We start from the raw sequence: 56,196 nt of genomic DNA on the forward strand, positions 1-56,196 counted from the left end.
CAGGTCGGGGGCAGGGGAGGGGGCCGGGCGCCGGTCGTTCACCAGTGGCTCGGCGTCGGCAGGTGCGGGTCGGGCTGATACCGGAACCACAGCGTCGACAGCGCCGGAAGCGTGACGGTCGCGATCGCGGGGTCGCCGTCGTTCTCGCGGTGCGCGCTGATCATGCCGAGGTTGCCCGCGTCGTCGCCGCCGAAGGCCGCGGCATCCGTGTTCAAGATCTCCTGCCACGATCCCTCGATGGGAAGGGCGAGACGATAGCCCGTGCGCGTCACACCCGCGAAGTTGGAGATGACCACGAGACGGCCCCCGCGGGCATCTCGGCGCTCGAACGCGATCACGCTGGGATCCCAGCTGGGCGCACCCAGACGCGAGAACGACGAGCCGTCGTTGTCGCGCTCCCACAGCGGCGCCTGTGCACGGTAGACGGCGTTCAGAGAGCTGACCAGCTGCTGAAGCTGGGCATGAGACGGCTGATCGAGCAGCCACCAGTCCAGCTCGCGGTCGACCGACCACTCACCGATCTGACCGAACTCCTGGCCCATGAACAGCAGCTTCTTGCCGGGGTGCCCCCACATGAACCCGAGGTACGCGCGCAGGTTCGCGAGCTTGTGCGCGTGGTCGCCCGGCATCCGCGAGACCAGACTGCCCTTGCCGTGCACGACCTCGTCATGGCTGATCGGCAGCATGTAGTTCTCGCCGAACGCGTAGGCGAACGAGAACGTCATCTCACCCTCGTGGTGCGATCGGTGCAGCGGATCGCGCTTCATGTACTCGAGCGAGTCGTTCATCCAGCCCATGTTCCACTTGAACCCGAAGCCGAGTCCGGCATGGTCGGTGGGAGCCGTCACACCGGGGAACGCCGTGGACTCCTCGGCGATCATCACGATGCCCTTGTGCTCGCGGTAGGCCGTGGCGTTGACCTCCTGCAGGAAGCGGATCGCCTCGAGGTTCTCGCGTCCGCCGTGGACGTTCGGCTCCCACTCGCCCGCCTTGCGCGAGTAGTCGAGGTAGAGCATCGAGGCGACCGCGTCGACGCGCAGACCGTCGATGTGGAACTCGCTGAGCCAGAACAGGGCGTTCGCCACGAGGAAGTTGCGCACTTCGCTGCGACCATAGTCGAAGACCAGCGTGCCCCAGTCCTGATGCTCGCCGCGTCGCGGATCGGAGTGCTCGTACAGCGGGGTGCCGTCGAAGCGCGCGAGCGCGAACTCGTCCTTCGGGAAGTGACCGGGAACCCAGTCCATGATCACGCCGATGCCGGACTGGTGCAGCCGGTCGATCAGGTACCTCAGATCATCCGGTGTGCCGAAGCGGCTCGTCGCGGCGTAGTAGCCGCTCACCTGGTACCCCCACGATCCGCCGAACGGATGCTCGGCGAGAGGCATGAACTCGACGTGCGTGAACCCCGTGGCCAGCACGTGCTCGATCAGCGGGTCGGCCGCGTCGCGATACGTCAGACCGCCGCGCCACGAACCGAGGTGCACCTCGTACACCGACATCGGCTGCGAGACCGCGTGGGCCGCGGCGCGACGGCGCAGCCACGCGTCGTCGTTCCAGCGGTGGGCGCTCAGCGTGACGACGGAGGCGGTCGCCGGCGGCAGCTCGGCCTGCTGCGCCATCGGGTCGGCCTTCAGCCGCCAGTGCCCGTCTGCGCCGAGGATCTCGTACTTGTAGCGCGCGCCCGCCGCGACATCGGGGATGAACAGCTCCCACACTCCGCTGCCGCCCATGGAGCGCATGGCGTGGCCTTCACCGTTCCATCCGTTGAAGTCGCCGACCACGCGCAGCGACCTGGCGTTCGGCGCCCACACCGCGAAGTCGACCCCCTGCTCTCCGTCGAGAGCACGCAGGTGCGAGCCGAGTACCTCCCAGAGACGCTCGTGGCGGCCCTCGGCGATGAGGTGGATGTCGAGCTCGCCGACCGCGCTGAGATGACGGTACGGGTCTCCGGCGATCGTCTCCTCGCCGTCCTCGTAGGTGGTCGCGATGCGGTACGGCACCGGCGGTCCGCTGTGATCGCCCTCCCAGATCCCGTGTGCGACGTGCGCGAGGTCCAGCCGCGACCCGTCGTCGAAGACCGCCTGCACCGCTTCGGCGAACGGCCGACGTACGCGGATCGCGGTGGTGGTGCGGCCCACGGAGTCGGTGCGCGGATGCGCGCCGAGCACAGCGTGGGGGTCGTGATGGGTGGACTGCGACACCGCGATCCACTCCGCCGACGCAGAGACGTCCTCGAGATAGCTCATGATCGCTCCTTCACCTTCAGGATGTGCACCGGCTCGGCGAACCCGTCGAGTCGCACATAGTTGTGGTCGGTCCAGGTCCAGACGGCTCCGGTGAGCAGATCCTCGACCTCGAACGCATCACCGGGGTCGATGCCCCAGATCGTAGTGTCGAGGTGCACCGTCGTCTCGCGCATGGAGTGCGGGTCGACATTCGCCACGACGATGATGGTGTCGGCGCGTCCGGTGCCGGTGAATGCGGCATCCAGATGCTTGGAGTACACCAGCACGGCGTCGTCGTCGCTCCAGTGCGCCGAGAAGTTGCGCAGCTGACCGAGCGACGGATGCTCCCGACGGATCTCGTTCAGGCGCCGCAGCAGCGGAGCGAGGGACTCGCCACGCTGCTCGGCGCCGTCCCAGTCCCGGAACTTGTATTCGTACTTCTCGTTGTCGATGTTCTCCTCGGAGCCGGGCCTCGCCACGTTCTCGATCAGCTCGTATCCCGCGTACACGCCCCAGATCGGAGCCGCGGTCGCGGCGATGCAGGCCCGGATGCGGTAAGCCGCCCGTCCGCCGTACTGCAGGTACTCGGTGAGGATGTCATGTGTGTTCACGAACAGGTTCGGGCGCATGTAGTCGCTCGTCTCCTGCGACACAGAGGTGAGGAACTCCTCGAGCTCTGCCTTGGTGTTGCGCCAGGTGAAGTACGAGTAGCTCTGCTGGAAGCCCACGGCCGCCAACGCGCGCATGACGGCCGGTCGGGTGAACGCCTCGGCGAGGAAGATCACGTCGGGATCCTGGGCGTTGACCTCGGCGATCAGCCACTCCCAGAACTGCAGCGGTTTGGTGTGCGGATTGTCGACCCGGAAGATCTTCACGCCGAGCGACACCCAGTGCATGACGACACGCAGCATCTCGGCGTAGCTGCCGGCCGGGTCGTTGTCGAAGTTGATCGGATAGATGTCCTGATATTTCTTCGGCGGGTTCTCGGCGTAGGCGATCGTGCCGTCGGGGAGGGTCGTGAACCATTCCGGATGCTCGGTCACCCAGGGGTGATCGGGAGACGCCTGCAGGGCGAGATCGAGAGCGACCTCGAGGCCCTCCTTCGCCGCGGCGCGGATGAAGGCGCGCAGATCCTTCTCGGTGCCGAGGTCGGGGTGGATCGCATCGTGCCCGCCGTCGGCGGATCCGATCGCGTACGGCGACCCCGGATCGCCCGGCTCGGTGGTCAGGGTGTTGTTGCGGCCCTTGCGGTTCGTCTCCCCGATCGGGTGGATCGGCACGAGATAGATCACATCGAAGCCCATGCCCGCCACGCCGGGGAGCCGCTGCGCGGCAGTGCGGAACGTTCCGCTCTTCACCGTGCCGTCCTTGCGGCGCACTGCGCCCTCGGAGCGGGGGAAGAACTCGTACCAGGCGCCGACGCCCGCCCGGTGTCTTTCGACACGCAGCGGGAGCCACTCGGTGACGGACCCGAGCGAGGCGAGGGGGCGGGCGGCGAAGGCCTCGCCCAGGACGATGTCGACGGCGACGGCGTGAAGCGCGTCGGCATCCGTCGTCTTCTGCGCTTTCCGCAGCGTCGTGGCCGCGGCTTTCAGGATGCGGGTCTCGGCCGCGGGCCGGTCGGTCTCATCGGTTGCCGCGGCGAGCAGCTGCACGCCCAGCGCGCACATCACCGCGATGTCCACCCCCGCGAGCGCCTTGACCTCGGCGGCGTGCGCCCAGGTGCCGAAGTCATCCGAGAACGCCTCGAACCGGTAGCGCCAGTCGCCCGCGAGGTCGATCGCGACGGTCGTGCGCCAGCGGTCGGTGCCGTCGCCGAGCGGGCTGAGCCGGTGCAGCGTCTCGCGCCCGTCAGGGGACGACAGACGCAGATGCACTCCGATGAGATCGTGCCCCTCGCGGAAGGCCACGACGTCGAACGGCACCGCCTCTCCGACGAAGGCCTTCGCGGGATACCCCTGGGGCACGTGCGGCGTCGGCGAGAAGATCGGGATCCGCCCGGCCCTGAGACCGGGGAGGTGGCCCGTCTCGGCGGCAGGGCGCAGAGGGATCTGGGCGGGGCTTCTCAGACCCGCAGAGTCACGTGCTGTCGGTGCTGCCACACTTTGAATGTACCGTGCCCGCTGGTGCGCGTCACTCGACCCGGAAGAGCTGCATCGAGGTGCCCGCGATCGGCAGGACCTCGCCGGGCGCGTATCGACGCTGCTCGCCGCGCGGCGCCTCGTCGGCGCTGGACCACAGCGACGTGAACGAGGTCACGTCATCGAGCCCGTCGGGAAGGCGGACGTCGATCGGAGCCTCGGTGCCGTGCACGATCAGCAGGATGCGGTTGCTCTCGCCGTCGCGAGGGTCGCTCGTCGCGACGTACTGCAGGGTGCGGTGACGGGGGTCGTTCCACTGCTCGGCTGCCATGGTCTCGCCGTTCTGGTCGAACCACTCCATCTCCGACGCCTCGGGCACGTGCTCGCCGAGCACCGCGTAACGCGCGGGGCGCAGCGCGCGGTTCTCGGCACGCAGACGCGTGAGCAGCGAGACGTGCGCCCGCAGCTCCTGCTGCCACGGCTCGTGGGTCCAGTTGAGCCAGGTGAGCGGGGAGTCGTGGCAGTAGGCGTTGTTGTTGCCCTTCTGCGTGCGGCCGAACTCGTCGCCCGCGGTGATCATCGGGATGCCGGCCGAGAGCAGCAGGGTGCCCATCAGATTGCGCATGGCGCGGCGTCGTGCGGCGAGGATCGCAGGATGGTCGGATTCGCCCTCGACCCCGTGGTTGAACGACCGGTTCACGTCGGCGCCGTCGCGGTTCTGCTCGCCGTTGGCCTCGTTGTGCTTGACGTCGTAGCTGACCAGGTCGTGCAGCGTGAAGCCGTCGTGGGCGGTGATGAAGTTGATGCTCGCGAGAGGTCCGCGCTCGGGCGAGTAGGTGTTGGCGGAGCCGGCCAGGCGATTCGCGAATCCGCCGACGCCGACGGGAGCCGAGGCCCGTCGGGCGTAGTCGATGTCGCTGAGCCAGAAGTTGCGGACCCGGTCGCGGTAGCGGTCGTTCCATTCACTCCAGCGAGCGGGGAAATTGCCCGTCTGCCAGCCGCCGAGTCCGACATCCCACGGTTCGGCGATGAGCTTCACATCCTGCAGTGCGGGATCCTCGGCGATGGCCTGGAGCAGCGGGTGCTCGCGGTCGTATTCATGGCCGCCGTCACGGGCCAGGGATGTGGCGAGGTCGAAGCGGAAGCCGTCGATCTGCATCTCGGTGGCCCAGTAGCGCAGCGAGTCGAGCACGAGGCGTGCGGGCGCGTCTGCCGATGTGTTGAGCGTGTTGCCGCAGCCGGTGGTGTCGACGTAGGCGCCGTCGTCGAGCTGACGGTAGTAGAGCGCGTTGTCGATGCCGCGGAAGCTGGATCGCGGCCCGCCGAGGCCCTCCTCGCTGGTGTGGTTGTAGACGACATCGAGGATGACCTCGAGGCCCGCCTGGTGCAGCAGTTTGACCATGCCCTTGAACTCGTCGATCACGGCCTCGGGGCCACCGCGGCGGGCGGCTTGGGTGGCGTAGGCGGTGTGCGGGGTGAAGAAGTTGAGGGTGTTGTAGCCCCAGTAGTTGGTCAGCCCGCGCTCGAGCAGTCGCGGCTCGGGGACGAACGCGTGCACCGGCAGCAGCTGGATGCTCGTGACGCCCAGCTCTGTCAGGTACTCGATCATCGCGGGGTGGGCGAGGCCGGCGTACGTGCCGTGCAGCGCGGCGGGCACGCCGGGGTGGCGTTTGGTGAGGCCCTTGATGTGGCCCTCGTAGATGACGGTCTCGTCCATCGGCACGGCGGGCTTTCGCACATCACCCCAGTCGAAGCCGTCGGCGATGACCACCGAGCGCCACTCCTGGTATCCGCCGCCCCGTGCGAGGCCGCGGGCGTACGGGTCGAGCAGCAGGGTCTCGGAGTTGAACACGTTGCCCGGACCGTGGGGGCCGTCCACGCGCAGCGCGTAGCGCGTGCCCGGCCGCAGCAGGTCGGTGGTCACCTCCCAGATCCCGGCCGTCTGCCGCTCGAGCGGCAGCGTGGCGGTCTCCCAGTCGAGGTCGTGCTCGTCGAAGACCACGACCTCGACGGACGATGCGTTGCCGGACCAGACACGCAGCGTTCCGCCGCCGTCGTGCAGGCGCACGCCGAGATGGTCGAGAGCGTCGCCGCCTAGTGGCGGTGCGGGCTGAGCGGGCATGGAGTCCAGACTAAGCGGGGAGACCCTCCGTTGATGAATCTCCGTCCCGCGTCGGGTGGCCCTCGGTCTCGCGACGAGGGTGCCACCCGCGGGGTCGGTGCCCACCCCGGCCGCCGGGGCAGTGGGAGGATGGGGTGATGCGGCACTACCTCGACCACGCGGCGACGACCCCGCTGCGCGCCGCCGCCCGCGACGCCTGGCTGACGGCATCCGAGATCGTGGGCAACGCGTCGTCGACGCACGGCGCGGGCCAGGCTGCTCGCCGCCTGCTCGAGGACTCCCGCGAGCGGGCTGCGGCCGTCGTCGGCTGCGACCCGATAGAGGTCGTGTTCACGTCGGGCGGCACCGAGTCGATCAACACCGCGCTGCGCGGCATGTGGACGGCCCGCGCCGGCGCAGCGCGGGCGATCGTGCTTCCGGATGCCGAGCATCACGCCACCATCGACACCGTCGCCGCCCTCGAGCGCGAGGGCGCCCTGGTGCGGTCTGTTCAGGTCGACGAACTCGGCCGCATCGCCGTGTCGGCCTTCACCGCTGCCCTCGACGGCGCGGCTCTCGCGACCGCGCTCATCGCGAACAACGAGGTCGGCACGGTCAACGACGCGGCCGCGCTGAGCCGTTCGGCGGCGGCCGCGGGCATCCCGCTGCACTTCGACGCGGTGTCGGCCTTCGGCCACCTGCCCGTGGTGTTCCGCGAGCTGAGGGGCGACGCGCCCGCGGGTGCGGGGCTTGTGGCGCTGAGCCTCGCCGGGCACAAGATCGGCGCCCCGGTGGGAACCGGCATGCTGGTCGCGGCCCGCAGCGCGCGGATCGCACCGCTGCTGCACGGCGGGTCGCAGCAGCGCGGTCTGCGCGCCGGCACGCAGGACGTGCCCGGAGCGGCGGCCCTGGCTGCCGCGCTGGAGGCGACCGAAGCCGAACGTGTGCGGGAGAGCGACCGGCTCGCCGCGCTGCGCGACCGGCTCGTCGCCGGGGTCCTCGACGCCGTCCCCTCTGCGAGGCTGCTCGGAGATCCGGTCGATCGCCTGCCCGGCAATGCGCATCTGCTGTTTCCGGGGACGGTCGGCGAGAGCCTGCTGTTCCTGCTCGACATGGCGGGCATCTCGGCATCCACCGGGTCGGCATGTCAGGCCGGCGTCGCCGAGCCTTCGCACGTCGTGCTGGCGATGGGGCGCAGCGAGCAGGACGCCCGGAGCGTGCTGCGGTTCACGCTCGGGGCGACCTCGACCCCGGCGGACGTCGCGGCGGTGCTCGCCGCGATCCCGGATGCCGTGGCGCGCGCCTCACACTGACGGGACCCGTCCAGGCGAGCGCTCGTAGACTGGAGTCCATGCGAGTTCTGGCGGCGATGAGCGGCGGTGTCGATTCGGCGGTGGCCGCGGCGCGCGCCGTCGACGCCGGGCACGAGGTGGTGGGAGTGCACCTCGCGCTGTCGCGGGCGGGCGGCACCCTGCGCACCGGCAGCCGCGGTTGCTGCACCGTCGAGGACGCACTGGACGCCCGGCGCGTGGCCGATCTGCTCGGCATCCCGTTCTACGTGTGGGACTTCTCGGAGCGTTTCCGCGACGACGTCATCGACGACTTCATCTCGGAGTACAAGGCGGGCCGCACCCCCAACCCGTGCCTGCGCTGCAACGAGAAGATCAAGTTCGCAGCTCTCCTGGAGCGGGCGATCGAACTGGGCTTCGATGCGGTCTGCACCGGTCACTACGCGACCCTCGTCGACGGCGCCGGCGGGCTCGAGCTGCACCGCGCGTCGGACTCCGCCAAGGACCAGTCGTACGTGCTCGGCGTGCTGAACGCCGAGCAGCTGGCGCACACCTACTTCCCGCTCGGCGACACGCCGTCGAAGGCGCTCGTGCGGGCCGAGGCCGCGGCGCGCGGCATCACCGTCGCGCAGAAGCCGGACAGCCACGACATCTGCTTCATCCCCGACGGCGACACGCGCGGCTGGCTCGCGGAGAAGGTCGGCACGGCGACCGGCGACATCCTCGACCGCAGCGGCGAGGTCGTGGGCAGTCACGACGGTGCCCACGCGTTCACCGTCGGACAGCGCCGGGGCCTGCGCCTGGGCACCCCGGCCCCGGACGGCAAGCCGCGCTTCGTGCTCGAGGTGCGACCGGTGTCGAACACCGTGGTCGTCGGACCGAAGGAAGCGCTGGCGATCGCCGAGATCGCGGGGCAGCGCTTCTCGTGGGCCGGCGCCGCGCCTGCAGTGTCGGACTTCGCATGCGAGGTGCAGATCCGCGCGCACGCCGACCCGGTGCCGGCTCGAGCGCAGGTGACCGATGACGGCGTGCGCGTCGTGCCCGAGGTGCCGCTCGACGGAGTCGCGCCCGGCCAGAGCGCGGTCATCTACGTCGGCACGCGGGTGCTCGGGCAGTTCACGATCGACACGACCGTCTCGGCCGTGCCGGTCGACGCCTGAGCTCCCTAAGGCGGAGCGTACTTCGGGCGGCAGCACCCGCGTCTTGTCGGTGCTCGCTCGTAGACTTGCGTGGTGCCTGAGAACATCTCGCTGACCGACGCCCGCGCCGAAGCCGAAGAGCTCACGACTCGCATCCTCGAGGCGAAGGACGCGTATTACGGACGCGACACATCGCTCGTCGACGACGCGACGTACGACGGCTGGATGCGGCGACTCGAAGAGCTCGAGCGCCTGCATCCCGAGCTGCAGGGGCAGGACTCGCCCACCCAGATGGTGGGCGCGGCCGAGGCCACGGGCCTTGCGACGATCGAGCACGCAGAGCGGATGCTCAGCCTCGACAACGTGTTCTCGCTCGACGAGCTGCGTGACTGGCAGGTCAAGACCGTGGCAGCTGCCGGACGCGACGTGGCCTGGCTCACCGAGCTGAAGATCGACGGGCTGGCCATCAACCTGCGTTACGAGAACGGCGTGCTCTCGTCCGCGGCGACGCGCGGCGACGGCCGGGTGGGCGAGATCGTCACCGAGAACGCGCTGCGCCTCGCCGACATCCCCGAGCGCCTCAGTGGCGAGGGGCATCCTGAGATCGTCGAGGTGCGCGGCGAGGTGTTCATCCCGGTCGCCGCGTTCGAGCGGCTCAACGCGGCGCAGGCTGCGTTCCGGGACCGCGCGTACGCCGATGGGCTCGAGCGGTGGGAGGCACGAGGCGGCGCGAAGCGTCCGTTCGACGAAGAGAAGGCCCGCACCGCCGCCGCTCGACGTTTCCCTGCCTTCGCGAATCCACGCAACGCCGCCAGCGGGGGACTGCGGCAGCAGATCGACAAGAAGACCGGCCTCGAGCTCGAAGCGGGTCTGCTGCGCATCGACTCGCTCTCGCTGTACGTGCACGGCATCGGCGCCTGGCAGGATCCTCCGGTCGCCGCGCAGAGCGACGTGTACGACCTGGTGGCGAGCTGGGGCCTGCCGACGAGCCCGCACACGAAGGTGTGCCATTCGATCGACGAGGTCGCCGACTTCATCGCCCACTTCGGCGAGCACCGCCACGACATCGAGCACGAGCTCGACGGCATCGTGGTCAAGGTCGACGAGCTCGCCCTGCACGATGAGCTCGGCATGACCAGTCGCGCGCCGCGCTGGGCGATCGCCTACAAGTACCCGCCCGAAGAGGTGCAGACCACGCTGCTCGACATCGTCGTCTCGGTCGGCCGCACCGGCCGTGCGACGCCGTTCGCGGTCATGGCGCCCGCACATGTGGCGGGTTCCGTGGTGCGTCAGGCGACCCTGCACAACAAGGACGTCGTCAAGGCCAAGGGTGTGCTGATCGGCGACACCGTCGTGCTCCGAAAAGCCGGCGACGTGATCCCCGAGGTGCTCGGCCCTGTCGTCGAGAAGCGCGACGGCAGCGAGCGCGAGTTCGTCATGCCGACCGGATGCCCGGAGTGCGGCACGCCGCTTCGCCCGATGAAGGAGGGCGACATCGATCTGCGGTGCCCGAACGCGCGATCCTGCCCGGCCCAGGTGCGCGGGCGCGTGGAGCACATCGGCTCGCGCGGGGCGCTGGACGTCGAGGCGCTGGGCGAGGTGACGGCGGCGGCGCTGACGCAGCCGAGCCATCCCGCCGTGCCGCCGCTGGACACGGAGGCGGGCCTGTTCTCGCTGGAGCTCGCGCAGATCGTGCCGATCGAGGTGGTGGTGCGCGACTCCGAGACGGGTCTGCCGAAGGAGGACGACGACGGCATCGTCAAGACCCGGTCGCCGTTCCGCCGCAACGCGACGGCGGCCGAGAAGAAGCAGGGCATCGAAGGGCCCCAGCCGTCGTCGGCCGCCGTCAAGCTGCTCGCCGAGCTCGAGAAGGCCAAGACGAAGGAGCTGTGGCGACTGCTGGTCTCATTGAACATCCGGCACGTCGGTCCGGTCGCCGCGCGCGCGCTCGCGCAGTGGTTCGGATCGCTGGATGCCATTCGCGCCGCGTCCCGGGAAGATCTCGCCGCCGTCGAAGGAGTCGGTGGGATCATCGCCGACTCGCTGCTGGAGTGGTTCGAGGTCGACTGGCACATCGAAATCATCGATCAGTGGACGGCGGCGGGCGTGCAGTGGGCGACGCCGGGGCACCCCGGGCCGGGCGCAGCGGTCGCCGAGGGGGGAGTGCTCGACGGGCTCACGGTCGTGGCCACCGGATCGCTCGACGGCTACACGCGCGATGGTGCACAGGAGGCGATCATCAAGGCCGGCGGCAAGGCGGCATCCAGCGTCTCGAAGAAGACCGACTTCGTCGCGGCCGGTCCAGGTGCGGGCTCGAAGCTCGCGAAGGCCGAGGAGCTCGGCATCCGCGTCCTCGATGCCGCCCAGTTCCACGTGCTCGTCACGCAAGGACCGGCGGCGCTTGACGCCTGATGAGCGGGAGCCGTCACGCCATCGGGCGGATCTCGAACCCGTCCTGGCGGTCGAACCCGATGTCGGTGATCTGCAGCGCATCCACTCGGGCTGAGCGCGGACCCTGCCGCAGCGCCGAGATGACGTCGTCAACAACCTCGCCTTCGCCGTGCAGCTCGGCCTCGACGGTGCCGTCGCGTCGATTGCGCACCCAGCCGACGATCCCGCAGGTCATCGCCGTCTCACGGGCGAACCAGCGATAGCCGACGCCCTGGACGCGACCGCTGACGATCACCCGCACCGATCTCATGCGCATAGCCTAGACAGCATGGCCGTTGACACCGCAGAAGCATCGACCGAACAGCTCGCCCTCGTCGACCTGGCATTCGGCGACCCGCGCTGGGCGGTGGCACTGCCGGTTCTGCAGGAGCTGCGCCCGCACCTGACCGTGGAACTGCTGGAGCAGGTGCTGAGTGAGGGTGCACCGCAGGGCCTCACGTTCACCGCGGTGCTCGTGGGGAAGCGGTGCGTGGCCGTCGCTGGGTGGCGGATCATCGCCAACACGAGCGCGATCCGCAAGCTGTACGTCGACGACCTCTCGACCGCGGCGTCAGAGCGCTCCCGCGGGTACGGTCGGATGCTGCTCGACGAGCTGCGCGAACGCGCCGTCGCCGCGGGATGCCGGCGGCTTGACCTCGACTCCGGCGTGCAGCGCTTCGACGCGCACCGGTTCTACCTGCGAGAGCGGATGAACATCGACGCCCACCACTTCTCGCGGCACCTCGGCTGACGCGCGCACTCGGGTCATCGGCATCCGACACGATGTGACGTCGGGAATCTCAGATCATCCGCCCGCCTGACGGCGTGTCGCGGCCGGTCGGCACGCGACACGCCGTGGGCGTCTGATGTTTCCGACGTCGAGTGCGGCCTCAGCCCTTGTGCCGGGGCTTGCGCGCGGGGCGGTCGTCGCGCTGGTACCCGCGGTCGTACCCGCCGCGGTCGTCCCGATCGCGCGGCGTGCGGCGGCTCGGCACGCCGCGGTCGGGGCGGATCTCGATGAGCCGGCCCGAGATCCGGGTGTCGCGCAGCTTGTCGAGCACCGCCGGATCCATGTTCACCGGCAGCTCGACGATCGAGAAGTCCGGCTTGATCGCGATCGCGCCGAAGTCGTCGCGTCCCAGGCCGCCCTCGTTCGCGAGCGCGCCCACGATCTGTCGCGGCTCGACGCGGTGGCGACGGCCGACCTCGATGCGGTACGGCGCGTAGTCGCCGCGCCCGCGGCGCTCGCGCGGTCCGCGGTCGCTGCGGTCGGACGACCGGTCCTGACGCTCGCGCGGCGGACGACTGTCACGCTCCACCGACCGCGACAGCTCGTCGTTCTCGGGGTCGAGCAGCAGCGGCGTCTCACCCTGGGCGACCACGGCCAGCGCCGCGGCGACGTCCGCCTCGGGCACATCGTTGTTGCGCACGTAGTGGGCGATGATGTCGCGGAACGCCTCGATGCGGCGGGTCTCTCCGAGGGCTGCGGTGATCGCGTCATCGAAGCGCGCGAGGCGCGTCGAGTTGACGTCCTCCGTGGTCGGCAGCTGCATCTGCGTCGGCTGCTGGCGGGTCGCCTTCTCGATGTGCTTCAGCAGGTAGCGCTCGCGCGGCGTGATGAAGCTGATCGCATCACCGGTTCGGCCTGCACGGCCCGTGCGCCCGATCCGGTGCACGTACGACTCGGTGTCGGTGGGGATGTCGAAGTTCACCACGTGGCTGATGCGCTCGACGTCCAGGCCGCGGGCGGCGACGTCGGTGGCGACGAGGATGTCGAGCTTGCCGTCCTTGAGCTGATTCACGCTGCGCTCGCGCTGGACCTGCGGCACGTCACCGTTGATCGCGGCCGCGGAGTAGCCGCGGGCGCGGAGCTTCTCGGCGAGGGTCTCGGTCTCGTTCTTGGTGCGGACGAAGACGATCATCCCGTCGAAGTTCTCGATCTCGAGGATGCGGGTGAGGGCATCCACCTTCTGCGCGTACGAGACGACGAGGTAGCGCTGGGTGATGTTCTGGTTGGTGGTCGTCTTGCCCTTGATGGCGACCTCTTCGGGCTCGTTCAGATACTGCTGAGCGAGGCGGCGGATCGTCGCGGGCATCGTCGCCGAGAACAGCGCGACCTGCTTGTCCTCGGGGGTCTGTGCGAGGATCTGCTCGACATCCTCGGCGAAGCCCATCTTCAGCATCTCGTCGGCCTCATCCAGCACGAGGTACTTCAGCTCCGAGAGGTCGAGCGTGCCCTTCGCCTGGTGGTCCATGATGCGGCCCGGCGTGCCGACGACGATGTGCACGCCGCGGCGCAGCGCAGACAGCTGCACGCCGTACGCCTGCCCGCCGTACACGGGAAGCACGCGCACGTCCTTCATGCGGGCCGAGTACGCCTCGAACGCCTCGCACACCTGCAGCGCGAGTTCGCGGGTGGGGGCGAGCACGAGCACCTGCGGCGTCTTCTGACCGAGGTCGAGGTTCTCGAGCACGGGCAGCGCGAAAGCCGCGGTCTTGCCGGTGCCGGTCTGCGCCGTTCCCAGCACGTCGCGCCCCTGCAGCAGCAGGGGGATCGTCGCCGCCTGGATGGGCGAGGGCGTCTCGTAGCCGAGATCCTTGATCGCCCTGAGCAGCGAGCCGGTGATGCCCAGCTCCTCGAATCCGGGGGACGTCGCGGCCTCGTCGGGGGTCTCGGGCGCGTCAGGGGCAGGGGCGATGTCGTCGGCAGTCACCTGTCAACGATAGTGGGTGCGGATGGGAGAGTGCTGGCCGTTCAGCTGCCTGAGGTCAATGCCAGCAGGCGCTCCTTCACCTGTCGGCGCAGCACCTTGCCGATCAGCGACTTCGGCAGCTCGTCGACGACGAAGACGCGACGCGGCACCTTGTACGGCGTCAGGATGCTGCGCGCGAACGCGCGGATGGCCTCGACATCGACGTCCCTGTCCTCTTCCACGACGATCGCGGCGACGACCTCCTCGCCGGAGTGGTCGCTCGGCAGTCCCACGACGGCCGCGTCGACGACATCCGGATGCTGGCGCAGGGCGCCCTCGACCTCGGTGGGCGCCACGTTGAAGCCGCCCGTGATGATGAGCTCCTTGATGCGGTCGACGATGCGCACGAAGCCCGCCTCGTCGATCGTGACGACGTCGCCGGTGCGGAACCAGCCGTCGACGAACACCGCCTCGGTCGCCTCGGGCTTGCCGTAGTAGCCGGAGAACACCTGGGGGCCGCGCACGATCAGCTCGCCGGCCGAGCCGGCCGGCACGTCGACGGTCGGATTCTCAGGGTCGACGACGCGGCACTCGGTACCGGGAAGCGGCAGGCCGACGGTGCCGGCCACCCGACTGTCGGCGACGGGATTGGCCATCAGCACGGGGGAGCACTCGCTCAGCCCGTAGCCTTCGACGAGGTAGCCGCCACTCTCCTCCTCGAACGGCACCACGAGGTCGTGCGACAGCGCCATCGCGCCGGAGATCGCGACCTCGGTGCCGGCAAGCGACACGCCGTTCTCCTTCGCGGCGGCCAGCAGCCGCTCGGCGATCGGCGGCACGAGCGGCAGGAAGGTGGCCGGATGCTTCTTCGTCGCCTGCAGCACGAGGTCGGGTTCGAACTTCGGGAACAGCACGAGCCGCGCGCCCATCGACATCGCGAAGGTCAGGCAGAGCGTGAGCCCGTACGCGTGGAACATCGGCAGCACGGCGTAGACGACGCAGCCGTCGCCGCGCGTGATCGACGGCACCCACGCCTGAGCCTGCGCCGCGTTCGCGAGCAGGTTGCGGTGGGTGAGGGCCGCACCCTTGGGGGTGCCCGTGGTGCCGGAGGTGTACTGGATGATCGCGAGGTCGTCGGTTCCGGGACGCGGGTGCGATGCGGGAAGCGGAGCGGATGCCACGAGCGAATCCCAGCTGATCGCACCGCGCACCTTCGCGGTCAGCGCCGCACGCGACTCACGGGCCTTCGCGATCGGCAGCTTCAGCATGAGCTGCATCCTGCGCGGCATCGCCGTCGTCACGTCGACCGAGACCAGGCTCGTGACCGCCAGGTCGGCGGGGAACTCCTGCAGGGTCTCGACCACCTTGCTCCAGACGATCGCGTGCCTGGCACCGTGGTCTTCGAACTGCTTGCGCAGCTCACGCGGCGTGTAGAGAGGGTTGTGCTCGATCACCACGGCGCCGAGGCGGAGCACGGCGTAGAACGCGATGATGTGCTGCGGACAGTTCGGCAGCACGATCGCCACCGGGTCGCCCGGGCCGACGCCGAGGTCGCGCAGGCCGGCGGCTGCCCGCTCGATGGCATCCTGCATCTCGCGGTAGGTCGTCTCGCGCCCGAAGAACTGCAGCGCCGGGGCGTCCGGGTAGTCGCGCACCGAGGCCTCGACGATGTCGATCAGCGAGCCGGTCACCTCGGGCAGGTCCTGCGGGACACCTTCGGCATAGCTTGCGGTCCATGGGCGAGGGGGATCGAACTCGGTCACGCGTTCCAGCTTACGTGTGCCCACGTCGCGCTCTCGTAGACTGGGGTGGTGTCTGAAATCACCCCTGATCTCGTACGCCATCTCGGCGTGCTCGCGCGTATCCAGCTCTCCGACGACGAGGTGACTCGGCTGACCGGTCAGCTCGATGCCATCGTCGACAACATCGCGAAGGTGTCGGAGGTGGCCACGCCCGACGTCGTCGCGACCAGCCACCCGATCGCGATGAGCAACGTCTTCCGTCCCGACGAGGTCGGCGAGCCGCTCACGCTCGAGCAGACGCTGAAGAACGCCCCGGATGCCGCAGACGGCCGCTTCCGTGTGACCGCGATCCTGGGAGAAGAGCAGTGAGCGACATCATCCGGCTGACCGCCGCCGAGCTCGGCGAGAAGATCTCCGCCGGCGAGATCTCCAGCGTCGAGGCGACGCAGGCCCACCTCGACCGCATCGCCTCGGTCGACGGCGACGTGCACGCCTTCCTGCACGTCAACGAGTATGCCCTCGCGGCGGCTGCCGAGGTCGACGCGCGCCGGGCCGCGGGCGAGCAGCTCGGCCCGGTCGCCGGTGTGCCGCTCGCGGTCAAGGACGTGCTCGTCACCACCGACATGCCCTCCACGAGCGGCTCGAAGATCCTCGAGGGCTACATGTCGCCGTTCGACGCCACCGTCGTGGCGCGCTCGCGCGCCGCCGGCCTTGTGCCGCTGGGCAAGACGAACATGGACGAGTTCGCGATGGGCTCCTCGACGGAGTTCTCCGCCTACGGCCCGACCCGAAACCCGTGGGATCTCGACCGCATCCCCGGCGGTTCGGGTGGCGGCTCCGCCGCGGCGGTGGCGGCATTCGAGGCGCCGCTCGCGCTCGGCTCCGACACCGGCGGATCGATCCGCCAGCCTGCGCACGTCACCGGCACCGTCGGCATCAAGCCGACTTACGGCGGCGTCAGCCGCTACGGTGCGATCGCGCTGGCATCCAGCCTCGACCAGGTCGGCCCGGTTACCCGCACCGTGCTCGACGCCGGGTTGCTGCACGATGTGATCGGCGGTCACGACCCGAAGGACTCCACCTCGCTTCCACAGGAATGGCCGTCGTTCGCCGCCGCCGCCCGCGAGGGCGCGTCGGGTCAGGTGCTCAAGGGCCTGAAGGTCGGCGTCATCACCGAGCTGCCCGACTCCGGCTTCCAGGCCGGCGTCGCCGCATCCTTCCGCGAGTCGCTGGCCCTGATGGAGGCGCAGGGCGCCGAGATCGTCGAGATCTCCGCTCCGCACTTCGAATACGGCGTCGCCGCGTACTACCTGATCCTGCCCGCTGAGGCGTCGAGCAACCTCGCGAAGTTCGACTCGGTGCGCTTCGGCCTACGCGTCACCCCCGCCGGCAACCCGACGGTGGAGGACGTCATGTCGGCGACCCGCGAGGCCGGCTTCGGCCCCGAGGTCAAGCGCCGCATCATCCTCGGCACCTACGCCCTGTCTGCCGGCTACTACGACGCGTACTACGGCAGCGCGCAGAAAGTGCGCACGCTCATCCAGCAGGACTTCGACCGGGCCTTCGCGCACGTCGACGTCATCGCGACGCCCTCGGCGCCGACGACCGCGTTCAAGATCGGCGAGAAGATCGATGACCCGCTGCAGATGTACCTGAACGACCTGACGACGATCCCGGCGAACCTGGCCGGGGTGCCCGGCATCTCGATCCCGTCGGGCGTGGCGGCCGAAGACGGTCTGCCCGTCGGCATCCAGTTCCTCGCGCCAGCGCACGAGGATGCCCGTCTGTACCGCGTCGGCGCGGCTCTCGAAGCCGTGCTCGTCGACTCGTGGGGTGAGCCGCTGCTCGCCCGCGCTCCGCAGCTGCTGGGAGGAACCCGCTGATGGCCACCGCCAAGCTCATGGACTTCGACGAGGCTCTCGAGATGTTCGAGCCGGTGCTCGGCTTCGAGGTGCACGTCGAGCTGAACACCCGCACGAAGATGTTCTCGGACGCCCCGAACCCGGCGCACGACGAGTTCCACGGTGCCGAGCCGAACACGCTCATCGCCCCGGTCGACCTCGGCCTGCCGGGGTCGCTGCCCGTGGTCAACGCGACGGCCGTGCGCTCGTCGATCAGCCTGGGTCTCGCGCTCGGCTGCTCGATCGCCGAGTCCAGCCGCTTCGCCCGGAAGAACTACTTCTACCCCGACCTGGGCAAGAATTACCAGATCTCCCAGTACGACGAGCCGATCGCCTTCGAGGGATCGGTCGAGGTGGAACTCGAGGACGGCACCCTGGTGACCATCCCGGTCGAGCGTGCGCACATGGAGGAGGACGCCGGCAAGCTCACCCACATGGGCGGGGCCACCGGTCGCATCCAGGGTGCCGAGTACTCGCTGGTCGACTACAACCGTGCGGGTGTGCCGCTGGTCGAGATCGTCACCAAGCCGATCTTCGGCGCCGAGCACCGAGCGCCCGAGTACGCCAAGGCGTACATCGCCGCGATCCGTGACATCGTGCGCGGCCTCGGCATCTCGGAGGCGCGTCTCGAGCGCGGCAACCTGCGCTGCGACGCGAACGTGTCGCTGCGTCCCCGAGGCCAGGAGAAGCTGGGCACCCGCACCGAGACGAAGAACGTCAACTCGATGCGCTCGGTCGAGCGCGCCGTGCGGTACGAGATCCAGCGTCAGGCCGCGATCCTCGCCGACGGCGGCACGATCATCCAGGAGACCCGTCACTGGCACGAGGACACCGGCACGACATCGCCGGGCCGCCCGAAGTCCGACGCCGACGACTACCGCTATTTCCCCGAGCCCGATCTGCTGCCCGTGCAGCCCTCGCGCGAGCTCGTGGAGGAACTCCGGTCGGTTCTGCCCGAGCAGCCCGTCGCGCGTCGCCGTCGGCTGAAGGCCGACTGGGGCTTCACCGACCTCGAGTTCCAGGACGTGCGCAACGGCGGGCTGATCGACGAGGTCGAGGCGACGATCGCGGCGGGTGCCGCGCCGGCGGCCGCGCGCAAGTGGTGGACGGGGGAGATCACCCGCATCGCCAACGCGCAGGAGCGCGAGGCCTCCGGCCTCGTCTCACCCGCCGACGTCGCAGCTCTGCAGGGCCTGGTCGATGCCGGGACTCTGACCGACAAGCTCGCCCGTCAGGTGCTCGAGGGCGTCATCGCCGGTGAGGGCACGCCGCAGCAGGTCGTCGACTCCCGGGGCCTGGCCGTGGTCTCGGACGACGGTGCGCTGATCGCCGCGATCGATGACGCGTTCGCCGCGCAGCCCGACGTGCTGGCGAAGATCAAGGACGGCAAGGTGCAGGCCGCGGGCGCCGTCATCGGCGCCGTGATGAAGGTCATGAAGGGTCAGGCCGACGCCGCGCGCGTGCGCGAACTGATCCTCGAGCGCGCCGCGCAGTGACCACGGGGTGCCACCGACGCGATGTCGGTGGCACCGGTCAGGATGGATGCATGGGACGCGGTGACGGATCGGGCCGCATCGTCTCGCCGGAAGGCGCGGACGACACCGGCACGGGCATCCTGCATGTCGACATGGATGCCTTCTACGCGGCGGTCGAGGTGCTCTACGACCCGTCGCTGCGTGGCCTGCCGCTGATCATCGGCGGGCGCGACGGGCGCTCGGTGGTCTCCAGCGCGTCCTACGAGGCGCGCCGCTTCGGGGTGCGCAGCGCGATGCCGGTCGGGCAGGCGCTGCGGCTGTGCCCGAGCGCGCGCGTCGTGCCGCCGGACTTCACCCGCTACCAGGCGGTCTCGGCCCAGGTGATGGAGATCTTCCAGAGCATCACCCCGCTCGTCGAGCAGCTCTCGATCGACGAGGCGTTCCTCGACGTGCGCGGAGTGCGCCGGCTGTGGGGGAGTCCGGGTGAGATCGCGGCGCTGATCAGACGACGGGTGCGCGACGAGGTCGGCATCACCTGCAGTGTCGGAGTCGCTGCCACGAAGCACGTCGCGAAGATGGCGTCGACCGTCTCCAAACCCGACGGGATGCTCGTGGTCCCGGCCGCGCGGACGCAGGAGTTCCTCGACCCGCGACCGGTCGGGGCCATGTGGGGGGTCGGGCCGAAGGCCGCCGAGGCGCTGCAGCGCCGCGGCATCCGTCTGATCCGGGATGTGCGAGAGGCGCCGCCCGAAGCGCTGGAGCGCGCCGTCGGTCCTGCGCTCGGGCAGCGGATGCAGGACCTCGCCCGCGGCCTCGACGCGCGCGCCGTCGAGACGGAGCGGGTGGAGAAGAGCGTCGGTCACGAGGAGACCTTCGACCGCGACATCGACGATCGAGACCTGCTCCGCTCGGAGCTGCTGCGCCTGGCCGACCGTGTCGGGGCGCGCCTGCGCACCTCGGGGTGGCATGCGGGAGCTGTGGCGATCAAGATCCGCTTCGCCGACTTCACCACGCTGAGCCGCACCGTATCGCTGGCCGAGCCCACCGACGTGGGGCAGCGCATCGGAGAGACGGCGATCGCCCTGTTCGCCCAGATCGAGCGCAGGCACCCCGTGCGACTGGTCGGGGTGCGGGCCGAGAAGCTGCGTCCGGCGGGGACGTCGGCGATGGCGCTGTGGGATGACGACGAAGACCAGCGTCGGCTCGAGGGCACGCTCGACGACGCACGGGCCCGATTCGGCATCGGCATGATCACCCGGGCACGTCACGTGGGTACGACGGATCGGCGCGGCGGCAACGGGGCCGAGCCGCGGCCGTTCGGCCGCGAATGACCGAGTTGCCGATTCGATAGCGTGGTGTCATGTCGACAGCCTCCGCCCCCGATCCCTTCGGAGAGCAGCTCAGCGCGGCGACCGCCCGTATCTGCGATGCGGTCACCGCCGTGTCGGCATCGAACCCGGTCGTGATCATCGACGGTCGCAGCGGCGCCGGCAAGAGCAGCCTGGCGGCCCGCGTCGCGCGAGCGTGGCCGCTGAGCACGCCCGTGCAGATGCTCGCGCTGGATTCGGTCTATCCCGGCTGGGACGGGCTCGAGCGCGGTGCGCAGATCGTACGGGAGCAGGTGCTGCGTCCGCACGGGCGCGGTCTGATCGGCATCTGGCAGCGCTGGGACTGGGAGCGGGAGGAAGAGGCCGAGGCGCATGCGGTCGATCCGTCCCTCGGGCTGATCGTCGAAGGCTGCGGTTCGCTCACACCGACAACGGTCCCGCTCGCGGATGTCACCGTCTGGGTCGATGGACCACGCGATTCGCGACGGCGACGCGCTCTCGAGCGCGACGGAGACGGCTTCCGCAGCCACTGGGACATGTGGGCGGCGCAGGAGGACGCGCACATCGCGCGGCACGAGCCGCAGAGACTCGCTCACGTGCAGGTGGCTACGCCGTAGCGGCGTCCGCATCGTCGGCGCGCTGGATCAGGTCGTCCAGCCGGTACCCGAGCCAGTCATACACGTGGAACCGCGCGTCGTGCGGGTCGTGACGGTCGTCGTGGTCGACGCCGAGGCGCGACGCCACGACCAGCCTGATCGCGGCGAGAGTGCGCATCCACGCGTCGACGTGCGCGGCGGGGATGCCGACGTCGTGCGCGGCGAGCACGTCGCGATCGTCGTCGTCGTCGATGTCGAAATCGATGAGACCCTCGCGCATGACGAGGGCGTCCTTGCGACGGCGGTCGAACAGCTCGCCCCGGGTGCTGCGGCGGAATTCCGCTGCCGCGGCGCCGTCATCCGGGTAGGCGACCGGAGCCAGTCGTGCCAGCGCGGGATCGGCGTCCGTACGCGGCCCTGCGACGAGCTCGAGAAACTCGTCGATCAGGTGCAGCAGATTGCGTCCTTCGATCCAGGCGATCGAGATCGACACGCTCACTGCGGAACCCGCCGGATGGTCGCCCACAGCCCGAAGTCGTGCATCGCCTGGGCGTGCACCTCCATCGTCTCCCGCGGCCCGGTGGCCACGACGGCGTGCCCGTCGTTGTGCACCGCCAGCATGAGAGCCGTCGCACGCTCTTCGGGGTACCCGAAGTAGCGACGGAACACGCGCACGACATAGCTCATGAGGTTGACCGGGTCATCCCACACGACCAGCTGCCAGGGCACCAGCGGTGCGACCGTCAGCTGCTCGTCGAGCACGGGAGTGGATGCCGGGATGCTCATGCCCACCCCAGCTCATGCAGCTGCTCGTCGTCGATGCCGTAGAAGTGCGCGATCTCATGGACGAGCGTGGTGTGGATCTCGTCGCGCAGCTCATCTTCGTCGGCACAGGCGGCGAGATGCGCGTGCCGGTACACGATGATCCGATCCGGCAGCTCGCCCATGCCGTACTGGCCGCGATCGGTGAGGGCGAATCCCTCGTAGAGGCCGAAGAGGTCGCTGCCGTCGTCGGGTTCGTCCTCGACGACGAAGACGAGGTTGTCGAGTCCGTCGACCATGTCGTCGGGCAGCTTGTCGAGCTCCTCGATGACGAGCGCCTCGAAGTCCTCTGCGGTCATGTCCATGCCGCCGTCGGGCAGAGCCTGCGCGTCGGAGTCGAGGGAGGAGGACATGCTTCGATGCTAGCCGGGCAAGAGGTCCGTGTCGGGAGCGACCTCCGACGCGCAAAGACGACGATCGAGCTTGATCACGACCATGCCATCGGAGCGGCACGACCGACACGACGAAGCCCCCGGGTTCGTGACGAACCCGGGGGCTTCTCTGGGGTGAGTAACGGGGCTTGAACCCGCGACCCCCGCGACCACAACGCGGTGCTCTACCAGCTGAGCTATACCCACCATGTGCCCGCCTGAGCGGGCGACTCGACAAGTCTATTACATGTTCAGAGTGAACTCTGACACCGTGCGGTCGGCGATGTCGCGCGCCTGCTCGGAGGAGGGGCCGGGGGCGTCGGCGAACACCGCCGAGCGGTAATAGCGCAGCTCGCGGATCGACTCGAGGATGTCGGCCAGCGCCCGGTGGCCGCCGTTCTTCTCCGGAGCCTGGAAGAACACGCGAGGGTACCAGCGACGCGCGAGCTCTTTGATGCTCGAGACGTCGACGTTCCGGTAGTGCAGGTACTGGTCGACGTTCTGCATGTACGTGGCGAGGAACATCCGGTCGGTGCCGATCGTGTTGCCGGCCAGCGGAGCCTTGCGCTCGAGGGGGACGAAGCGCTTGATGTAGGCGAGTGTCTGCTCCTCGGCATCGGCGAGGCTGACGCCGGTCGGGATCTCGTCGATCAGGCCCGAGGTGCGGTGCATCTCGGTGACGAAGTCGTTCATGTTCGCGAGTGCGGCGTCGCTCGGCTTGATGACGACCTGGAAGCCGGGGTCGAGCAGGTTAAGCTCGAAATCGGTGACCACGACGGCGATCTCGACGAGTTCGTCGACCGAGAGGTCGAGGCCCGTCATCTCGCAGTCGATCCACACGAGCCGGTCGTTCTCAGCAGCAGAAACCATGGTTCGATCCTAGCGACGGGGCCCGACACGGTAATCTGGAGCCGGCACGCCTCCTTAGCTCAGAGGAAGAGCATCGGCTTTCTAATCCGTTGGTCGCAGGTTCGAATCCTGCAGGGGGCACTTCGTCAGTTCCGCAGCGCGGCGACCGCATCGTCGGCATCCCAGAATTCGCCGATCAGGCGGAAGGCTCCGGAAGCCAGGTGCAGACGCTCCGCGCGGTAGCGGATGCCCAGGGGGTCGGCGATCACGCGCAGATGTCCGCGGATGCGCCCGCGTGCGTCGACGACGCGCCACAGATGGTCGCCTGCCCTGTCGAGGTGCTCGGCGCGCGTGCGCAGCGCGGGAGTCTCCCACAGCAGAGCGGGGTGTGTCTCAGTCAGCGATGTCATGCTGTCTCCTTCTCTGATTCGAACATATGGACGGCCACCGACATTCCGTCCCGTAGACTCGGCGGCATGCCCGCGACCTCTCCGTATGCCGCTCGCCTCGCCGAGATCCCGGTCGAACGCCGAGAGGTACAGGTGCAGGGGTCGACGACCGCGTACTGGGTGTACGGCGAGGCGGCAGACGATGCCCCGACGATCGTCACCGTGCACGGATTCCGCGGCGAGCATCACGGGCTCGAGCCGGTCGTGGCGTACCTGCCCGGCATCCGGATCATCTCGCCGGACCTGCCGGGCTTCGGCGAGACACCGCCGATACCGGATCGCGATCACGACCTCGGGCTCTACACCGGCTGGCTCTGCGAGTTCGCGCGTACCGTCGCGCCTGGAGCGATCATCCTCGGGCACTCGTTCGGCTCGATCGTCGCGGCGGCCGCCGTCGCGAGCGGACTCGAGACGCCGCGGCTCATCCTGATCAACCCGATCGGCGCCCCGGCCCTCGAGGGGCCGAAAGGGCTGCTCACCCGGATCGCGGTGCTGTACTACGCCCTCGGTGCGCGTCTGCCCGAACGCTGGGGGACGGCCCTGCTGCGGCATCCGCTCACGGTGCGTGTCATGAGCATGGCGATGGCCAAGACCCGCGACCCGGCGCTGCGCAGGTTCATCCACGACCAGCACGACACCTACTTCTCGCGCTTCGCCGATCGCGACGTGCTGCACGACGCCTTCGTGACCAGCGCCTCACATGACGTGCGGGCGTTCGCCGGCGTGATCGACGTGCCGACTCTGCTGATCGCGGCTCAACGTGACGACATCACGCCGATCGAGGCCGAGCGCCGCCTCGCTACGCTGTTCCCTCACGCGGAGCTGGTCGAGATCGCCGACGTCGGGCACCTCATCCACTATGAGACGCCGGCCGAGGCGGCCGGAGCGATCCGGCGCTTCCTCAGACTTCCCGTCGTGCGAGGCCGATGAGCCCGGCCACCCGGAACGGGATCACCTCTCCCATCGCGAGCGAGGTCTCGGTGCGCTCGACGCCGTCGATCGACAGGATCCTGGCGTCGGTGTCGAACAGGTGACGAGCGTCCCGGCACGCGACCCTGGCGAGCAGGTCGATCGACCCGCTCAGCCCGTGCGCCTGCACGATCTCGGGAACCCGTGACAGCTCGGCGATGATCCGCGGCAGCTCGGTCTGCCGCACGCCGATGCTGATGAAAGCCTGCAGCGGGAATCCGAGCACCTCGGTCGAGAACGAGCGCTCGTACGACTCGAAGACGCCCGTCTGCTCGAGGCGGGCCATCCGGGCCTGGATCGTGTTCCGCGACAGGCGAAGCCGGTCGGCCAGCTTCACCACGGTCGTGCGCGGGTCCTCCGCCAAGGCGGTGAGCAGTTCGAGGTCTGTGCGGTCCAGGACGGGCATAACGCCACACGATAGCAGGGCTGCAGTCGGGGCGACTGCGCAACATGCTCAGCAAACGCGCACATGCTTGAGCGACGTGTCAGCCCGACGTAGCATTCGACTAAGCCCGACGCAGCCGTCGGGAAACCGTGCATGCCTCACGAAGGCCGCCACGTCAGGAGGACGCCGATGTCACCGAACACCAGCCCGATCGTCGACGCTCAGAACGATCTCGAACTCACCGAGCGCATCATCGCGCCCGACGGCACGCGCGTGTCGAACCCTGGACTCGATCGCTGGATCGCCGACGTCGACTACCAGGCGATGCGCGAGCTGCACCGCGACATGGTGGTGCTGCGGCGCATCGACTCGGAGGGCGTGGCGCTGCAGCGCCAGGGCCAGCTCGGCCTGTGGGCGCCGTGCAACGGCCAGGAGGCCGCGCAGATCGGCACCGGCCGTGCCCTCGCGCCGAAGGACTTCGTCTTCCCCAGCTACCGCGAGACCGGCGTGATGTACACCCGCGGTGCCGAGCCGGGCGACTACGTGCGCATGTGGCGCGGTGAGGAGGGCGCGGCCTACGACCCCGCCCGGATCGGCATCGCTCCGCTGCAGATCATCATCGGCGCGCAGACCCTGCACGCGGTCGGCTACGGCATGGGCATCCTGCACGACGGCGCCGACGAGGTCGCCGTCACCTACTTCGGCGACGGCGCCACCAGTCAGGGCGACGTCAACGAGGCGATGATCTTCGCCTCGTCGTATCGCGCACCCGTCGTGTTCGTCTGCCAGAACAACCACTGGGCGATCTCCGAGCCGGTCGGACTGCAGTCGCAGTACCCGCTGGCCGGTCGCGCGCCCGGGTTCGGCATCCCGAGCCTGCGCGTCGACGGCAACGACGTGCTCGCCTGCATGGCGGCGATGCGCTGGGCGCTCGATCACGCGCGCACGGGCAAGGGGCCCGCCTACCTCGAAGCAGTGACCTACCGCATGGGGCCGCACACCACGGCCGACGACCCGAAGCGCTACCGTGACGACGCCGAACTCGCCCTGTGGCGCGATCGCGACCCGATCGCGCGCCTCGAGGCGCATCTCCGTGCGGCCGGCGAGCTGACCGACGAGCACCTCGACTCCGTGCAGAAGGCCGCAGACGACATCGCCCGCGAGATGCGCGCCGCGTGCATCGGCATGCAGACCCGCCCGGCCCTCGCCGTGTTCGATCGCGTGTACGCCGAGCCGCACTCCGGCCTCGAACGCCAGCGCGACGAGTACGCGGCCTACCTCGCCTCGTTCGAGGAGGCCTGAGATGACGCAGATGACGATGGGCAAGGCCCTCAACGCGGGGCTGCGCCAGGCGATGCTCGACGACGAGAAGGTCGTGCTGATGGGTGAGGACATCGGCACCCTCGGTGGCGTGTTCCGCATCACCGACGGGCTCAAGGACGAATTCGGGGCGAAGCGGGTGATCGACACGCCGCTCGCCGAATCCGGCATCGTCGGCACCGCGGTCGGGCTCGCGTTCCGGGGTTACCGTCCGGTGGTGGAGATCCAGTTCGACGGATTCATCTACCCCGCGTTCGACCAGATCGTCTCGCAGGTCGCGAAGCTGCACTACCGCACCCAGGGCCGGGTGAAGATGCCGATCACGATCCGCGTGCCCTGGGCGGGCGGCATCGGCGCAGCCGAGCATCACTCCGAATCGCCCGAGGCCTACTTCGTGCACACGGCCGGGCTGCGTGTGATCGCCGTCTCCGACCCGCAGGACGCGTACCGCTGCCTGCGCCAGGCCATCGCCTGCGACGACCCAGTGCTGTTCTTCGAGCCGAAGCGCCTGTACCACCACAAGGGTGAGGTAGACCTCGCGGCGCCGCTCGCCGACGCGCCTCCGATGGGTGTCGCCCGGGTGGTGCGCCAGGGGACCGATGCCACGATCATCACCTACGGCGCGATGGTGAGCACTGCACTCGACGCGGCCGCCGCGGCGGAGGACGAGGGCGTCTCGCTCGAGGTCATCGACCTGCGCTCACTCTCGCCCGTCGACTACGAGACCGTCTCCGCCTCGGTGCGGCGCACCGGTCGGGTGGTCGTCGCGCACGAGGCGTCCCGCGAGGCGGGTGTGGCCGCTGAGGTCATCGCGAGCATCACCGAATACTGCTTCGAGTACCTCGAGGCGGCGCCCGTGCGCGTCACCGGGCACGACATCCCGTATCCCCCCGCGAAGCTCGAGAAGTTCCACCTTCCCGACCTCGACCGCATCCTCGACGCCGTCGACCGGGTGCTCGATCGTGCGCACACACTGAGTGCCGTGGACGCGAAGGGAGACGAGCGGTGAACGCCGAGTTCCGCCTGCCCGACCTGGGCGAAGGGCTGACCGAAGCCGAGGTCGTGCAATGGCTCGTGCAGCCGGGCGACGCCGTCGCGCTGAACCAGACGCTCGCCGAGGTCGAGACGGCCAAGGCCATCGTCGAACTGCCCTCTCCGTACGAGGGCACCGTCGCCGTGCTGCACGCCGACGCGGGCGACACCGTAGCGGTCGGCGCCCCGCTGATCGCCTTCGACGTCGCCGGCGACGAGTCCGCGCCCTCGACGTCTCCCGCCGCGGCCGAGGCGGAGGAGGGGAAGGCGCAGCCCAATCTCGTCGGATACGGCGCAGCGCCGGCATCCGGAGGCCGTCCGGCCCGACGTGCCCGACGGGGCGGTGCGGCCCCGGCGGTCGCCGCGGATGCCGACGTGCTCGAGGCGGCCCCGCACGACGCGCTTCCGCCCAGCGTCGCCGAGCCGGCGGTGGGGGAGCGGCCCCGCTCGACCCCACCGGTGCGCGCGCACGCGAAGCGCCTCGGCGTCGATCTCGCGCTGGTCGCCGCCGACGTCGGAGATCGGGTGATCACCCGCGACGATGTGGATGCCTATGCCGAGCGCACGGGCTCGGCCGCTGCGGCGAGCGAGCCGGCATCGGTTGCGTCGCCTGCCCTTCAGCTCGTGCCGTCGGGAGCGCGTGCGCAGACCCGCATCCCGATCAAGGGTGTGCGCAAGCACACCGCCCAGGCGATGGTGCACAGCGCGTTCACCGCTCCGCACGTCACCACGTTCCACACCGTCGACGTCACGGCGACCATGGAGCTGATCGATCAGCTGAAGGCCGACAGGTCACTCGCCGAGCACCGCATCGGACCGCTCGTGGTGATCGCGAAGGCGGTGGCTCTCGCTCTCGGCCGCAACCCGTCGCTGAACGCGACATGGGACGAGCCTGCGGGCGAGATCGTGCACAATCACTTCGTCGATCTGGGCATCGCCGCCGCGACCGAACGCGGCCTGATCGTGCCGATCATCCGCGACGCCGAGCGACTGTCCCTCACGGGGATGGCCGACGCGCTCGCCCAGCTCACGCAGACGGCACGTGCCGGCAGGACCAGCCCGGCGGAGCTCGCCGGCGGCACCTTCTCGATCACCAACATCGGCGTGTTCGGCATCGATGCGGGCACGCCGATCCTGCCGCCGGGGCAGTCCGGGATCCTCGCCGTCGGGGCGGTGCGACGTCAGCCGTGGGAGTACCGCGGTGAGATCGCCCTGCGTCAGATGATGACGCTGAGCCTGTCGTTCGACCACCGGCTCGTCGACGGGGCCGAGGGCGCGCGCTTCCTCAAGGACGTCGCCGACATCCTCGAGCAGCCGGGCCGGGCTCTGCTCTACTGAGCCGCGGCGCGCCGGTGCGGGTCGACCCGGTCAGACATCGCCTGCGGTCAGAGCGGCCATCGCCATCGCGGCGAGCACACGCGCGGTGTCGGTGCGCGTGCGCAGCGCGGCCGACGTGCTGTGCGGGGTGGAGTTCAGCAGCCCGAAGCACGCCTGGACGCGCAGACGCAGCTCCTCCCGCTCGCCCGTCACGAGAGCGCCGAGCGCGTCGATCCACAGTCCGATGTAGGCACGCTGCAGTCGCCGCACGTCCGATCGCGACCCTTCCGTCAGATGGGAGAGGTCGCGGTCCTGCACGCGGATGACGTCGGCGTTGCGCAGCGCGAAGTCGACGTGGAAGTCGACGAGCATCGCCATGCGGATGCGTTCATCGGCTGTTCCGTGCACGACCGCACTGCCGCCGGTGACGAGGTCCTCGCTCACGCCGATGAGCAGCGCGCCGAGGAGTGCCTGCTTACCGGCGAAGTGCCGGTACACGGCGGGGCCGGAGACGCCGACCGCGGCGCCGATGTCCTCCAGGCTCACGCTCGAGTACCCCCGCGCGCCGAACAGGGCGGCGGCCGCGACGAGGATCGCATCGGTGCGCTCCGCTTTGGCGCGGTTGCGCGACGTGACAGGCGTTGTCATTTCGGTTAATCCTCGCTAACCTGAATTGCCGGGGTTAGTGAACACTAACCTTTCTGGCGCGAATTTTCCGCAATGGTCGAGGAGGACCCGCGATGCCGGCCACCCAGCAGACTCTCGCCGCAGAACTGCGCGAGCGCCTCGCCGCCGCCGCAGTCGGCGGACCGGAGCGCTCCCGCGAACGGCATGTCGCCCGCGGCAAGATGCTGCCGCGCGACCGTGTCGACCGGCTGCTCGACCCAGGAAGTCCCTTCATCGAGGTCGCCCCTCTCGCCGCGAACGGACTGTACGGCGATGAGGCTCCGGGTGCCGGGGTGGTCGCCGGCATCGGGCTGGTGCACGGCAGGCACGTGATGGTCGTCTGCAACGACCCGACCGTCAAGGGCGGCACGTACTTCCCGATGACGGTGAAGAAGCATCTGCGCGCGCAGGAGATCGCGATCGAGAACCGTCTGCCCTGCCTCTATCTCGTCGACTCGGGCGGCGCCTTCCTCCCGAAGCAGGACGAGGTGTTCCCCGACCGCGACCACTTCGGTCGCATCTTCTTCAACCAGGCGCGCATGTCGGCGGAGGGGATCCCGCAGCTCGCGGCCGTGCTCGGCTCGTGCACGGCCGGCGGCGCGTACGTGCCGGCGATGAGCGACCAGACCGTGATCGTGCGGGGCCAGGGCACCATCTTCCTCGGCGGTCCGCCGCTGGTGAAGGCCGCGATCGGTGAGGTCGTCACCGCCGAGGAGCTGGGTGGGGGAGAACTGCACGCCCGTCGCTCGGGGGTCGTCGATCACCTGGCCGACGACGACGAGCACGCCCTCGAGATCCTCCGTGACATCGTCGCGACGCTGCCGCAGCCGGCGCCGCCGGCGTGGCACGTCGGGCCGAGCATCGGTCCCCGCGAGACCGGAAGCCTCTACGACGTCGTGCCCGTCGACGTCAACGCCGCGTACGACGTGCACGAGGTGATCGACCGGCTCGTCGACGCCGACAGCGTCAGCGAGTTCAAGCCCGAGTACGGCACCACCCTCGTGACCGCATTCGCTCGGCTGCACGGACACCCGATCGGGATCGTCGCCAACAACGGCGTGCTGTTCAGCGAATCCGCGCTGAAGGGCGCGCACTTCATCGAGCTCTGCGACCAGCGCGGCATCCCGCTGCTGTTCCTGCAGAACATCACCGGATTCATGGTCGGCACCGAGGCCGAGGCCGGCGGCATCGCGAAGGACGGCGCGAAGATGGTGACCGCCGTCGCCACCACCCGCGTGCCGAAGCTGACCGTCATCATCGGCGGCTCGTTCGGCGCTGGCAACTACTCGATGTGCGGTCGCGCGTACTCGCCGCGATTCCTGTGGAGCTGGCCGGCCAGCCGCATCTCGGTGATGGGCGGCCCGCAGGCGGCATCCGTCCTCGCCACGGTGAAGGAGGATCAGCTCACCGCGGCGGGAACACCGTGGACCGCCGAGCAGCGCGCCGAGTTCGAGGCGCCCGTCCGTAGCCAGTACGAGGCGCAGGGCGAGCCGTACTACGCCACCGCGCGGCTGTGGGATGACGGGATCGTCGACCCCGACCAGACCCGCGACCTGCTCGGACTCGCGCTCGACGTCGTCTCCCGGACGCCCCTGCCCGACCCGCGCTTCGGCCTGTTCCGGATGTGAGCACCATGACCATCGACACCGTCCTCGTCGCCAACCGCGGCGAGATCGCCCGCCGCATCATCCGCACCCTGCGCGACCTCGGAATGCGCAGCGTCGCCGTCTACAGCGACGCCGACGCGCACGCGCCGCACGTCCGCGAAGCAGACCAGGCCGTCCATATCGGAGGATCGGCTGCGTCGGATTCGTACCTGAACGTGGATGCCATCCTGGCCGCCGCACAAGCATCCGGAGCCCAGGCCATCCACCCCGGATACGGATTCCTCTCCGAGAGCGTCCAGCTGGCCCGCGCCTGCGCGGGCGCCGGTGTGACCTTCATCGGACCCGGCGAGCGCGCGCTCGAGATCATGGGCGACAAGGCGACGGCGCGCGACCACGTCGCGCGCCACGGCGTGCCCGTGGTGCCCGGATTCACGGCCGCAGGCCTCGACGACGACCAGATCCGCGCGGGTGCCGACGAGGTCGGCTATCCGCTGCTCGTCAAGCCCAGCGCGGGCGGCGGCGGCAAGGGGATGGAGATCGTCCGCGCCGGCGACGAGCTCGCCGGCGCCCTCGCGACCGCGCGGCGCGTCGCCACCGCGGCGTTCGGCGACGACTCGATGGTGCTCGAGCGCCTCGTGCAGCGGCCGCGGCACATCGAGGTGCAGGTCTTCGGCGACACGCACGGCACGGTCATCGCCCTCGGTGAGCGGGAATGCACCCTGCAGCGTCGCCACCAGAAGGTGATCGAGGAGGCGCCCGCGGCGCATCTTCCCGACGCGGTGCGCCGGCGGCTGCTCGACGCGGCGGTGGCCGCGGCGAAGAGCGTCGACTACGTCGGCGCCGGCACGGTGGAGTTCCTCGTCGAGGCCGACGCCGTCGACGACGTGTTCTTCATCGAGATGAACACGCGTCTGCAGGTCGAGCATCCGGTCACCGAGGAGGTCACCGGTCTCGACCTCGTCGCCCTGCAGCTGCACATCGCCGCCGGCGGTGCGATCGATCCGGCCCCCGCCGTGCGCGGTCACGCCGTCGAGGCCCGGGTGTACGCGGAATCGCCGGAGCGCGGGTTCCTGCCGTCCACCGGCCGCGTTCTGCTATTCGATCCTCCCCGCGACGTGCGGGTGGATGCCGCGATCGAGACGGGTTCGGAGATCAGCGGGTTCTACGACCCGATGATCGCGAAGGTCATCGCATACGGCGCCGATCGTGCGACGGCGCTGCGCCGTCTGGACGCCGCTCTCGCCCGCACCGTCGTGCTGGGAGTCGAGACGAACATCGCCTTCCTGCGCGCACTGCTCCGCGACGAGCGCGTGCGGCGGGGCGACCTCGACACGGGCCTGATCGAGACGATGCTGCCGTTCATCCCTTCGCAGCCGACGCCGGCGATGCTGGCTGCTGCCGCGGCCGCTGCCGCTGCCGCGCAGGCTGCCACGCAGGCTGGTCCGAGCAGTCGCCCGAGGGCCTCCGCCGACGTCTGGCACGAGCTGCCGGGATGGCGTATCGGCGGCGCTGCGGCGCCGCCCCATACCGCGTTCGTGACCGACGACGACACGATCGTCGAAGCGCCGGCAGCGTACACGCACGGCATCCCGACGGCGACCGACGACGACGGCGCCGTGTGGGTCTTCGCCGACGGCAGGACCGCGCGCCTGCGTCCGCTCTCCCGCAGGGGACGCATGCAGCGCCGCCTCGCCGAGCGGGGGCGCGCATCCGGGCCGAGCCAACCCGAGGGCCGTGCCCCCATGCCGGGCAGCATCGTGGCTGTCCACGTCGACGACGGCGACCTGGTGCACGCGGGAGATCCGCTCGTCTCGATCGAGGCGATGAAGATGGAGCATCCGGTGCTCGCGCCCCTCGACGGCACGGTGCACCTGCTGGTCGCCCTCGGCGACCAGGTGCGACGGGACCAGCCCGTGGCACGAGTCAGCGAACAGGAGACAGAATGAGCGCCCAGACCGAACTGACCGGTGTCGACCTCAACGAAGAGCAGCGTGAGCTCGCCGCGATGGTGCGCGAGTTCGCGGACGAGGTCGTCGCGCCGCAGGCGTACGAGGCGGATCGCACGCACACGCTCAACCTTGACGTCGTACGGCAGATGGGCGAGATGGGCCTGTTCGGGCTGCCCTTCTCGGAGGAGTACGGCGGGCAGGGCGGCGACTACCTCGCGCTCGGCCTTGCAATCGAAGGCATCGCCCGCGTCGACCAGTCGCTCGCCATCACCCTCGAGGCCGGCGTGAGCCTGGGCGCGATGCCGGTCTACCGCTTCGGCACCGAGGCGCAGAAGCAGGAGCACCTGCCCGCGCTGCTCGCGGGCGAGGCTCTGGCGGGCTTCGGCCTCACCGAGCCGGAGGCGGGAAGCGATGCCGGCGCCACCCGCACGACGGCGCGTCTCGACGGCGGCGAGTGGGTGCTCAACGGCAGCAAGCAGTTCATCACCAACTCGGGCACGGCGATCACCCGCTTCGTGACCATGACCGCGGTCACCGGCGAGACCGAGGGGCGCAAGGAGATCTCCACGATCCTCGTCCCGAACGGCACTCCGGGATTCACCGTCGAGCCGCCGTACGACAAGGTGGGCTGGAACGCTTCCGACACCCATCCGCTCACCCTCGCCGACGCTCGCGTCCCCGAGGCCAATCTGCTCGGCGAGCGCGGGCTCGGCTTCAAGAACTTCCTCAGCATCCTCGACGAGGGGCGCATCGCGATCGCCGCTCTCGCGACGGGCGCCGCGGAGGGATGCCTGGAGGCCGCCGTCGACTACGCCAACAAGCGCACCGTGTTCGGCGCGGCGCTGAGCACGAGGCAGAACGCCCAGTTCACCCTGGCCCGCATGCGCGCCCGGGTGCACACCGCCCGTCTGGCCTGGCACCACGCCGCACGCCTGCGCGACGCCGGTCGCCCGTTCGCCGAGGAGGCCGCGATCGCCAAGCTCGTGTCGGGCGAGGCGGCGATGGACAACGCTCGCGACGCGACGCAGATCTTCGGCGGCAACGGCTTCATGAACGAGTACTCCGTCGCGCGGCACTACCGCGACTCGAAGATCCTCGAGATCGGCGAGGGCACCACCGAGGTGCAGCTGCTCGTCATCGCCCGATCGCTGGGCCTGGTCGGATAGCGTTCGAGCATGACCGACATCGTTCAGCGCGGACTGTACTTCGAGGAGTTCGAGGTGGGCGCGCGGTACCTGCACCGGCCGGGCCGCACGGCCACCGAGGCCGACAACGTGCTCTTCTCCACCCTCACGATGAACACGCAGGCGCTCCACCTCGACGCGGCGTTCGCCGACGCGCAGCAGCCGTTCGGCGAGCGGCTGATGAACTCGATGTGGACGCTGTCGACGATGGTCGGCGCGTCGGTGGCACAGCTCACCCAGGGCACGCTGGTCGCGCAGCTGGGGCTCGGCGACATCTCGTTCCCGCATCCGCTGTTCCACGGCGACACGCTGTACACCGAGAGCGTGATCGTCGACAAGCGCCTCTCGGCCTCCCGACCCGGTCAGGGCATCTGCACGATCGAGCACACCGGACGAAATCAGGACGATGTTGTCGTGGCGAAGGCCACCCGCACCGCACTGATGCGCTGCCTGCCGGACGGCGAGCGATGACCCTCGGCATGGGCCCGGCGCTGCTGTTCTGCCCGGCAGACCGCCCCGAGCGGTTCGCGGGGGCGCTGCAGAAGGCGGATGCCGTGATCCTCGATCTCGAGGATGCGGTGCTTCCGGATGCCAAGGCGCAGGCCCGCGAGAACGTCATCGCCGCCGATCTGGATCCCGCCCGCGTCATCGTGCGGGTGAACGCGCCCGAGACCGCGGAGTTCGCACGTGACGTCGAGGCGGTGCAGCGCACGCCGTTCCGCACAGTGATGGTGGCCAAGAGCGAGGACCCGGCGGCGTTCGATGCGTTCGGCGCGGACGGCGTGGAGTTCGGGCTGATCGCTCTCTGCGAGACGGCGCGCGGCGTGCACCGCGCGGGCGAGATCGCGGCTCACCAGCGCACCGTCGGGATGATGTGGGGCGCGGAGGACCTCGTCGCATCCCTCGGCGGCATGTCGAGCCGCTTCCCGGACGGACGCTACCGCGACGTCGCCCGCACGGCGCGGGCACAGGTGCTGCTCGCAGCCGGCGCGTATGGCCGGACGGCCGTCGACGCGGTGCACCTCGACATCGACGACGTGAGCGGACTCGCCGCTGAGGCCGCGGATGCGGTGGCATCCGGGTTCGGGGCGACCGCGTGCATCCACCCGAAGCAGGTTCCGGTGATCCGTGACGCGTACCGACCCGACGACGCCACCTTCGCCTGGGCTGAGGCCGTGCTGACGGCAGCCGCGGGGGAGCGGGGCGTGTTCCGCTTTGCGGGGCGGATGATCGACGAGCCCGTGCTGCGGCACGCCCGTGCGGTTCTCGCCCGGCGCTGAACGGAGCCACATTGGGCCCCGCAGCCCTCATCGGTGCCTGAGCCTGCCGAAGGGTCAGATCGGAATCGCCTCGAGCAGCCGCAGCGTGCCGCGCTCTGCCACGAAGCGGTGCACCGACCCGTTGTGCAGTGAATCACCCACCCGCGGCAGTGAGCCGCCGGACACGTGCATGAGCAGCGAGCGGATGACGCCGCCGTGGCTGACGACGATGATCGACTCCGCTCTCGGCGCCGACCGTCGACGCGCGTCGCGGACGATTCGCTCGAGGGAGTCCAGCGCGCGGTCGCGGACCTCGTCGAGGGTCTCCGCACCGGGGACCGCCGAGGTCCAGTCGCCCCAGGTCGTCAGGTAATCCTCGACGAGCATGCCCTCGCCGTCGCCGAAGGTGCGCTCGCGCAGCCCGCGCGTGAGCGCCGGCCTGCCGAGTCCGAGCTCGTCGGCGATGATCTGCGCGGTCTGCTGCGCCCGCACCAGCGGGCTCGCGTAGATCGCGTCGTACGGCTCGCCGGCGAGGGTGGCGGCCGCTCGGCGCGCGTCGTCGCGTCCGGTGTCGTTGAGCGGGATGTCCGTGGCGCCCTGGATGCGACGGGCGAGGTTCCAGTCGGTCTGTCCATGGCGTACGAGAGTCAGCAGGGTCACCACTCGAGCCTATGCGAGGCGTCAGTGAGAGGCGCTCAGAGAGCACCGAGGCGGGCCGCCAGGACGGTGAGCACCTCGGTCGTGCCGCCCTCGATGACGGCGTCTGCCCAGGCATCCGCTCTCGTCGGCTCGTGGTTGACGATCACGATCGGCATGTCGCGGCGGCGGGCGCGTTCGATCACCCGGATACCGGAGTTCACCGTGAGAGAGGTGCCCGCCACCAGCAGCGCATCGGAGGCGTGCACGAGCGATTCGGCCAGCGCGAAACGGGCGGTCGGCACGAACTCGCCGAAGTACACCACATCGGGCTTCAGCATCCCGCCGCAGATCTCGCAGGTCGGGATGACGAATCCGGCCGTGCTCTCCGGCGACACATCCCCGTCCGGATTGAGCGCGATGTTCTCAGGAACGAGGATCCACGGGTTGAGCTGTTCGATGCGCTCGGCGATGGCCCGGCGGTCGTAGACCTGGCGGCAGTGCAGGCAGAAGGTGCGATGCATGGTGCCGTGCAGTTCGACGACCCGCCGACTGCCAGCGCGCAGGTGCAGCCCGTCCACATTCTGCGTGACCACCCCGGTCGACGCTCCCGCGCGCTCCAGAGCTGCGAGCGCGAGATGGCCGCCGTTCGGATCGGGCGTCGTGAACGCTCGATATCCGAGATGGCCGCCGAGCCAGTACCGCCGCCGCGCGGCCTCGTCAGAGAGGTAGGTCTGGATCGTCATCGGCTTCGAGCGCGGCGGTGCGCCGGCACCGCGATAGGCGGGGATGCCCGAGTCGGTCGAGATGCCCGCACCGGTCAGCACGGCGAACGTGCGGCCCTGCAGAAGTCCAGCCGCGCGCTCGACGGCATCGGAAACCGTGTTCGAGAGCTCGAGCGACTGCACCCGGGAAGTCTATTCGCGCGGGCGGCGCATCGGGCCGATTCCACCTGACAGCATTGACGGATGCAGCTGCACCACGTGAGCGACCCGCTCGACCCGATCCTCGACGACTACCGTTCGCTCACCGACACGGCGTTGCGGCGAGTTAAGGAACCGGCAGGGGGACTGTACATCGCGGAGTCAGCGAAGGTGATCGAACGCGCATTTCGGGCGGGGCACCGCCCGCGGTCGATCCTGACCCAGCAGAAGTGGACGGATGCCGTGGCCGAACTGCTCGGCGAGCGCGACGCTCCCGTGTACGTGGTGGCCGACGAGGTCGCCGAGCAGCTCACTGGATTCGCGGTGCACCGCGGGGTGATGGCCGCCATGCACCGGCCCGCGCACCCGCGGCTGTCCGATCTGCTGTCGCAGATCGGTGCACGGCGCCCACGGATCGCCGTCCTGGAAGGGCTCACCGACCACACCAACGTCGGCGCGATCTTCCGTTCGGCGGCGGCGCTCGGGATCGATGCGGTTCTGGTGAGCCCCACGTGCGCCGATCCGCTGTACCGGCGTTCGGTGCGCGTGTCGATGGGCACGGTGTTCCAAGTGGCGTGGACGCGAGTCGAGAGCTGGCCAGCGGCAATCGACGAGCTGCGCTCGGCCGGGTTCCTCGTCGCCGGGATGACGCTCGCAGACGGCGCGATCACTCTCGACGATCTCGTGGCGGAGTCACCCGAGCGGCTCGCGCTGATCTTCGGCACCGAGGGCGACGGCATCCGGCCCGAGACCGGCCGCGTGCTCGATCGACGGGTCACCATCCCGATGATGGGCGGGGTGGACTCGCTCAACGTCGCGGCGGCGTCAGCGGTTGTCTTCTACGCGACGCGCTGAGCCGCGCAGCGGCCCGTTCCGCCAGGTCCGGATCAGTCGAGGTCGCGGCTCAGGTAAGGCATCGCCTCGGGCCGCTTCGCGGCGATGGTGTCGCCCGATGACTGGTGGCGCAGGCGGCGCAGCACCCACGGCACGAGGTGCTCGCGTGCCCAGCCGATGTCTTCGGTACGTGCCGCGCGCCAGGTGCGCACGGGCATGGGTTCGGGCTGCATCGGCTGCAGGGTGTTCGGCACGTTCAGCGCACGCAGCGCCATGCGCGCGACCTCGTGATGACCGAGGGCGTTCAGATGCAGCCGGTCGACGGCGAAGAACCGCGGGTCCTGGATGACCTTCAGGGCCCACTGGTCGGCCACGATGCAGTCGTGGCGGTCGGCGATCGCGCGCACGTTCTCGTTGTAGATCGCGACCTTGCCGCGGAACGGCCGGAGCACGGGGGTGAAGTGGGTGTCGATGCCGGTGAACAGCAGGACCGCGGCCCCGGTGGAGGCCAGACGCTCGACGGCGCGGTCGAGCTGCGCGGCGATGTCATCGGGGTCGGTGCCCGGACGGATCACGTCGTTGCCTCCGGCGCAGATCGACACGAGGTCAGGCTTCAGGGCGACCGCCGGTTCGATCTGCTCGGCGGCGATCTGCGCGATGAGCTTGCCGCGCACGGCGAGGTTGGCGTACGCGAAGTCGTCGACGTCCTGTGACAGCACCTCGGCGACTCGATCGGCCCACCCGCGGTGACCACCGGGAGCCCTGTCGTCGGGATCGCCGATTCCCTCGGTGAAGGAGTCTCCGACCGCCACGAATCGCCGCCACGGGTGCGGGCCCTCGTTGGCGACGTACGAGCTTCGGGTCGAATCCTGATCGAGCATCGTCTCTCCTTCGACAGGAAGTGCCGCGGGGCGCCCGCGGCACAGCATCCGAGCCTACCCCCGGCCTCGGGCCGAACTGTCGGCGGCCTGGATTATCGTAGAGGCGATGCTCTCTCCGTCCTTCCCTCAGCGCGCCCCGTGGGGCACCGCCGACAAACTGAGGGCATGGCAGCGCGAGGCGCTCGAGCAGTACTTCGAAGCTGATCAGCGCGACTTTCTCGTCGCCGCCACCCCGGGCGCGGGCAAGACCACGTTCGCCCTGACCCTGACGGTCGAGCTGCTGCGGATGGGCGAGGTGAACCGGATCATCGTCGTCGCGCCGACCGAGCACCTCAAGACGCAGTGGGCCGACGCCGCTGCACGCGTGCACATCCGTCTCGACCCCCGGTTCCGCAACAGCCACTGGGCGCCGTCGCGGCAGTACCACGGCGTCGTCGTGACGTACGCGCAGGTCGCCGCGAAGTCGTCGGTGCATCGGCACCTGACCGAAGACGCGAACACGCTGGTGATCCTCGACGAGGTGCACCACGGCGGCGACGCGCTGAGCTGGGGAGACGCGATCCGCGACGCCTACGGCCCGGCGAAGCGGCGGCTGCTGCTCTCGGGCACGCCCTTCCGCAGTGACACCGCGCCGATCCCGTTCGTCGAGTACCTGCCCGACGAGTCGGGCGCCCGGGTGTCGAGCACAGACTACGCGTACGGCTACGGCCGGGCTCTGGAAGACGGCGTCGTGCGCCCGGTCCTCTTCCACATGTACTCCGGCAAGATGCGCTGGCGCACGAGCGCCGGCGACGAGCTCGAGGCGCACCTCGGCCAGGACAACACCAAGGACGTCACGTCGCAGGCCTGGCGCACGGCGCTGGATCCGGAGGGGGAGTGGATGCCTGCGGTGCTGCGCGCCGCCGACCGGCGCCTCTCCGAGATCCGCCACCACGTGCCTGATGCCGGCGGGCTCGTGCTCGCCACCGACCAGACCGTCGCCCGTGCGTACGCGAAGATCCTGCACAGCATCACCGGGCAGCAGCCCACCGTGGTGCTCAGCGACGACGCATCGGCGTCGGAGCGCATCGAGAGGTTCAGTGCAGACGACCGACGGTGGATGGTCGCCGTGCGCATGGTGTCGGAGGGCGTCGACGTGCCGCGCCTCGCCGTCGGCGTGTACGCGACCTCGTCCTCGACGCCGCTGTTCTTCGCCCAGGCGATCGGTCGCTTCGTGCGCGCCCGGCGCCGTGGCGAGGCGGCGAGCGTGTTCCTGCCCAACGTGCCTGTGCTGATGACGCTCGCGAACGAGATGGAGAAGCAGCGCGACCATGCGCTCGACCGTCAGACCAAGGATGAGGACGGTCTCGAGGATTCGCTTCTGGAGAGCGCCAATCGCGAGGACGATGCGTCGGATGCCCTGACACAGGAGTTCAGCTACCAGGCGATCTCCTCGCTCGCGCACTTCGATCGGGTCGTCTTCGACGGCAAGGACTTCGGCCAGCTGGCCGAGCCCGGCACGCCGGAGGAGGAGGAGTTCATCGGGATCCCCGGACTGCTCGAACCCGAGCACGTGCACGACCTGCTCATGCAGCGCCAGGCCAGGCAGAGCAAACTGCGTCAAGCGCGCGAGGCCGCGACTCCTCCCGAACAGGAGTCGACCCTGCCCGCACCGCTGCACCGCACCCTCCGAGAGCAGCGGCAGCTGCTCAACAGCCTGGTGGGGCTGTACGCCCGGCAGAGCGGCGAGCCGCACGGCGCCGTGCACGCCGAGCTGCGGCGGGTGTGCGGCGGCCCCGCCGTCGCACAGGCCACCGTCACCCAGCTGCAGTCGCGGATCGACGTGCTGCGCAAGCGCGTGCGCTCCTGAGCAGCATCCGCTTCGGGCATCCGAAATCCTGTCAATCGCCGTCCTGACGCGGTCTGCGCGGCTTCCCGTCGATAGCGTTGACTGTTCCCACAGCACGGAGGATGCATGAACGCGCCCGCACAGCCCACCCCCGCCGATCGTCGGCAGTGGGCGCGCTATCTCGTCGAGGAGCGCGCGGAAGGCGCCGTGTACGCCAACCTCGCGGCACGCCGCGGCGGTGAGGAGCGCGAGATCCTGCTTTCGCTCGCAGAAGCCGAGCGCCGTCACGAGCAGCACTGGCTCGACCTGCTCGGCGGAGAGCCGCAGCGGCTGCCGAAAGCGGGCCTGCGTTCCCGGATGCTCGGATGGATGGCATCCCGCTTCGGATCGATCTTCGTGCTCGCCCTCGCGCAGAGCGCCGAGGCGCGTTCGCCCTACGACACCGAGAAGTTCGCGACAGCGGCGATGCGCGCCGACGAGAAGGTGCACCACGAAGTCGTCCGTGGCCTCGCCGCGCGCGGTCGTCGCCGCCTATCCGGCTCCTTCCGCGCCGCCGTGTTCGGCATGAACGACGGCCTCGTGTCGAACCTCGCGCTCGTGCTGGGTATCGGCGCCACCGGTGTGAGCGCCGGCTTCGTGCTCTTCAGCGGCATCGCAGGGCTGCTGGCGGGGGCCCTGTCGATGGGGGCGGGGGAGTTCGTGTCGGTGCGCTCTCAGCGCGAGCTGCTGGCATCCACCGAAGAGAACAGCGACGCCGACGCCACCGCCGGCGACCTCGACATCGACGCCAACGAACTCGCCCTCGTCTACCGTGCCCGCGGCATGGCCCAGGACGAGTCGCTGATCCGCGCGCAGCGCGTCGTCGCGGCGGCGCAGGCGGGCATCCGGCGCGACACGACAGGGCCGATCGGCACGCACGCCGACCACGAGGTCATCGGCAGCGATTGGGCCGCGGCGATCTCGAGCTTCCTGCTGTTCTCCTCAGGCGCGATCATCCCCGTGCTCCCATGGATCTTCGGACTCAGCGGCACCACGGCGATCCTCGTCGCCCTCGTGCTGGTGGGGATCGCGTTGCTGGCCACGGGTGCGATGGTGGGCATCCTCTCCGGCGGTCCGCCGCTGAAGCGCGCGCTGCGTCAGCTCGCCATCGGCGTGGGCGCCGCGGCGATCACCTACGGGCTCGGTCTGGCGTTCGGCGTCGGCGTCGTCTGAACGAGCTCCGCGGGCCCCGTCGTCAACCCCCTCGCGCGAAGCGCCGTGTTCGGGCTGACTGGGGTCTTCATCCCAGAAGCGAGGAGTTGAAGATGCCCCAGATCATCGAGACCGTCGACGTGAACGTTCCCGTGACCGTCGCCTACAACCAGTGGACGCAGTTCGAGAGCTTCCCGCACTTCCTCGACGAGGTCGTGTCGATCACGCAGATCGACGACACGCACAACCACTGGGTCGTCAACGTCGGCGGAGCGGAGCGAGAGTTCGACGCCGAGATCACCGAGCAGCACCCCGACGAGCGGGTCGCCTGGAAGAGCGTGGGCGGCGAGACCGAGCACGCCGGCGTCGTCACGTTCCACAAGCTCGACGAGAACACCACGCGCGTCACGGCGCAGATCGACTGGGACCCGCAGGGGCTGCTCGAGAAGGTGGGCGCTCTGGTGGGTGCAGGCTCCCACGCCGTCAAGAAGGATCTCGACAACTTCAAGAAGTTCATCGAGGGTCGCGGCGGCGAGACCGGGGCGTGGCGCGGCGACGTCGACGCCTGAGCATCGTTGCGCATATCGGTCGTCATCCCGGTGAGGGATGACGCAGAGCTGCTGACGCGCTGCCTCGCCGCATTGCGCGAGCAGACGCGTCAGGCCGACGAGGTGATCGTCGTCGACAATGCATCCTCGGATGCGTCGGCGGCGATCGCCGCGTCTGCGGGCGCCCACGTCGTGTGGTGCCCGGAGATCGGCATTCCGGTGGCCGCGGCGGCCGGATACGACGCGGCGTCCGGAGACCTCATCCTGCGGCTCGACGCAGACTGCGTGCCGCCGCCGACATGGGTGCGGGATGCCGAGGCGACGTTCTCCCGCTCTCGGCACATCGTGGCGGCGACCGGCGGAGCGCGCTTCATCGACGGCCCGCGTGCGCTGCGCTGGACCGCCAGGATCTACCTCGGCGCGTACGACGCCGCGGCGGCGTCGGCGCTCGGGCATCGGCCCCTGTTCGGGTCGAACCTGGCGATGAGGGCCACTGCCTGGCACAGCGTGCGCGAAGAGGTGCACCGGCACGACCCCGAGACCCACGACGACCTGGACCTGTCGTTCCACCTCGGAGCAATCGGGCCGATCGGCCGAATGCCGGGGGAGCGGATGGGTATCTCGATGCGGCCGCTGTGGCGTGGGCGGGATTTCGGTCGACGCATGAGACGGGGCTCCCGCACCGTCCGGCTGCACTGGCCCGACGACTTCCCGCCGTACCGATGGCGGCGGCTGCGGGCACGACGCTGACACGATGAAGGCCCGGATCCTTCGGACCCGGGCCTTCGTCGTTCTGTGCGCGAGGGGGGACTTGAACCCCCACGCCCTATGCGGGCACTAGCACCTCAAGCTAGCGCGTCTACCTATTCCGCCACCCGCGCAGATGTTCGCTGCCGAACGAAAATCGACTCTAGCACGCCCCGCGCGGCTGTTCGAACCAGCCCGTCTCCCGGGCGCGCCACCCCGGTTGGGTAGCCTGGGCCCATGCCCGAGACTGAGCTGCCCGAGGTCGTCCGCATCGCCCGCGACCTGATCCGCATCGACACGTCGAACTTCGGCGGCGGCAGGGCCAACGGCGAGCGGGAGGCAGCCGACTACGTCGGCGCGTACCTGCAGGCACTCGGGCTCGAGCCGGAGTACTACGAGCCCATCGAGCGCCGCACCAACGTGATGGCGCGTGTACCCGGCCGCGACCCCGAGCGGCCGGCTCTCGTCCTGCACGGTCATCTCGACGTCGTGCCGGCGGTCGCCGCCGACTGGAGCGTCGACCCGTTCGAGGGCGTCGTGCGCGACGGCATGCTGTGGGGGCGCGGTGCGGTCGACATGAAGAACATGAACGCCATGATCCTGACCGCCGTCGCCGAGATGATGCGCGCGGGCGAGCGTCCGGAACGCGACCTGATCCTCGCCTTCTTCGCCGACGAGGAGAACGGGGGCGTCGAGGGCTCGGCCCTCGTCGTGAAAGAGCGTCCCGACTGGTTCGCGGGCGCCACCGAGGCGATCAGCGAGGTGGGCGGCTACTCGATCACGGTCGACGACCGTCGCGCCTACCTGCTGCAGGTGGGAGAGAAGGCGCTGCTCTGGCTTCGTCTGGTCGCGAAGGGTCGCGCCGGGCACGGCAGCCGCTATCACGACGACAACGCCGTGACGCGGCTGGCCGAGGCGGTGGCGGCGATCGGACGCACCCGCTGGCCGATCCGGCTCACGCCTACCACCCGGGCGCTGCTCGACGGGCTGAGCGACCTCACGGGCCGTCCGACCGACGACCCGGATGCCCTGGCCGCCGCCGCCGGCCCGGCCGAAGCATTCCTGCGCTCGAGCTTCCGCACCACGACCAACCCAACGGCGCTGATCGCCGGATACAAGCACAACGTGATCCCGGAGACGGCGGAGGCGCTCATCGACGTCCGCGTGATCCCCGGCACCGAGGACGACGTGCTCGCCGAGCTGCAGCGCATCGTCGGCGACGACATCGAGATCCAGACGGTCGTCCGGGACATCGGGATGGAGACCCCCTTCGAGGGCGATCTCGTCGATGCGATGGTCGCCGCGCTCGGGCGTCACGACCCCGGTGTGCCCGTGATCCCGTACCTCCTGGGCGCGGGGACCGACAACAAGGCTCTCGCGTCGCTGGGCATCACCGGCTACGGGTTCGCGCCGCTGCGCCTGCCCGCCGATCTGGACTTCACCGGGATGTTCCACGGAGTCGACGAGCGCGTACCCGTAGAATCGCTTGTCTTCGGCCAGCGCGTGCTGGCCGATCTGCTGCGCAGCTGCTGACCAGCTCCCGCTCGCGCCGACTCCCACGAAGCTCCTGTCAGAAAGCGACGCATGAACCTGCTCGAAGCGCTCATTCTCGGCATCGTGCAGGGACTCACGGAGTTCCTGCCCATCTCCTCCAGCGCGCACCTGCGCATCGTCGGCATATTCCTGCCGTCGGGGGCGGACCCGGGCGCCGCGTTCACGGCGATCACTCAGATCGGCACCGAAGCCGCAGTCGTCGTGTTCTTCTGGCGCGACATCGTGCGCATCATCAGCCAGTGGTTCCGCTCCCTCACCGGAAAGGCGCCGCGCAACGATCCCGACGCGCGCATGGGCTGGCTGATCATCCTCGGCAGCATTCCGATCGTCGTGCTGGGGCTGCTGTTCCAGGACTCGATCGAGACGGTCTTCCGGTCACTGTGGATCGTCGCGATCATGCTGATCGTCTTCGGCGTGCTGCTCGGCATCGCCGACCACGTGGGCGCGAAGCGCCGCAAGCTCGACCAGCTCACCTACGGCCACGGCGCCGCCTTCGGATTCGCGCAGGCGCTCGCCCTCGTCCCCGGTGTCTCCCGCTCCGGCGGCACGATCACGATGGGGCTGTTCCTCGGCTACGAGCGCGCCGCCGCCGCACGATACGCGTTCCTGCTCGCGATCCCCGCAGTCTTCGGCAGCGGCTTCTATCAGCTGTTCAAGCACGGGGGAGACCCGAACCAGCACTTCGGGCTCGGCGAGACCTTCGCCGCCACCGGCATCGCGTTCGTCGTCGCGCTCGGCGTGATCGCGTTCTTCATGAACTGGATCTCGAAGCGCAGCTTCCTGCCCTTCGTGATCTACCGGGTGCTGCTCGGCGTCGCGCTCATCGTGCTGCTGGCCACCGGCGTCATCGCGGCCTGACGGTTCAGCGCTTGTCGAAACCGTCCCCGCGGCGACGCAGGTAGCGCTCGAACGCCTGCGCGATGGCATCCCCCGACGCATCCGGAGAATCCCACGTGTCGCGGGTGCGCTCGAGCTGCCGGATGTACTCGGCCATGTCCTCGTCCTCGGCGGCCGCCGCGTCGATCGACGCCTCCCACGCCGCGGCCTCGGTGCGCATATGCTCGCGTTCAGGACCCACGCCGGTCAGCTCCTCGAGTCGGTCGAGCAGCGCCAGAGTCGCCTTCGGAGAGGGAGATGCCGACGCGACGTAGTGCGGCACACTGGCCCACAGACTGGCGGACGGGATCTCCGCCTGGCTGAAGAACTGGTCGAACACGCTGAGGATGCCGACGGGGCCCTCGTAGCTGGACTTCTCCAGCCCGTGCACCTGACGCACCCGCTCATCCTGACTCGAGGCGAAGACTGAGATCGGGCGGGTGTGCGGCACGTCCGAGAGCATCGCCCCGATCGTGACCAGGCCTGTGACGTCGTCGCGGAGCGCGACATCGACGAACTCGTTCGCGAACGCCTGCCATGCCCGCGCCGGCTCCGACCCGGTCAGCAGCCACAGCTCGGGACCCTCGTCGACGGGTCGGGTGGGCCGCCACAGCGTGGCCTCCGGCCAGTGCAGCTCCCGGCGTCCGTCGGCGTCCACGCGCGACGACGGACGCGTGTACTGGTAATCGAAGTACAGCTCGGGGTCGACGGCGTGCACCTGTTCGTACTCGCCGGCGGCGCGCAGAGCGGCGATGGCACCGCTCGCCGCCTCGCCGGCGTCGTTCCATCCGTCGAACGCGGCGACGACGATGCGAGAGCCGAGGACGTCCATCCCTCTCCTTCCGGGAGCCGAGTCGATTCCCTCCAGGCTAGACCGCCTCGCGAAGCGTGGGGCGGAGACCCGGGCTAGCATGGGTGCAATGAGCAGAAAGCCCGCCGCAGTCCTGTGGGACATGGACGGAACCGTCGTCAACACCGAGCCCTACTGGATGTCCGTCGAGACCGAGCTGGTCGAGTCGTATGGCGGCACATGGACGCACGACGACGCCATGCAGCTGATCGGCAGCGGACTGCTCGAGAGCGGTCGCGTGCTGCAGCAGGCAGGCGTCGACCTCGAGCCCCAGCAGATCGTCGACGTGCTGACCGATCGCGTCGCCGAGCGCCTGCGCACGCAGGGCGTGCCGTTCCGGCCGGGGGCGCGCGAGCTGCTCGCGGATCTTCGGAAGCAGGGCATCCCGACGGCGCTGGTCACCATGTCGCTGCGCCGCATGGCGCTCGACGTCGTGGATCAGATCGACTTCGACGCGTTCGACCTGGTGGTCGCCGGCGACGAGGTCGAGCGACCCAAGCCGTTCCCCGACCCGTACCTGGCCGCTGCCGCACAGCTCGGCATCGACATCGTCGACGCCGTCGTGATCGAGGACTCGCCCACGGGCGTGGCTTCGGGCGCGGCATCCGGTGCGGTCACCCTCGGCGTGCCGCACCTCATCCCCCTCGACGGATGCGGAGCCGACGAGCTGTGGCCCACCCTCGAGGGCCGCACGACGGCCGATCTCGCCGACCTGCACACCCGCCTCGCGAAGGAGAGCGCCCGATGAGCGCCGCACGTCCCAGCGGTCCCTTCCGCGAAGGAGACCGCGTTCAGCTCACCGGCCCGAAGGGTCGCCTGCACACCATCACGCTGCGTGCTGACGGCGAGCTGCACACCCACCACGGTGTGCTGCGCCACGCCGACCTGATCGGCCAGCCCGACGGGTCGGTCGCGACGAACAGCTCGGGCCACGACTACCTGGCGCTGCGGCCGCTGCTGCGCGACTTCGCGATGTCGATGCCGCGCGGTGCGGCGATCGTCTACCCGAAGGATGCCGCGCAGATCGTCATGCAGGCCGACATCTTCCCGGGCGCGGTGGTCGTCGAGGCGGGCGTCGGCTCGGGTGCGCTGTCGCTCGCCCTGCTGCGCGCGATCGGATCCGAGGGCACCCTCACCTCGTTCGAGCGCCGCGAGGACTTCGCCGAGGTGGCGAAGGCGAACGTCGAGACGTTCTTCGGCGAGACGCCCGAGACGTGGGATGTCGTGGTCGGCGACCTCGCCGAGGAGCTGGGTGAGCGGCACCAGGCCGGCACCGTGGATCGCGTGGTTCTCGACATGCTCGCACCGTGGGAGTGCATGGATGCCGTCGCCGATGCCCTCACCCCGGGTGGCGTGGTGATCTGCTACATCGCGACCGCCACTCAGCTGTCGCGTGTCGCCGAGTACATCCGAGGCACCGGTCTGTTCACCGATCCGGACGCGTCCGAGACGATGGTGCGCGGCTGGCACGTCGAAGGCCTCGCTGTGCGCCCCGACCACCGCATGGTCGCCCACACCGGCTTCCTGCTCACCGCACGCCGACTGGCGCCGGGTGCGGTGCCGCCCGAGGTGCGTCGTCGCGCATCGAAGTCCAGCTACGGCGACGAGGACGTCGAGCTGTGGACGCCCGGCGCGGTCGGCGACCGGCAGATCACCGAAAAGAACCTGCGCAAGCGCGTGCGCGAGGCCCAGAAGGCTGCGAGCGGCGCGCGGGTCGCGGCGGCGTCGCGCGAGGGCGAGCAGGCATCCGAATAGACTGGGGCGCGTGCGTAAAACGACCGCTGCCCTCCCGGCCCTCGCCCTCTCGACCATCGTCCTGACCGGATGCTCGGCTGCGGCGCCGACATTCGAGGGAGCCGCGTGTGAGCGTGACAGCTCGGCGGCGCTGGAGAGGTCGGTGACGGTGAGCGGCGACTTCGGCTCGCCCCGAGTCGAGATCGAGCTGCCCGTGCACACCGGCAAGGCCGCATACGCCGACATCATCACGGGCGACGGCCGGGCGATCACCGACGGCCGTCAGGAGGCGATCCTCGCCCGCGTGCTGGTGAACGGCACGACCGGGCAGGCGCTCGACGCGCAGCTGAAGCTGTGGAGCCCCGACTCCGCCGGCGCCGAGCTCGCGGGAGTCGACCAGGCGCTGAGGTGCGCGACCGAAGGCAGCCGCATCGTCGCGTCGATCCCCGCCGCTGAGCTTCCTGAAGGGGCAGCGCAGCAGATCGGACTCGACGCGAAGGACAGCCTCGTCGCCGTCTACGACGTGCGCTACACGGCTCTGGCCAAGGCCGACGGCGCCGACGTCTTCAACGACGGGCCCGGCCTTCCCTCGGTCGTGCGAGCGCCCGACGGGCGCCCCGGCGTGATCATCCCCGACACCGCCGCACCGAAGAAGGCGGTCACCGAGACCCTGCTGCAGGGCGAGCACGAGAAGGTCGGCGAGGGAACCGCCCTCATCCGCTCGACCTCTGTCGGCTGGACGAGCCGCAGCGTCGGCCAGACCACCTGGGACAGCACCCTCACCGCCACCGACGGGCTGCCTGCCGAGGTGACCGAGGCGGTCTCCGCGTCGCGCGTCGGATCGCAGCTGATGGTCATCGTGCCGGCGGAGTCGGGCGATGACGCCACCGTGTACGTGATCGACGTGCTCGGAGTCATCCCCGCGGAGCTGATGGCCCGGTGAAGAGCGCCCGGATCCCCGCAGAGGAGCGCCTGACGAATCTCGTCGTGGCGCTCATGGCCACGGAGATCGGGCTCACCAAGCAGCAGATCATCGAGAACGTCTCCGGCTACCGGCAGCGCGTCGAGGCGGGCGCCAAGGCCGATGCGCTGGAGAAGATGTTCGAGCGCGACAAGGACGAGCTGCGTTCGCTCGGCGTTCCGATCGAGACGATCGGCGACCCCGCCGACCCGCAGGATCTGCGCGAAGCGCGCTACCGTATCCCGCAGGCCGAGTACGACCTGCCCGCCGACATCGACTTCACTCCGGCGGAAGTCGCGGTGCTGCGCCTGGCGGGAAGCGTCTGGAGCACCGAATCGGTGTCGATGGATGCCCGTTCAGGAGTGCGCAAGATCCGCGCACTCGGCATCGACGGCGACGAGCCGATCATCGGCTTCGCCCCGCGCATCGCCGCCCGGGATGCGGCATTCCCCGGGCTGCAGGAGGGGATCGAGCGCAACCGGGTCGTCGTCTTCGAGTACCTCAAACCCGGCGAGAAGGCACCCACGCGACGACGCGTGCGTCCGCTCGCGCAGGTGGAGTACGAGGCACGCTGGCACCTGTTCGGGGTCGACATCGACGCCGACGCCGAGCGCACCTTCCTGCTCAGCCGCATCGTCAGCGACGTCAAGGTGACGGCGCAGACCTTCGACGTCGCCCTGCGCGAGGGTGCCGCAGCTCGCGCACTGGCGGGTCTCGAGCAGTTCGCGGCCGCGCAGAGCGCCCTGCTCGAGGTCACTCCCGGCACAGAGGCCGCGCTGCGGCTCGGCCGGCGCGCGACGCCGCGCGCGCAGGGCATCGCGGTCGGGTACGTCGACCGGCACATCTTCGCCGACGAGCTGGCGTCGTACGGACCCGAAGTGCGGGTCGTGAGCCCGGCCGACCTGCGGGATGCCGTCATCCAGCGTCTTCAGGCGATCGCCGAGCGTCATGCGGCCTACCACGCCGACACCGATCGGGAGGACTCATGAGCACCGCGGGTGCACCGCTTCTCGCCGCCGACCGCGTGCGGCTCTACCTCACGCTCGTGCCGTATCTGCTCGAGCGCGGACAGGTCACGCTCGACGAGGCGGCGGCGGACTTCGGCGTGACCCGCGAGGCCCTGCGCGGCATGGTCGAGAAGCTGACGGTCATCGGCCTGCCCGGAGACTCGGGCTACTGGCAGCTCCCTCAGGAGATGTTCGACATCGACTGGGAGCTGCTCGACGAGCACGACATCATCGAGATCACCAACGACGTTGCCCTGCGGCGCGTGCCGCGCCTGACCGCTCGCGAGGCGGCCGCGCTGCTCGCCGGGCTGCAGATGGTGGCATCCGTGCCGGCCGTCGCGGATTCCGGGCTGGTCACCGGGCTGATGGCCAAGCTGTCGCGGGGATCGGCAGGTGCCCCGCCCGACCTCGTCGTCGCACCGGCCGCGGTCACCGAGGTGCAGCGGGTGGTCTCGCAGGCGCTGCACGACGGTGTCGCCGTGTCGTTCCGCTACCAGGCTCCGGATGCGCAGCCCACCACCCGCACGGTCGATCCGGCGCAGATCCGCATCGACAACGGACAGTGGTACCTGCAGGGCTGGTGCCACCTGCGCACCGCCATGCGCACGTTCCATCTCGACCGGGTCAGCGACGCCCGGATCACCGACATCCCGATCACCCACGCCGACACCGCCGTGCCCGCCGAGTTCGGCGACGGCGACGGGCCCGAAGACGAGGTGGTTGTGCGGATCCCCGAGCGGCTCATACCGCTGATCGGATCGTTCCCGCAGGAGGAGCTCGAGCGAAGCGGAGGGCTCGTCACGCTCCGCATCCGGATGGCCGACCCTCGAGGCATCAAGCGCGTCGCCGCACGCTTCGGCGGCGCACTCGAGGTGCTCGACCCGCCTCTCGCGCGCACGACGACCCACGACTGGGCCGCCGCGGGACTTGACCTCTACAAGGCGCCTGCGTGATCACCCGCCAGGTAGACTGACCGTAACCTCGATCTAGGAGTCCTGCATGCTCGGCAACCTTAACGGATGGCACCTGGTTATCCTGCTCGTCGTCATCCTTCTTCTCTTCGGTGCGGCGAAGCTGCCGGCGCTGGCCAAGAGCATGGGCCAGTCGGCTCGCGTCTTCAAGGGCGAGATGAAGGCGATGCGCGAGGAAGACGCCGCCGACACCGTCAAGAAGAAGGATGCCGTGGGAGACGTCGACCCCGACGCGCCCGCCGGTCCTGATCGCACAGTCTGATCACCGTGGCTGCGGTAGATTCCCACGCCGCGAAGGACAGTCAGCCACGCGGTGAACGGCGCATGTCGCTGGGAGCTCATCTACTCGAGTTCCGCAAGCGGCTGATGCTCGCGGCTGCCGGCCTGCTGGTCGGCATGATCATCGCGTTCGTCATCACCGACCCGATCATCGCCTTCATCACCGAGCCGATCAACCAGGTCGCGAAGACGAGCGACACGCTGGTCGCGCTCACCTACGATTCGGTCACCGCGCCGTTCGACCTGCGGATGCGCATCGCCTTCTCCATCGGCATCTTCCTGTCGGCACCGATCTGGATGTGGCAGCTCTGGGCGTTCATCATGCCGGGGCTGACGCGCAAGGAGATCAGGTACACGGTCGGGTTCCTGGGCGCCGCACTGCCGCTCTTCTTCGCCGGATGCTACGTCGGCACGCTGGTCGTCCCGCACGTCATCGAGCTGATGGCCTCCTTCACCGCCGAAGGCGCCACCAACCTCTACGAGGCGAAGAAGTACTACGACTTCGTCTTCAAGATGATGATGGTCATCGGCGTCGCCTTCGTGCTGCCCGTGTTCCTCGTGGTGCTCAACTTCGCCGGCATCCTGTCGGGGAGGGCGATCCTCAAGGGATGGCGGGTCGCCGTGCTCATCGCGACCACATTCGCGGCGCTCGCGACGCCCGCCGCAGATGTCGTGAGCATGCTGATGCTGGCCGGCATGCTCACGGTGCTGTACTTCGCGGCCGCAGGCCTCACCCTCCTGCTCGACAGACGGCGTCGCAAGCGGCGGATCGCCGAGGGACTCGACCCGAACTTGCCCACAGCATGAGTTCACCCGCCGAGCGTTACGCTGCCGCCCGCGCGGCGGCCGAGCACCCGCACACGCGGGCCTTCGCCGACCGCCAGCGCTTCGCGCTCGACCCGTTCCAGGTCGACGCCTGCTATGCCCTCGAGCGCGGCCGCAGCGTGCTGGTCGCCGCTCCCACGGGTGCGGGGAAGACGATCGTCGGCGAGTTCGCGATCCACCTCGCCATGCAGACCGCGAACGACAAGGCGTTCTACACCACGCCGATGAAGGCGCTGTCGAACCAGAAGTTCCGTGAGCTCGTCGACGTGTACGGCGCGGATCAGGTCGGTCTGCTCACGGGCGACACGAACATCAACGGCAACGCGCGCATCGTGGTGATGACCACCGAGGTGCTGCGCAACATGCTGTACGCCGACTCCGACGCGCTACGCGGGCTGCGCTACGTCGTGATGGACGAGGTGCACTACCTCGCCGACCGGTTCCGCGGCCCGGTGTGGGAAGAGGTCATCCTGCACCTACCCGAGCACGTGCGCCTCGTCTCGCTGAGCGCGACCGTGTCGAACGCCGAGGAGTTCGGCGACTGGCTCGACACCGTGCGCGGCGACACCGATGTGATCGTGTCGGAGATCCGCCCGGTGCCACTCGAGCAGCACGTCCTCGTGCGCGACGACCTGCTGCCGCTCTTCGACGAACGTGCGGGCATCGCGACCGCTCAGGTGAATCAGGAGCTGCTGCGCATCCGCTCCTTCACCGGCTCACGCCACGACAGCAACAGTCGCGCGCAGGACTACCGCAGCGCCCGGCACGCCGGGCGGGAGGCGCACCGTCCGCCGCGCGGTGGCAAGCGCCCCGTGCGGGCGTCGAACATGCGCCGGATCGAGCGGATGGACCGGCCCGAGGTGGTGCGCCTGCTCGAGCGGGCGAACCTGCTGCCGGCGATCTTCTTCATCTTCAGCCGGGTCGGGTGCGACGCCGCCGTGCAGCAGGTGCGCCGCTCCGGCGTGCGTCTGACCACGCAGGAGGAGCGCACGCTGATCCGCGAGATCGTCACCGACCGCACCCGCGCGCTGCTCGACGAGGATCTCGACGTGCTGGGCTTCTGGCAGTGGCGCGACGACCTCGAGCGCGGCGTCGCCGCACACCACGCCGGCATGCTGCCCGCGTTCAAGGAGGTCGTCGAAGAGCTCTTCCAGCGCAAGCTGGTGAAGGCCGTCTTCGCGACCGAGACGCTGGCGCTCGGCATCAACATGCCCGCCCGCACAGTGGTGCTCGAGAAGATGGAGAAGTTCAACGGCGAGGCGAGGGTCGCGATCACGTCGGGGGAGTACACCCAGCTCACCGGCCGCGCCGGCCGTCGCGGGATCGACATCGAAGGTCACGCCGTGGTCCAGTGGACCGAGGGCATGGATCCGCAGGCCGTCGCGGCACTGGCATCCCGCCGCACCTACCCGCTCAACTCCAGCTTCCGCCCGACCTACAACATGGCGGTCAACCTCATCGACCGGTTCGGCAGGTCGAGGGCGCGCGAGATCCTCGAGTCGTCGTTCGCGCAGTTCCAGGCCGACCGGTCGGTCGTCGGGCTCGCCCGCAAGGTGCGCGAGGCGGAGGACTCGCTGGCCGGCTATCGCGAGGCGATGACGTGCGAGCACGGCGACTTCCTCGAGTACGCCGCGATGCGGCGCGAGCTCAGCGATCTCGAGAAGAAGGATCGACGAGATGCCGGAGGGCGCGCCGCACGCGACAAGCGGCTCAAGAAGATCCAGGGGCTGCGCACCCGAATGCGGCGACACGCCTGCCACAGCTGCCCCGATCGGGAGGCGCATGCGCGCTGGGCCGAACGGTACTTCTCACTCAAGCGCGACACCGACCGCATCCGCCGTCAGATCGAGACGCGCACCGGCACGGTGGCCCGGATCTTCGACCGGGTGATCGATGTGCTGCAGGTGGTCGGCTATCTCGACGGCGAGGGCGATCGTCTGTCGCTGACCGACGCGGGCCGCACGATGCGTCGCATCTACGGTGAGCGCGACCTGCTCGTCGCCGAGTCGCTGCGGCAGGGGCTGTGGCGCACGCTGGATGCGCCGTCGCTGGCCGCGATGGCCAGCTGCCTGGTCTACGAGCCGCGACGCGACGAGCAGAACATGGGGGAACGGGGCCTGCCTCGCGGCGCATTCCGCATCGCCTACGACGCGACCACGAGGCTCTGGGCCGAGCTCGACGACCTCGAGCACGACTACTCGCTGCCGCGCACCGAGCCGCTCGCGCCCGGTCTCGCCGCCGCGATGCACGCCTGGGCCCGCGGAGGCTCGCTGGATCGCGTGCTGATCGACGCCGACATGGCGGCCGGCGACTTCGTGCGCTGGGCCAAGCAGACCATCGATCTGCTCGACCAGCTCTCGATCGTCGCCGAGGACGGGGACCTCGCCCGGACGGCTCGCCGGGCGCTCGACGGCGTGCGGCGCGGCATCGTCGTCTACACCGCGGTGTGACCGGATGAGCGTCACCAACCCGCCGTCGGCGCGCCCCGCCCTGCCCCTGTGGGCCGCGGCCGGCATGGCGGCGGTCGCCGGGGTGCTCATGGCGCTGGCCTTCCCCGCCGCGGCGATCTGGCCGCTGGTGTTCGTGGCGCTGGCTCTGCTGCTGCCCGCTCTGCGCGGACGACGCGTCGGCGGGGCTCTGCTGGTCGGCCTCTCGTACGGACTGGTGTTCTTCGCCCTGCAGGTCTCGTTCACGGCGCGTTATCTCGGTCCGGTGCCGTGGATCGCGCTGACCGTCGTGGAGGGTGTTCTCACCGCCGTGGCGCTGATCCCGATCACGCTGGCGTACCGCTGGCTGCCCCGCGTCTGGCCCCGCGGCACACGTCTGGCGCTGCCCTTCGTCGTGGCCGGCCTCTGGACGACGCACGAGCTCTTCCTCGGCAATTGGCCGTACGGAGGCTTCCCGTGGGCGCGGCTGGGGATGTCGCAAGCGCAGGGGCCGTTCGCGCCGGTCGCCTCCTGGATGGGGGTGAGCGGGCTGACGTTTCTGATGGTCGCCCTCGTCGCGCTGCTGATCGAGCTGTTCCGGATGCGGGGATGGAGGCGCGCGACCGACCTCATCGCGCCGGCGGTGACCCTTCTCGTGCTGCTGCTGACTCCGCTGTTCCCGACGGCGCGATCCGGGGAGATGCGCATCGCGGCGGTGCAGGGCGACGGCCCGACGGGGTACTTCGACGAGCGCGAGCCGTATGGGGTGATCAGCGCTCAGACCGACGCCACCAGGACGATCGGCGATGCGGACGTCGACCTGCTCGTCTGGCCGGAGGGCGGCGTCGACTACGACCCGTTGCAAGACGAGACGACCGCACGGCGGCTCACCCGCCTCGTCAACGAGTTCGGCGCGCCGCTGCTCGCCAACACCGCCACCGAGCGCGGTGAAGACATCTTCAACACGTCGTTCCTGTGGACGCAGCAGGGCGATGCCTCGCAGCTGCACGACAAGCGGCATCCGGTGCCCTTCGGCGAGTACGTCCCCGACCGTGACTTCTACTACGCGCTCGCCCCCGACCTCATCGGGCTCATCGGCCGCGAGTACACCCCGGGCAGCAACCCGCCGCTCGTGCGGGTGGACGGAACCGGGGTCGGCCTCGCGATCTGCTTCGACGTGATCTACGACGAGGTCATCCGCGAGAGCGTGACCGGGGGAGCCGAGGTGCTGGTCTTCCAGACGAACAACGCCGACTTCCGTGGGACGGACGAGAATCTGCAGCAGCTCGCCTTCGCCCGCATGCGTGCGATCGAGACCGGTCGCAGTGTGGTGAACGTCTCGACCGTGGGAACGAGCCAGATCATCCGGCCTGACGGGTCGACCGTCGCCGCCCTGGACGCCGATGAGGCCGGAGCGCTGGTCGAGGATGTCGAACTGCGTTCCGGCCTCACGGCGGGGGTCGTACTCGGGCCGTGGATCCAACTGGGGATGCTGATCTCTCCGGCCGTGCTGGTCGTCGCCGGACTGCTGTCGCGACGACGACGCTGATCAGGCGCCGATGCGGTGGCGCGTGGGGTCGTCTCCCGCGCCACGGCGGGCGCGGATGTAGGCGAGCCGCTCTGCGAGCAGCTCTTCGAGCTCGTCGCGGGTGCGACGCTCGAGCAGCATGTCCCAGTGGGTGCGTGCCACCTTCTGGTCGCTGTCCTCGAGCTTGACCGACGCGCCGTCGATCTGCAGCACCGCCTCGGCGCCGCAGTGACGGCACTCCCAGGTCTGCGGTGCTTCGGCGTCGGCCGCGAACATCAGTGTGGTCTCCTGGCCGCACGTGTCGCACTTGTACGCGGTGGAGCGTCGCTCCATGAAGACGACGCCCTCCTCGCTCTGAAGGCTCTGGGCACCCAGCCGGATGCCGCGAAGGCTGCGATCTGCCATTGTGTGGTCCTCT

Annotated in this window: 52 protein-coding genes and 3 tRNA genes; 35 read left to right on the plus strand and 20 right to left on the minus strand. The window is 69.7% G+C overall.

Annotated elements, in window-relative coordinates; genetic code table 11:
* Positions 1 to 38: 38 nt before the first annotated feature.
* The 3 genes from glgB to glgX are packed head-to-tail and all read right to left on the minus strand — an operon-like array spanning position 39 to position 6,428.
* Positions 39 to 2,246 carry a 1,4-alpha-glucan branching protein GlgB gene (gene glgB, locus ACWGSM_RS12245; RefSeq protein WP_452323198.1) on the minus strand — a complete coding sequence of 736 codons (2,208 nt, stop codon included), beginning with the start codon at positions 2,244 to 2,246 and terminating at the stop codon, positions 39 to 41.
* Positions 2,243 to 4,327, minus strand: coding sequence for a maltotransferase domain-containing protein (locus ACWGSM_RS12250; protein ID WP_452323199.1), 2,085 nt, complete (start codon positions 4,325 to 4,327; stop codon positions 2,243 to 2,245). Before ACWGSM_RS12250 ends, glgB begins: the two co-directional genes overlap by 4 nt.
* 31 nt (positions 4,328 to 4,358) lie before the next feature.
* Complete coding sequence (glgX, locus tag ACWGSM_RS12255) at positions 4,359 to 6,428, minus strand: glycogen debranching protein GlgX (RefSeq protein ID WP_452323200.1); 2,070 nt, start codon at positions 6,426 to 6,428, stop codon at positions 4,359 to 4,361.
* Between the two features lie 137 nt (positions 6,429 to 6,565).
* On the opposite strand from glgX, the gene ACWGSM_RS12260 reads away from it, so the two are divergent.
* From ACWGSM_RS12260 to ligA, 3 genes are all read left to right on the plus strand, one after another.
* Positions 6,566 to 7,720, plus strand: a complete 1,155-nt coding sequence (locus ACWGSM_RS12260; protein ID WP_452323201.1) for a cysteine desulfurase family protein — start codon at positions 6,566 to 6,568, stop codon at positions 7,718 to 7,720.
* A gap of 38 nt (positions 7,721 to 7,758) precedes the next feature.
* Positions 7,759 to 8,856, plus strand: a complete 1,098-nt coding sequence (gene mnmA, locus ACWGSM_RS12265; protein ID WP_452323202.1) for a tRNA 2-thiouridine(34) synthase MnmA — start codon at positions 7,759 to 7,761, stop codon at positions 8,854 to 8,856.
* A 72-nt stretch (positions 8,857 to 8,928) separates the two neighbouring features.
* A complete protein-coding gene (ligA, locus tag ACWGSM_RS12270) occupies positions 8,929 to 11,247 on the plus strand; it encodes an NAD-dependent DNA ligase LigA (protein ID WP_452323203.1) in 2,319 nt (772 codons plus the stop codon).
* Positions 11,248 to 11,260: 13 nt separating this feature from the next.
* Here ligA and ACWGSM_RS12275 read toward each other — a convergent pair whose 3' ends face one another.
* Positions 11,261 to 11,536 carry an acylphosphatase gene (locus ACWGSM_RS12275; RefSeq protein WP_452323204.1) on the minus strand — a complete coding sequence of 92 codons (276 nt, stop codon included), beginning with the start codon at positions 11,534 to 11,536 and terminating at the stop codon, positions 11,261 to 11,263.
* 18 nt (positions 11,537 to 11,554) lie between these two features.
* Here ACWGSM_RS12275 and ACWGSM_RS12280 point away from each other — a divergent pair, with 18 nt between their 5' ends.
* Positions 11,555 to 12,016 carry a GNAT family N-acetyltransferase gene (locus tag ACWGSM_RS12280; RefSeq protein WP_452323205.1) on the plus strand — a complete coding sequence of 154 codons (462 nt, stop codon included), beginning with the start codon at positions 11,555 to 11,557 and terminating at the stop codon, positions 12,014 to 12,016.
* A gap of 139 nt (positions 12,017 to 12,155) precedes the next feature.
* Here ACWGSM_RS12280 and ACWGSM_RS12285 read toward each other — a convergent pair whose 3' ends face one another.
* On the minus strand, positions 12,156 to 13,979 hold the full coding sequence (locus tag ACWGSM_RS12285) for a DEAD/DEAH box helicase (protein ID WP_452323206.1): 1,824 nt from the start codon (positions 13,977 to 13,979) through the stop codon (positions 12,156 to 12,158).
* Positions 13,980 to 14,020: 41 nt separating this feature from the next.
* Positions 14,021 to 15,721, minus strand: coding sequence for a long-chain-fatty-acid--CoA ligase (locus ACWGSM_RS12290; RefSeq protein ID WP_452323207.1), 1,701 nt, complete (start codon positions 15,719 to 15,721; stop codon positions 14,021 to 14,023).
* A gap of 48 nt (positions 15,722 to 15,769) precedes the next feature.
* Between ACWGSM_RS12290 and gatC the strand changes: the two genes are divergently transcribed.
* The 5 genes from gatC to ACWGSM_RS12315 are packed head-to-tail and all read left to right on the plus strand — an operon-like array spanning position 15,770 to position 21,021.
* Positions 15,770 to 16,069: an Asp-tRNA(Asn)/Glu-tRNA(Gln) amidotransferase subunit GatC gene (gene gatC, locus ACWGSM_RS12295; RefSeq protein WP_452323208.1), complete on the plus strand. Its 300-nt coding sequence runs from the start codon at positions 15,770 to 15,772 to the stop codon at positions 16,067 to 16,069.
* Positions 16,066 to 17,583, plus strand: coding sequence for an Asp-tRNA(Asn)/Glu-tRNA(Gln) amidotransferase subunit GatA (gene gatA / locus ACWGSM_RS12300; RefSeq protein ID WP_452323209.1), 1,518 nt, complete (start codon positions 16,066 to 16,068; stop codon positions 17,581 to 17,583). Before gatC ends, gatA begins: the two co-directional genes overlap by 4 nt.
* Positions 17,583 to 19,097 (plus strand): Asp-tRNA(Asn)/Glu-tRNA(Gln) amidotransferase subunit GatB, encoded by a 1,515-nt coding sequence (gene gatB, locus ACWGSM_RS12305; protein ID WP_452323210.1) that lies wholly within the window; start codon positions 17,583 to 17,585, stop codon positions 19,095 to 19,097. Before gatA ends, gatB begins: the two co-directional genes overlap by 1 nt.
* 50 nt (positions 19,098 to 19,147) lie before the next feature.
* The gene (gene dinB / locus ACWGSM_RS12310) at positions 19,148 to 20,407 is read left to right on the plus strand and encodes a DNA polymerase IV (RefSeq protein WP_452323211.1); all 1,260 of its coding nucleotides are present in this window, start codon (positions 19,148 to 19,150) and stop codon (positions 20,405 to 20,407) included.
* Between the two features lie 29 nt (positions 20,408 to 20,436).
* The gene (locus ACWGSM_RS12315) at positions 20,437 to 21,021 is read left to right on the plus strand and encodes a hypothetical protein (protein ID WP_452323212.1); all 585 of its coding nucleotides are present in this window, start codon (positions 20,437 to 20,439) and stop codon (positions 21,019 to 21,021) included.
* Here the strand turns inward: ACWGSM_RS12315 and ACWGSM_RS12320 are convergent.
* From ACWGSM_RS12320 to orn, 5 genes are all read right to left on the minus strand, one after another.
* Positions 21,011 to 21,499, minus strand: coding sequence for a DUF2017 family protein (locus ACWGSM_RS12320; protein ID WP_452323213.1), 489 nt, complete (start codon positions 21,497 to 21,499; stop codon positions 21,011 to 21,013). The two genes, ACWGSM_RS12315 and ACWGSM_RS12320, sit on opposite strands and share 11 nt — an antisense overlap.
* A complete protein-coding gene (gene clpS / locus ACWGSM_RS12325) occupies positions 21,496 to 21,786 on the minus strand; it encodes an ATP-dependent Clp protease adapter ClpS (protein WP_452323214.1) in 291 nt (96 codons plus the stop codon). The genes ACWGSM_RS12320 and clpS overlap by 4 nt, the downstream gene beginning before the upstream one ends.
* A complete protein-coding gene (locus tag ACWGSM_RS12330) occupies positions 21,783 to 22,127 on the minus strand; it encodes a metallopeptidase family protein (RefSeq protein ID WP_452323259.1) in 345 nt (114 codons plus the stop codon). Before ACWGSM_RS12330 ends, clpS begins: the two co-directional genes overlap by 4 nt.
* Before the next feature lie 197 nt (positions 22,128 to 22,324).
* A tRNA-His gene (locus ACWGSM_RS12335) sits at positions 22,325 to 22,400 on the minus strand.
* Between the two features lie 36 nt (positions 22,401 to 22,436).
* Positions 22,437 to 23,063: an oligoribonuclease gene (gene orn / locus ACWGSM_RS12340; RefSeq protein WP_452323215.1), complete on the minus strand. Its 627-nt coding sequence runs from the start codon at positions 23,061 to 23,063 to the stop codon at positions 22,437 to 22,439.
* 48 nt (positions 23,064 to 23,111) lie between these two features.
* Between orn and ACWGSM_RS12345 the strand changes: the two genes are divergently transcribed.
* Positions 23,112 to 23,183, plus strand: a tRNA-Arg gene (locus ACWGSM_RS12345).
* Positions 23,184 to 23,188: 5 nt separating this feature from the next.
* Here the strand turns inward: ACWGSM_RS12345 and ACWGSM_RS12350 are convergent.
* Positions 23,189 to 23,452 (minus strand): hypothetical protein, encoded by a 264-nt coding sequence (locus tag ACWGSM_RS12350; RefSeq protein ID WP_452323216.1) that lies wholly within the window; start codon positions 23,450 to 23,452, stop codon positions 23,189 to 23,191.
* Between the two features lie 66 nt (positions 23,453 to 23,518).
* Here ACWGSM_RS12350 and ACWGSM_RS12355 point away from each other — a divergent pair, with 66 nt between their 5' ends.
* Positions 23,519 to 24,421, plus strand: a complete 903-nt coding sequence (locus ACWGSM_RS12355) for an alpha/beta fold hydrolase (RefSeq protein ID WP_452323217.1) — start codon at positions 23,519 to 23,521, stop codon at positions 24,419 to 24,421.
* Here the strand turns inward: ACWGSM_RS12355 and ACWGSM_RS12360 are convergent.
* Entirely contained in the window at positions 24,393 to 24,866 is a 474-nt protein-coding gene (locus ACWGSM_RS12360; RefSeq protein ID WP_313356369.1) for an Lrp/AsnC family transcriptional regulator, read from the minus strand. The genes ACWGSM_RS12355 and ACWGSM_RS12360 overlap by 29 nt on opposite strands.
* A gap of 168 nt (positions 24,867 to 25,034) precedes the next feature.
* Between ACWGSM_RS12360 and ACWGSM_RS12365 the strand changes: the two genes are divergently transcribed.
* From ACWGSM_RS12365 to ACWGSM_RS12375, 3 genes are read left to right on the plus strand one after another with little or no spacing between them, the layout of a single operon-like run.
* Positions 25,035 to 26,147 carry a thiamine pyrophosphate-dependent dehydrogenase E1 component subunit alpha gene (locus ACWGSM_RS12365; protein ID WP_452323218.1) on the plus strand — a complete coding sequence of 371 codons (1,113 nt, stop codon included), beginning with the start codon at positions 25,035 to 25,037 and terminating at the stop codon, positions 26,145 to 26,147.
* Between the two features lies 1 nt (position 26,148).
* Entirely contained in the window at positions 26,149 to 27,174 is a 1,026-nt protein-coding gene (locus ACWGSM_RS12370; RefSeq protein ID WP_452323219.1) for an alpha-ketoacid dehydrogenase subunit beta, read from the plus strand.
* On the plus strand, positions 27,171 to 28,535 hold the full coding sequence (locus ACWGSM_RS12375; RefSeq protein ID WP_452323220.1) for a dihydrolipoamide acetyltransferase family protein: 1,365 nt from the start codon (positions 27,171 to 27,173) through the stop codon (positions 28,533 to 28,535). Before ACWGSM_RS12370 ends, ACWGSM_RS12375 begins: the two co-directional genes overlap by 4 nt.
* Positions 28,536 to 28,565: 30 nt before the next feature.
* Here ACWGSM_RS12375 and ACWGSM_RS12380 read toward each other — a convergent pair whose 3' ends face one another.
* The gene (locus ACWGSM_RS12380) at positions 28,566 to 29,162 is read right to left on the minus strand and encodes a TetR/AcrR family transcriptional regulator (RefSeq protein ID WP_452323221.1); all 597 of its coding nucleotides are present in this window, start codon (positions 29,160 to 29,162) and stop codon (positions 28,566 to 28,568) included.
* A 92-nt stretch (positions 29,163 to 29,254) separates the two neighbouring features.
* Here ACWGSM_RS12380 and ACWGSM_RS12385 point away from each other — a divergent pair, with 92 nt between their 5' ends.
* From ACWGSM_RS12385 to ACWGSM_RS12405, 5 genes are read left to right on the plus strand one after another with little or no spacing between them, the layout of a single operon-like run.
* Positions 29,255 to 30,808, plus strand: coding sequence for a carboxyl transferase domain-containing protein (locus ACWGSM_RS12385; RefSeq protein ID WP_452323222.1), 1,554 nt, complete (start codon positions 29,255 to 29,257; stop codon positions 30,806 to 30,808).
* A 5-nt stretch (positions 30,809 to 30,813) separates the two neighbouring features.
* Complete coding sequence (locus ACWGSM_RS12390) at positions 30,814 to 32,733, plus strand: acetyl/propionyl/methylcrotonyl-CoA carboxylase subunit alpha (RefSeq protein WP_452323223.1); 1,920 nt, start codon at positions 30,814 to 30,816, stop codon at positions 32,731 to 32,733.
* A complete protein-coding gene (locus tag ACWGSM_RS12395; protein WP_452323224.1) occupies positions 32,730 to 33,902 on the plus strand; it encodes an acyl-CoA dehydrogenase family protein in 1,173 nt (390 codons plus the stop codon). Before ACWGSM_RS12390 ends, ACWGSM_RS12395 begins: the two co-directional genes overlap by 4 nt.
* 9 nt (positions 33,903 to 33,911) lie before the next feature.
* Positions 33,912 to 34,391, plus strand: coding sequence for a MaoC family dehydratase (locus ACWGSM_RS12400; RefSeq protein ID WP_452323225.1), 480 nt, complete (start codon positions 33,912 to 33,914; stop codon positions 34,389 to 34,391).
* Positions 34,388 to 35,200, plus strand: a complete 813-nt coding sequence (locus tag ACWGSM_RS12405) for an HpcH/HpaI aldolase/citrate lyase family protein (protein ID WP_452323226.1) — start codon at positions 34,388 to 34,390, stop codon at positions 35,198 to 35,200. The genes ACWGSM_RS12400 and ACWGSM_RS12405 overlap by 4 nt, the downstream gene beginning before the upstream one ends.
* A 54-nt stretch (positions 35,201 to 35,254) precedes the next feature.
* Here ACWGSM_RS12405 and ACWGSM_RS12410 read toward each other — a convergent pair whose 3' ends face one another.
* Together ACWGSM_RS12410 and ACWGSM_RS12415 are read right to left on the minus strand one after the other, a co-directional pair.
* On the minus strand, positions 35,255 to 35,839 hold the full coding sequence (locus tag ACWGSM_RS12410; RefSeq protein ID WP_452323227.1) for a histidine phosphatase family protein: 585 nt from the start codon (positions 35,837 to 35,839) through the stop codon (positions 35,255 to 35,257).
* Between the two features lie 35 nt (positions 35,840 to 35,874).
* Positions 35,875 to 36,723, minus strand: coding sequence for a Sir2 family NAD-dependent protein deacetylase (locus ACWGSM_RS12415; protein ID WP_452323228.1), 849 nt, complete (start codon positions 36,721 to 36,723; stop codon positions 35,875 to 35,877).
* 60 nt (positions 36,724 to 36,783) lie between these two features.
* On the opposite strand from ACWGSM_RS12415, the gene ACWGSM_RS12420 reads away from it, so the two are divergent.
* The gene (locus tag ACWGSM_RS12420) at positions 36,784 to 37,593 is read left to right on the plus strand and encodes a TrmH family RNA methyltransferase (RefSeq protein ID WP_452323229.1); all 810 of its coding nucleotides are present in this window, start codon (positions 36,784 to 36,786) and stop codon (positions 37,591 to 37,593) included.
* A gap of 32 nt (positions 37,594 to 37,625) precedes the next feature.
* On the opposite strand, the gene ACWGSM_RS12425 is transcribed toward ACWGSM_RS12420, so the two are convergent.
* Positions 37,626 to 38,453 carry an SGNH/GDSL hydrolase family protein gene (locus ACWGSM_RS12425; RefSeq protein WP_452323230.1) on the minus strand — a complete coding sequence of 276 codons (828 nt, stop codon included), beginning with the start codon at positions 38,451 to 38,453 and terminating at the stop codon, positions 37,626 to 37,628.
* Positions 38,454 to 38,559: 106 nt separating this feature from the next.
* On the opposite strand from ACWGSM_RS12425, the gene ACWGSM_RS12430 reads away from it, so the two are divergent.
* The 4 genes from ACWGSM_RS12430 to ACWGSM_RS12445 all read left to right on the plus strand — a co-directional run bounded on the left by ACWGSM_RS12430 (position 38,560) and on the right by ACWGSM_RS12445 (position 42,770).
* Positions 38,560 to 40,302 (plus strand): DEAD/DEAH box helicase, encoded by a 1,743-nt coding sequence (locus ACWGSM_RS12430; protein ID WP_452323231.1) that lies wholly within the window; start codon positions 38,560 to 38,562, stop codon positions 40,300 to 40,302.
* A 105-nt stretch (positions 40,303 to 40,407) separates the two neighbouring features.
* Positions 40,408 to 41,493: a VIT1/CCC1 transporter family protein gene (locus tag ACWGSM_RS12435; protein ID WP_452323232.1), complete on the plus strand. Its 1,086-nt coding sequence runs from the start codon at positions 40,408 to 40,410 to the stop codon at positions 41,491 to 41,493.
* Between the two features lie 92 nt (positions 41,494 to 41,585).
* Positions 41,586 to 42,041, plus strand: a complete 456-nt coding sequence (locus ACWGSM_RS12440; RefSeq protein ID WP_452323233.1) for an SRPBCC family protein — start codon at positions 41,586 to 41,588, stop codon at positions 42,039 to 42,041.
* A gap of 6 nt (positions 42,042 to 42,047) precedes the next feature.
* Positions 42,048 to 42,770, plus strand: a complete 723-nt coding sequence (locus ACWGSM_RS12445) for a glycosyltransferase family A protein (RefSeq protein WP_452323234.1) — start codon at positions 42,048 to 42,050, stop codon at positions 42,768 to 42,770.
* 46 nt (positions 42,771 to 42,816) lie between these two features.
* On the opposite strand, the gene ACWGSM_RS12450 is transcribed toward ACWGSM_RS12445, so the two are convergent.
* A tRNA-Leu gene (locus ACWGSM_RS12450) sits at positions 42,817 to 42,901 on the minus strand.
* A gap of 103 nt (positions 42,902 to 43,004) precedes the next feature.
* Between ACWGSM_RS12450 and ACWGSM_RS12455 the strand changes: the two genes are divergently transcribed.
* Positions 43,005 to 44,300, plus strand: a complete 1,296-nt coding sequence (locus tag ACWGSM_RS12455; protein WP_452323235.1) for a M20/M25/M40 family metallo-hydrolase — start codon at positions 43,005 to 43,007, stop codon at positions 44,298 to 44,300.
* 51 nt (positions 44,301 to 44,351) lie between these two features.
* Entirely contained in the window at positions 44,352 to 45,179 is an 828-nt protein-coding gene (locus tag ACWGSM_RS12460) for an undecaprenyl-diphosphate phosphatase (protein ID WP_452323236.1), read from the plus strand.
* Positions 45,180 to 45,183: 4 nt separating this feature from the next.
* On the opposite strand, the gene ACWGSM_RS12465 is transcribed toward ACWGSM_RS12460, so the two are convergent.
* Positions 45,184 to 46,029, minus strand: coding sequence for a PAC2 family protein (locus tag ACWGSM_RS12465; RefSeq protein WP_452323237.1), 846 nt, complete (start codon positions 46,027 to 46,029; stop codon positions 45,184 to 45,186).
* An 88-nt stretch (positions 46,030 to 46,117) separates the two neighbouring features.
* Here ACWGSM_RS12465 and ACWGSM_RS12470 point away from each other — a divergent pair, with 88 nt between their 5' ends.
* From ACWGSM_RS12470 to lnt, 9 genes are all read left to right on the plus strand, one after another.
* Positions 46,118 to 46,795 (plus strand): HAD family hydrolase, encoded by a 678-nt coding sequence (locus tag ACWGSM_RS12470; RefSeq protein WP_452323238.1) that lies wholly within the window; start codon positions 46,118 to 46,120, stop codon positions 46,793 to 46,795.
* Entirely contained in the window at positions 46,792 to 47,802 is a 1,011-nt protein-coding gene (locus tag ACWGSM_RS12475) for a tRNA (adenine-N1)-methyltransferase (RefSeq protein ID WP_452323239.1), read from the plus strand. The genes ACWGSM_RS12470 and ACWGSM_RS12475 overlap by 4 nt, the downstream gene beginning before the upstream one ends.
* 10 nt (positions 47,803 to 47,812) lie before the next feature.
* Positions 47,813 to 48,724, plus strand: a complete 912-nt coding sequence (locus tag ACWGSM_RS12480; RefSeq protein ID WP_452323240.1) for a hypothetical protein — start codon at positions 47,813 to 47,815, stop codon at positions 48,722 to 48,724.
* A 53-nt stretch (positions 48,725 to 48,777) separates the two neighbouring features.
* On the plus strand, positions 48,778 to 49,731 hold the full coding sequence (locus ACWGSM_RS12485) for a helix-turn-helix transcriptional regulator (protein ID WP_452323260.1): 954 nt from the start codon (positions 48,778 to 48,780) through the stop codon (positions 49,729 to 49,731).
* Complete coding sequence (locus ACWGSM_RS12490) at positions 49,728 to 50,702, plus strand: helix-turn-helix transcriptional regulator (protein ID WP_452323241.1); 975 nt, start codon at positions 49,728 to 49,730, stop codon at positions 50,700 to 50,702. The genes ACWGSM_RS12485 and ACWGSM_RS12490 overlap by 4 nt, the downstream gene beginning before the upstream one ends.
* A 46-nt stretch (positions 50,703 to 50,748) precedes the next feature.
* Positions 50,749 to 50,982 (plus strand): Sec-independent protein translocase subunit TatA, encoded by a 234-nt coding sequence (gene tatA, locus ACWGSM_RS12495; RefSeq protein ID WP_313355582.1) that lies wholly within the window; start codon positions 50,749 to 50,751, stop codon positions 50,980 to 50,982.
* Between the two features lie 62 nt (positions 50,983 to 51,044).
* Entirely contained in the window at positions 51,045 to 51,806 is a 762-nt protein-coding gene (tatC, locus tag ACWGSM_RS12500; RefSeq protein ID WP_452323242.1) for a twin-arginine translocase subunit TatC, read from the plus strand.
* Positions 51,803 to 54,274, plus strand: a complete 2,472-nt coding sequence (locus ACWGSM_RS12505) for a DEAD/DEAH box helicase (RefSeq protein WP_452323243.1) — start codon at positions 51,803 to 51,805, stop codon at positions 54,272 to 54,274. The genes tatC and ACWGSM_RS12505 overlap by 4 nt, the downstream gene beginning before the upstream one ends.
* A 4-nt stretch (positions 54,275 to 54,278) precedes the next feature.
* Positions 54,279 to 55,799 (plus strand): apolipoprotein N-acyltransferase, encoded by a 1,521-nt coding sequence (gene lnt / locus ACWGSM_RS12510; RefSeq protein ID WP_452323244.1) that lies wholly within the window; start codon positions 54,279 to 54,281, stop codon positions 55,797 to 55,799.
* On the opposite strand, the gene ACWGSM_RS12515 is transcribed toward lnt, so the two are convergent.
* Positions 55,800 to 56,183, minus strand: coding sequence for an RNA polymerase-binding protein RbpA (locus ACWGSM_RS12515; protein ID WP_313355576.1), 384 nt, complete (start codon positions 56,181 to 56,183; stop codon positions 55,800 to 55,802). It lies immediately after the preceding gene.
* Positions 56,184 to 56,196: the final 13 nt, after the last annotated feature.

Source organism: Microbacterium sp. NPDC055521 (assembly GCF_053619695.1).

Coding starts and splice junctions, on each gene's coding strand:
- ACWGSM_RS12425 (WP_452323230.1), bottom strand. CDS start 38,453: ATGCTCGATCAGGATTCGACCCGAAGCTCGTACGTCGCCAACGAGGGC.
- ACWGSM_RS12330 (WP_452323259.1), bottom strand. CDS start 22,127: ATGGACATGACCGCAGAGGACTTCGAGGCGCTCGTCATCGAGGAGCTC.
- tatA (WP_313355582.1), top strand. CDS start 50,749: ATGCTCGGCAACCTTAACGGATGGCACCTGGTTATCCTGCTCGTCGTC.
- ACWGSM_RS12460 (WP_452323236.1), top strand. CDS start 44,352: ATGAACCTGCTCGAAGCGCTCATTCTCGGCATCGTGCAGGGACTCACG.
- ACWGSM_RS12430 (WP_452323231.1), top strand. CDS start 38,560: ATGCTCTCTCCGTCCTTCCCTCAGCGCGCCCCGTGGGGCACCGCCGAC.
- orn (WP_452323215.1), bottom strand. CDS start 23,063: ATGGTTTCTGCTGCTGAGAACGACCGGCTCGTGTGGATCGACTGCGAG.
- ACWGSM_RS12315 (WP_452323212.1), top strand. CDS start 20,437: ATGTCGACAGCCTCCGCCCCCGATCCCTTCGGAGAGCAGCTCAGCGCG.
- ACWGSM_RS12405 (WP_452323226.1), top strand. CDS start 34,388: ATGACCCTCGGCATGGGCCCGGCGCTGCTGTTCTGCCCGGCAGACCGC.
- glgB (WP_452323198.1), bottom strand. CDS start 2,246: ATGAGCTATCTCGAGGACGTCTCTGCGTCGGCGGAGTGGATCGCGGTG.
- ACWGSM_RS12490 (WP_452323241.1), top strand. CDS start 49,728: ATGAGCACCGCGGGTGCACCGCTTCTCGCCGCCGACCGCGTGCGGCTC.
- gatB (WP_452323210.1), top strand. CDS start 17,583: ATGGCCACCGCCAAGCTCATGGACTTCGACGAGGCTCTCGAGATGTTC.
- ACWGSM_RS12275 (WP_452323204.1), bottom strand. CDS start 11,536: ATGAGATCGGTGCGGGTGATCGTCAGCGGTCGCGTCCAGGGCGTCGGC.
- ACWGSM_RS12390 (WP_452323223.1), top strand. CDS start 30,814: ATGACCATCGACACCGTCCTCGTCGCCAACCGCGGCGAGATCGCCCGC.
- ACWGSM_RS12360 (WP_313356369.1), bottom strand. CDS start 24,866: ATGCCCGTCCTGGACCGCACAGACCTCGAACTGCTCACCGCCTTGGCG.
- ACWGSM_RS12355 (WP_452323217.1), top strand. CDS start 23,519: ATGCCCGCGACCTCTCCGTATGCCGCTCGCCTCGCCGAGATCCCGGTC.
- dinB (WP_452323211.1), top strand. CDS start 19,148: ATGGGACGCGGTGACGGATCGGGCCGCATCGTCTCGCCGGAAGGCGCG.
- ACWGSM_RS12485 (WP_452323260.1), top strand. CDS start 48,778: ATGGCCACGGAGATCGGGCTCACCAAGCAGCAGATCATCGAGAACGTC.
- mnmA (WP_452323202.1), top strand. CDS start 7,759: ATGCGAGTTCTGGCGGCGATGAGCGGCGGTGTCGATTCGGCGGTGGCC.
- ACWGSM_RS12350 (WP_452323216.1), bottom strand. CDS start 23,452: ATGACATCGCTGACTGAGACACACCCCGCTCTGCTGTGGGAGACTCCC.
- ACWGSM_RS12470 (WP_452323238.1), top strand. CDS start 46,118: ATGAGCAGAAAGCCCGCCGCAGTCCTGTGGGACATGGACGGAACCGTC.
- ACWGSM_RS12465 (WP_452323237.1), bottom strand. CDS start 46,029: ATGGACGTCCTCGGCTCTCGCATCGTCGTCGCCGCGTTCGACGGATGG.
- ACWGSM_RS12455 (WP_452323235.1), top strand. CDS start 43,005: ATGCCCGAGACTGAGCTGCCCGAGGTCGTCCGCATCGCCCGCGACCTG.
- ACWGSM_RS12280 (WP_452323205.1), top strand. CDS start 11,555: ATGGCCGTTGACACCGCAGAAGCATCGACCGAACAGCTCGCCCTCGTC.
- tatC (WP_452323242.1), top strand. CDS start 51,045: ATGTCGCTGGGAGCTCATCTACTCGAGTTCCGCAAGCGGCTGATGCTC.
- ACWGSM_RS12400 (WP_452323225.1), top strand. CDS start 33,912: ATGACCGACATCGTTCAGCGCGGACTGTACTTCGAGGAGTTCGAGGTG.
- ACWGSM_RS12440 (WP_452323233.1), top strand. CDS start 41,586: ATGCCCCAGATCATCGAGACCGTCGACGTGAACGTTCCCGTGACCGTC.
- ACWGSM_RS12420 (WP_452323229.1), top strand. CDS start 36,784: ATGCAGCTGCACCACGTGAGCGACCCGCTCGACCCGATCCTCGACGAC.
- ACWGSM_RS12515 (WP_313355576.1), bottom strand. CDS start 56,183: ATGGCAGATCGCAGCCTTCGCGGCATCCGGCTGGGTGCCCAGAGCCTT.
- clpS (WP_452323214.1), bottom strand. CDS start 21,786: ATGAGCATCCCGGCATCCACTCCCGTGCTCGACGAGCAGCTGACGGTC.
- lnt (WP_452323244.1), top strand. CDS start 54,279: ATGAGCGTCACCAACCCGCCGTCGGCGCGCCCCGCCCTGCCCCTGTGG.
- ACWGSM_RS12385 (WP_452323222.1), top strand. CDS start 29,255: ATGCCGGCCACCCAGCAGACTCTCGCCGCAGAACTGCGCGAGCGCCTC.
- ACWGSM_RS12475 (WP_452323239.1), top strand. CDS start 46,792: ATGAGCGCCGCACGTCCCAGCGGTCCCTTCCGCGAAGGAGACCGCGTT.
- ACWGSM_RS12260 (WP_452323201.1), top strand. CDS start 6,566: ATGCGGCACTACCTCGACCACGCGGCGACGACCCCGCTGCGCGCCGCC.
- ACWGSM_RS12435 (WP_452323232.1), top strand. CDS start 40,408: ATGAACGCGCCCGCACAGCCCACCCCCGCCGATCGTCGGCAGTGGGCG.
- ACWGSM_RS12365 (WP_452323218.1), top strand. CDS start 25,035: ATGTCACCGAACACCAGCCCGATCGTCGACGCTCAGAACGATCTCGAA.
- ACWGSM_RS12380 (WP_452323221.1), bottom strand. CDS start 29,162: ATGACAACGCCTGTCACGTCGCGCAACCGCGCCAAAGCGGAGCGCACC.
- ACWGSM_RS12395 (WP_452323224.1), top strand. CDS start 32,730: ATGAGCGCCCAGACCGAACTGACCGGTGTCGACCTCAACGAAGAGCAG.
- ACWGSM_RS12370 (WP_452323219.1), top strand. CDS start 26,149: ATGACGCAGATGACGATGGGCAAGGCCCTCAACGCGGGGCTGCGCCAG.
- glgX (WP_452323200.1), bottom strand. CDS start 6,428: ATGCCCGCTCAGCCCGCACCGCCACTAGGCGGCGACGCTCTCGACCAT.
- ACWGSM_RS12505 (WP_452323243.1), top strand. CDS start 51,803: ATGAGTTCACCCGCCGAGCGTTACGCTGCCGCCCGCGCGGCGGCCGAG.